The organism is Rhizobium sp. P2_G2 (genome assembly GCF_056403555.1).
Map to the genome: position 1 here is coordinate 1 of NZ_JBFUFF010000051.1, position 47,055 is coordinate 47,055.

Sequence of the window (47,055 nt, forward strand, 5' to 3'; positions counted from 1 at the left end):
GCCGTCTACCCCGGGGCATAGTGGAAATACGGCGCCATCCTCGCGCGATCTCCAGCATTCCGTCAAACCCAACGTGAAAACAAAGACATCGAGGGTTTCGAACATCTTCTTCACGGCCGCCAGATGAGCATGCCGATCGGCGTGCATTTCCGCTACGGACGCGAAATTTCCAGGTTGAATGGTTGGTCGAAAGGGATCGCGCACTGAACCGTCTCGATCGATCCACGGCGTTTCCGAAGGCCGGAAGGCATTCTGAACCCTCTCTACCAGTTGCCGTAGCTGCAGTGCGGTGTAAATGTTTCCATAGCGGGCCGAAAATGTGCCGTAGTTATGCTCCGCGCGTATGTTGCTTGGAATCAGGGGATGACCCGGTTCCGCGACATAGTAGTTGAAGCCGTTCTTTCTCAGATGTCGAGCGATATGCTGGGCAAAACAGCTCCCGGCAGTCGCTACAGATGTTGCAGCATTGATTTTCAGGTCAAACCGGCCAATTGGGTCGACATTTTCCATCACGGGTGCAACGACGGAACGTTTCCAAAAGCTCCTGTCTGGCATTGTTCGGTAAGGATGAGCGGTTCCGGCCATGCAAATTCCTCTCTTCCGCAATTCCGTTAAAGCTTTGCCAAGCACCGCAGCATCGAGGCGCCATATCTGAAGTTCGCGTGTGTTGCATCTGAAGCTTGGAATTCTCGCAACAGAAAACCGTTTTCGTCAATCGTCTCTTTGGGCGGCCGGCAAGTATCGACTCCGATTGTTTTCAAATACTCGTCAGTAAGTTTCTGCTCCAAGTTGTAGATCAACAGGCGTTTGAAAGGATCCTCAAACTCTCGAAACGTTGTCTCGGTTTCGGAAATCTTGATATGCTTTCCATCGCCTCCGGAGCTAAATTTAGGTGGAGGAGGGGGGAAATGAACAACGCGGCAGCGCGCCAGCTTCTTTAGTCGAGCAACGGTGGCGTCACGCTGGACAACCTCTCGGATTGTCGCCGTTAACGTCGATAGGGGCAACACTTCTCCCACGCTTGTCTCAAAAAGCTCCGCGTGGCGCGGATCGTAAACGCGATAGGGTTGATCATGGCGAAAAAGTGCAAGTATATTGTGCTTCGTGCCTAGAAATGTGATGGCTAGGAGATCGCTTTCATTTAATTCTCGCACCTCAGCTTCAATCTCGGGAAGAGTCGCGTCACCGAATTTCTCGCCTTTCTTTAGCCACATGACTTTGAAGTCCGGCTGATCGGTGACGTCCAAATCTCCTTGTTTGCTCAACGCTGCTGATAGCATTTGAGAATGACTATTTCCTACAATCAGTATTCTTCGTCGCGCCATCATCAGTCTCAGCTTGCTTGGTTCCCTGTAGTACCATATCTCTCTTCCAACTACACGGCTCCGACGAGCAACCACCTCATCCCATCATATTGCGCTTGATCAGCTCGCGGTTCGCTTCCTCGAGCCGGTCATTCGGCAAAGGCTGCTCGCCGACCCAGGTGGCAAAGCGTTTCATGCCCTCCGCAAGCGTGACCTGCGGAACAACATTCAGTCGCTCTTTTAACCGGCTTATGTCAGCGATATTGTGGCGGATGTCGCCGAGGCGAAATTGGCCGGTCACGCGCGTATTCACCGGAGCATCGAAAGCGCGGCAAAGCACCGCTGCGACTTCGGCGACTGGTGTGCCGATTCCCGATCCGACATTGATGACGCAGTTAGCTGAGACCGATACTTCCAAGGCCGCCGCAAATGCCGCCGCCACGTCTGCGACATGGACAAAGTCCCGGCTTTCGAGCCCGTCCTCAAAGATCGGCAGCTCTATACCACGGCGAATCCGGGTCGAAAATATCGACAAAATCCCGGTATAGGGGTTGTTGAGCGACTGCCCTTCGCCATAGACATTTTGCAGACGCAGGATCGCATAGTCCAGCCCGGCGCTGCTGCAGCCGATGCGAACAAGGTCTTCCTGCATCAGCTTGGTCGCGGCATAGATGGAAGCGGGTGCCGTGGCGTCGTCCTCGCGTGTCGGAACTGCTTTAAGAGCAGCCCCGGTCTTGGCGCTGACAGGGTCCCAACGATGCGCTTTCAACGCTTCCGCGGTTCTCGGCAGGGGGACGACGTGCGCGCCATCGATCGAATCTGCCTCTACATAGGCGCCCTCACCATAGACCGATCGCGAGGATGAGAGCAGCACCCGGCGCACGCTCGGTGCGCGGCCGTTGACGATGAGATGCATGAGACGCGCTGTGCCCTGGACATTCTCATGGCAATAATGATCGATCTCGTACATCGATTGCGCCGTTCCTGTTTCCGAAGACAGGTGAACGACGGTTTCGACGTCCTTGAGTGCGGCTTCCAGGTCACGTTCGCTGGTGACGGAGCCTCGGTGAAACTCGACGCCGGGTGTCGACATCAGCCAATCGAGAGCGCTGCTGGGCAGCGCTCCATGAATTTGCGGCGAGAGCGTGTCGAGAACCCTTACACGATGGCCTCGTTTCGCAAGCAAAGGCGCCAGATGGGATCCGATAAACCCGGCGCCGCCGGTGACCAGCACAGTCTTCATGTCTGAACGGCTTTCACTGCGCCGCTTCGGCCGCTAGATACATATTCCGCTCGGAAATCCAGAGATCCGCATATCCCACATTCTGCCAGTCTTCAAACCACGGTCCACCGTTGGTGTAATGGATTGCGGCTGGCACGTCGTTTCGCAGCGGATATTCGCCTTCAAGAAAATTCCAGTCGAGCGGCAGCGAGCCGACCAGATTGTCGTTGGACAGCCATTGGAAGCGATGCAGGAATGCCGGCGCTGCCGCGTTGACGATTTCAGGCGTCAGCGCCTTGACCTCTGGATGGGCATTGTTGAACAGGATGAACGACGACCAGTTCTTGCGCGGATAGACGGTCTGCTGCTTGCCGTCCATCTTGATCATATTGGCAGGCGTATAGTCGTGCTGCACGACGAAGACCGCCTTGTCGCGGCTGGCATGCTGCAGAACGTCGTAAACGTCGCGCGTGAACAGAAAATCGCAATCGACGAAGATCGACCAGCCGTCGTGTGCGCCCAGATAGGGGGTGAGGAAGCGCGTTATGGAGAATTCCGTCGTCGCGTTGTCCGCACCGCGTGTATAGAGCCCGAGCTCACGCAGGGTGTCCTGCTTCAGCGGATAAATCTCGACCGGCTGGTCGCAATGCCTCAATATCGAATGCCGGCACACCTGCCAGGCGATATCCTCGCGGCTGTCATATCCAACATAAATCTTGAGATGTTCACTCATGCCATCAGTCCCATTTCGCTTCCGGTGCAAACATCATCGGCCGGCACATTCAATGGCCGATGACCGTGATGTCCACCATTGGTGATCGCCGTAGGTTGCATAACGCCATGCGTTCAAATGTCAAAGACGGTGTTGGAAAAAAGCGTCGCGGATCGCAACCTTTTTCCACCGACGTCAGACGACACCTGCCCGCAGACAGTCGTGGATATGCAAGATCCCGATCGGCACCATGTTCTCTTCGACGACGAAAACCATATGAATCTTCTTCTGATTCATCAATGTGACAGCTTCAACGGCAAGCATTGACGGCAGCACGATCGTTGGCGATGGGGTTGCCACCTCTCTCGCGGTTTTGGTCATCAGCCCATCCATGTGCCGACGGAGGTCGCCATCGGTGATGATGCCGGTGAGCTTTTCGTCTTCCACCAGCCCAGCGACGCCGAAGCCCTTACGGGTCATTTCAAGAATAGTGTCGCTCATCGGTTGCTCAGGCGATACAAGCGGCAAGGATTCATCACCTCTCATGATTTGCCTGACAGTCGCCAGACGCGCCCCCAATCGGCCTCCCGGGTGAAAAGCGCGGAAGTGTTCTTCGGCGAATTGCCTCTGCTCCATCAGCGCCACGGCCAAGGCGTCGCCGAGTGCAAGCGTCATGGTCGTGGTTGTCGTCGGCGCCATGCCGATGATGCAAGCTTCGGCGGCCGGGGGTAGAAACAGCTTGTAGTCCGACGCCAGCGCCAACGTGCTCTGACGTCCGCTGGAGATCGCGATCAGGCAGATTTTAAAGCGACGCGTGTGAGCAATGATGTCAGACAATTCCGACGTTTCGCCGGAATTCGATATCAATATACACACGTCCTGCTCGGTAATATTGCCCAAATCGCCATGGCTGGCTTCGGCCGGATGAACGAAAAAGGACGGTGTGCCGGTGGATGACAGCGTTGCCGCAATCTTCCTGGCGATGTGCCCGGACTTGCCTATGCCGGAGAGAATCACGCGACCTTTGAGCGACAGGATGACACGGACCACGGCGTAGAAGTCATCGGGGATGTTTTCCGACAACGTTCTCAGCGCACGCTCTTCCGTCTTTATGACGCGCTTTGCCGTCTCAAGGACGGAGTCTTTGCCGTCGTCATAATCACTATAGTCGTGCGATTGCCCGTCGAGGGCGATGGAGAAACCGACCATTCTGGTTGCCACGTTGTTGCTGGATTGAGGTAACATAAGGATTCCCGCCGCTGGTGCAACAACAATTGGGTCTTTGCACCGGTTTGTCATCTCCAGGTTCGTACCAACGAGCATCTGAAGACCGGATCGCCAAGGCGAAGGGCAAATCATCCACGGTTGCTCATTGTAAGTGCGCGCCACCTGTTCGGGGGCAGTTTCTCAGCACAGAGTTTCGCCAGGAAGACCAGAATCAACCTTCGTTGCCGTCGGAAATGAAGTCTTTCGACATTTTGTCGGAAGACACCTCACCAGCACGAATTTTGCCGAGCCAGCGCGCTTTGATGACATCGTCGATAGCCAGGATCACTTCCTCGGCCGACCATTGCGTCGCCATATCGCGGATCAGGGCTGATATTTTCTGGTCGATGACGTCGTGCAAATCGTCGATGCGGATGGGGCGATCATTGTTCATGGCTTTTCACTCCCGTCTATCTGCTTCCTTTGCCGGGAAACACCGGCTGCGGCTGCAAGTTCCGCTGGCGGCCGTTCGCTTGGCTTCGCGGCGTGGGGCGTCGGAACGTCCCCATGCCGTGCGATTTATGCTGGCATGAAAGACACGGATAACAATACCAGCCGTATCATTGATCCATTTCGTTTTTTCCATCCCACCGCCGCGCCATCTCCGCATGGATCGGCGGACGCCGACGACGGTTAGCCGGCCATCTTGGCGCCATATCTAACTGTCATATAACGTGATCGCAACAGCGGAGGTGGACAGAGCGATGGCGCTGCGTAGGCTCATCTCTTTGTTTATCACGATCTCCATGTTGCAGGTAGCGTCTTCGCCACCCGCGGCGTCGGACCCGGTCATTGCCGAGAAGGACAAGATGTGCCTTTTCGAACGCCCAGCCGCCCCAGGCATGCCGCAGATTTGCATCCGCTCCGCGAGCTATGATGAAGATGTATGTCGCGCCATCGAGCGCTTTGCCGTCGAGCAGAATCTTCCTGCCGAATATTTCGCCCGCCTCATCTGGCGCGAGAGCCTTTTCCGGGCGGATGCTGTCAGTCCCAAGGGCGCGGAAGGGATTGCGCAATTCATGCCTGGGACGGCGAGGCTGCGCGGCCTGGCCAACAGTTTTGACGTCGTGCAGGCGCTGGATGCCTCGTCCCGCTACCTGAACGAACTGCGCACCCGGTTCGGCAATCTTGGCTTCGCCGCCGCCGCCTATAATGCCGGCGAAGATGGATTGAGCAATTTTCTCGTCAAAAATCGGCTGCCGATCGAGACACGCGACTATGTCTTTGCCGTCACGGGGCATGCGGTCGAGACCTGGCGGGACGATCCCCCGAAGACCGCAGCAGCGTCTCTCGATCCGGCGCTGACCTTCCTCGACGGCTGCATTCAACTGGCGGTGAAGCGGCGCCTGCGCGAGCCGGTCCTTATCCAGTCCGCGGATTGGGCGCCGTGGGGCGTTCAGCTGTCGGCGAATTTCGATCCGAACATTGCCGGCCGTATCTTCCTGCAGAAGATCGCGACGCTGCCGGAGCCGCTCAACGGCGAGCGCGCGCTCATCGTGGTGCAAAGGCCGCGTCCGATCGGCATGCGCCCGAAATATGCAGCGAGAATCGGCCGGGCAACACGAAAGGAGGCCAATGATCTCTGCGATGCCATCCTGAGGAAAGGCGTCGCCTGCGCAGTGGTTAAGAACTAGCAGGTCTCCAGTCAGCGCCGGGATGGAACAATCCCTTGACGTAATCCTTATGACCGGCAGCAGCTTTCGCCATCGAATTTCCGCAGGCGAACAGGAATCCGCCAATAGGCACGGAATACCCGCGTGTAACGAGGCCGAGCCAACGGGAAATGCCATGTTCATGCAAAGCAAAGCAAAAGCGATCGGATTTCATCCGGCGCATAAGGTGAGCCGGAATTTTCCGGTGGAATATTACATTCTGGCGGGCCTGGAATTTCGGGGCGCCATTGTCGGCTACCTTTCCGACCGGCCCATCCGAGAAATTGCCATCGACGCGGAGGGGCTGCGCTATCGCTTTGTCGGCATCGCGCTGCGCGACGTCAACGGTCGCTACGACGTCTTCTCCCTTGAACATGGCGAATGGATCGTCGAGCCGGGCTTGGTCTATGTCGTGGATTCGGAAGATGGAAAACCTGCAAGGCGGTCAGATCAGCGTCGGGCGACATTCTGAATGTGAACGCAGTTAGCGGCAAAGACCGCTCGACTTGGATTGCAAGAACCGATCGACAGCCGTTGATCGTCTGTCTGCTGCTTTCGACCGTCACTCCGATATCATTCGCCAAAGCGGCGTCATAAGCGCATCCCCACCTCATAGACGGACGCAGGCGCAGTTCGGGTTTTCCAAAGTGACGGCGAAACCGCACAGCCGGCTATCATTTTTTTCCGCCTCCGGCATGTTTCGCTCCAGCTTCGGGCAGGGAACAAATCTTAAGACTTTCTTAACTACCGCCGGACTAGCTTGTTTACTCAAAATTAACCGAGATGACGAAGTGCTTACAGACGCCCGCTCCATCCGTATCAAGGGTCGCTCCTTCCTGGCCGTTGTCCTGTCGCCGGAACTTCCCTTCGAGGATTGGCTGGTGCAGCTCGACGATCTCGCCAGGCGCTCTGCGGGCTTCTTTCTCGAGCGTCCGGTCGTGCTCGACGTCACGGACCTTGATATCGACCGTAAGAAGCTGAAGGCGCTGATCGACGAGCTTGTGAAGCGCAATGTCCGTGTCATGGGCCTCGAAGGTGCGCGGCCGTCCTGGCTCGGACCGGGCATGCCGCCGGCGATGCGCGGCGGCAAGCCGGCTTCGGATTTCGAGATCACGCCGAGCGAGCCAGCTGCGGATGCAGCGCCAGCCACAGAGACCGCAGTCGAGCAGCCGAAGCCTGAAATCGAAGTGGCGCAGCTTCCGGCGGTCAGGATAGACGCGCCGATCGAGCGGGCTCAGCCGCAATCCATGGTGATCCGCGAGCCTGTGCGGTCCGGCCAGTCGGTGATCTTTCCGGAAGGCGACGTGACCGTGATCGGTTCGGTGGCATCGGGGGCGGAAATCATCGCCGGCGGTTCGGTGCATATCTATGGCACCCTGCGGGGCCGCGCGCTTGCCGGCACGCTCGGCAATGCCTCGGCGCGCATCTTCTGCCGCAAGCTCGAAGCCGAGTTGCTGGCGATCGACGGAATTTACACGACCGCGGACGAGATGTCCCCGGATCTTCTTGGCCAGGCGGTGCATCTCTGGCTCGATGGCGACGCGATTCGCGCGCAGAAACTGACTTGAAATGAATTCAAACGAAGGAGAGCGATCGATGGGGCAAGTCATCGTAGTGACGTCGGGCAAAGGCGGGGTTGGCAAGACGACCACCACAGCGGCGCTGGGAGCAGCGCTGGCGCTAGGGGGAAAGAAAGTCGTCGTCGTCGATTTCGATGTCGGCCTGCGCAATCTCGATCTTGTCATGGGTGCCGAGCGGCGGGTCGTCTACGATCTGGTCAACGTTATCCAGGGTGATGCCAAGCTGCCGCAGGCGCTGATCCGCGACAAGCGGCTGGAAACGCTCTTCCTCCTGCCGGCGTCGCAGACCCGCGACAAGGACGCGCTCACCCAGGAAGGCGTCGATTGGGTGATGAACGAGCTCAAGCGCTTTTTCGACTGGATCATTTGCGACAGCCCGGCGGGCATCGAGCGCGGTGCCACGCTGGCCATGCGCCATGCCGATCTTGCCGTAGTCGTGACCAACCCGGAAGTCTCGTCCGTGCGCGACTCCGATCGCATCATCGGCCTGCTCGACGCCAAGACGCTGAAGGCCGAGCAGGGCGAGCGGGTAGAGAAATACCTGCTCCTCACACGCTACGATCCGATTCGCGCCGAGCGTGGCGATATGTTGAAGGTCGATGACGTGCTGGAGATCCTGTCGATCCCCTTGATCGGCATCGTGCCGGAAAGCACCGATGTGCTGCGCGCTTCCAATCTCGGCGCGCCAGTGACCTTGGCCGATGGCCGCTGCGCACCTGCGCTTGCCTATTTTGATGCCGCACGCCGCCTATCCGGCGAAAACATCCCGATCGTCATTCCCGGCGAAAAGAAGGGGCTGTTCGGCAAGATTTTTGGTCGGAGGGCTGCATGAACATACTGAATATCTTCACTCGGCAGCGGTCTGCGCCCATGGCGCGCGAGCGGCTGCAGGTGCTTCTTGCCCATGAGCGCTCGTCGGCCGGCCAGTCCGACCTGGTGGCGCTGCTGCGCGAGGAAATCCTGGCAGTGATCGCCAAGCATGTGCAGATCGACACCGACAAGGTGCAAGTCAAGCTTGACCGCGACACCAATGTCTCGATGCTCGAAATCGACGTCGAAATCCCGAAGGATGCCATGGTTCACGCGGCCTGAGGACTTGTTTTCTGCATGTGTTTGTCCCGAAGCCGGGAACCACTGTCGGACGACATGCAATGAAGTTTAGGACGGGGACGGGGCGGGCTTGGCTTGGGAGACCGGCTAAGCCCGTTTCATTTTCGCCTTATGTTCAACGGCGGCGATAGAGAAAATAGCGATCGACCGGCACGGTCGAGGGCACGGGAAGGGCGATCAGATCCGGATGGTCGAGCGGCAGGCCGCTGACTGCAAACCCACCCGAGCGGGTGACGCCCGCCATCACCTGCGGCAGCCAGGTGAGCGTGATCGCATCGAGATCGTCGTGACCGGTGCCGATATCGGCATGCGCCAGCGCGGCGCCTGTACCGAGATAGGCGGCCGAGGTTTCCCTGATCTCGCCAAGCACGAGATTGTTCATCTCTGGCGTCGAGGCGGCAAAGGAACGGGCCTCGCGATCGAAGGCGACGATCCGATGTCCGCCGAACAATTCGCGCAGATGATCATAGGTGCGACCGTTGCCGAGGCCGAATTCCAGGATCGGCCCCTCGCTGGCCGCCACTTCGTCACGGATGGCGTTGAGGATATCGCGCTGGGCCGAAAGGCGGCGGATGAAACTGTCGAGGCGGCTCATGAGCGCATGATTCTTTCTGCTGCTGCGGTGAGCTTTTGATTACACAGGCCAGGCGCGGAAGTCGACCCGCGCTGGACAGGCTGTCCCCGCTCTGCCAGAAGGCAAAACTGTCGACATTCCGAGGTGGCAGAGTGACCCGCGCTCCCCGTATCTTCCGCAGCCGGCCTGCCCGTCGGTTTCTCGAAACCCGCGCCGGCCGCAACTGGCTGATCCGCAATATCGGCGATCACGTCCGGACGATGACCGTCGACCTCGGCGACCATGTCATCACCTTCTCGCCTGCCGACTACATTGGCCGCAGCGTCTTCGTCAAAGGCCATTTCGACCGCGACCATGCCGAGCGCCTGGTCGACCTGATGCGGGCGCGAGGCATGCCGATGGAGGGCAAGGTGCTGCTCGAACTCGGCGGCAATATCGGCACCCATACGGTCTATTTCGGCCTGACGGGCGCCTTCGATCGCATCCTGACCGTCGAACCCGATCCGCGCAATTTTCCGCTGCTGCTGACCAACATCGCCCAGAACGGCTTTTCGGATAAGGTGACTGCCGTTGCCTGTGCGGCTGGCGAAGCGGCTGGCGAGATCGATTTTTACCTCCACCCGACCAATCATGGCCGCAGCGCCATCAGGCCCAGCCCGGATCACCAGAAGATCAGCGTTCCGGTCAAACCGGTGTGGCAGATTCTCGCAGAAGAAGGCGTTTCTGCCAAGGAAATCGGTCTCGTCTGGATGGATATCGAAGGTTACGAGCCCGTCGCCATCCGCGGCATGCGCGAGCTGCTCGCCCTGCGGGTCCCGATCTATACGGAATTCTCACCGGAATTTTACGGTGCAGAACAAGCGGCCGCCTTCGTTGCGCAACTGGCGGAATTCTACGAGGATTGCATTACGTTCTTCGAGGATGTGCCGACGCCGTGCAAGGTGCGGGATATCCCTATCGGCGATCAACAGCTCGACGTGCTGTTGCTGCCCTAAGCTGAATATTTGCGCGGCGCTTTGCAGCGTCATCGCATCGTCCGCCGCAATGTGGTAAAAGCACTGCATGGCCGATGCGAGCACCAACACATTCTTCGCCGACGTCCCGGACTTCACCGCCTTCGAAGGGGTGACGGACACTGCCAACTATCGCCCTTTGCCGGATGACTGGGCGCTGGTGACCGGCGATATCGTCAACTCGACGGGTGCGATCGCTGCCGGCAATTACAAGCAGGTCAACATGTCCGGCGCCAGCATCATTTCCGCTGTGCTCAACGCTCTCGACCATGCAGACCTACCCTTTGTCTTCGGCGGCGACGGCGCGCTGGTGGCGATCCCGCCAGCTGGCATCGACAAGGCGCGGGCCGAAGTTGCCGCCGTGCGCACTTGGGTGACCGAGGAAATGGGCCTGGGAATGCGTGCGGCGATCGTGCCGCTGAGGGATATCCGCGCCGCCGGCTTCGATATCATGGTCGCGCGCCTCAGAGTCAGCGAATTCGCCGCCTTCGCCATGTTCGCTGGCGGTGGGGCGGCCTGGGCGGAATCGCAGATGAAGCAGGGCCGCTATCTGGTCGAGCCTGCACCGCCAGGCGCCCGGCCGGACCTGACAGGCCTCTCCTGCCGCTGGGCGCCGATCCCGTCAAGACACGGAGAGATCGTCTCGATCATTGCCGTACCTGGCGAGAAGAGCGATCAGGCAGCCTTTTCTGCATTGATCGCCGATCTCGTCACGATCGTCGCCATGCAGGATCGCGGCGGCCATCCAATTCCCCAGGACGGCCCGCCACAGGCAAAACTGACAACCAAGGCACTTGACTGGGAGGCGCGTGCTTCATCGCCGAGAGACCGGCGCTTCAAGCAGAAGGCCTGGATCCTTTCCCAATATTATCTCGGCCAGTTCCTCGACCGCTTCAACATCAAGCTCGGCGATTTCGAGCCCAAGCGCTACAAGCGCGATGTCGCCGCCAACAGCGATTTCCGCAAGTTCGACGACGGCCTCAAGATGACGGTCGACGTCAATCGCGAAAACTATGCCAAGATCGAGGCGCGGCTCGCCGAAGCCGCCAAAGCGGGTATCTGCCGTTACGGATTGCACAGCCAAGATGCGGCGCTGATGACCTGTTTCGTGCTGACGCCGATGCGGCGCGACCACATGCATTTCATCGACGGCGCCGCCGGTGGCTACGCCTTGGCCGCGACCCATATCAAGGGCAAGGCGGCGCCAAAGGTCGCTGCCATCACGTCGTGACCGTCAAGCCTTGACGACAGCGCCCTGGATGCCGCGCCGGCCGAAGGCATTGCGGGTGTCCACGACCAGCGCCGACCATCGGCCAAGTGCCGCATAATCGACCGCATCGTGGTCCGTAGAGATCAATACAGCATCGAAACCGCGGACGGTTTCTTCCATCAGCGGCACGGATGCCCGGCCGGCCAGATGGCTATACTCCCGTGTCGGCGGCACCATCGCGACATGCGGATCATGATAGGCGGCAGAGCCGCCGCGCGCTTCGATGAGTTCGATCAGTTTCAGCGATGGGCTCTCGCGGATATCCGGGACATTCTTCTTGTAGGCGAGCCCGATCACCAGCACTTTCGATCGGCTGAGTGCCTTGCCGGACCGGACGTCCAGCGCTTCGGCAAGTCGGTCGACCACATGTCGCGGCATAGCCGAATTGATCTCGCCGGCCAGTTCGATAAACCGGGTTGGTAGCTCGTATTCGCGCGATTTCCAGGTGAGGTAGAACGGATCGATCGGGATGCAATGGCCGCCGAGACCCGGTCCTGGATAGAAGGGCATATAGCCGAACGGCTTGGTCTTGGCAGCGTCGACCACTTCCCAGATGTCGATGCCCATCGCCTCGTAGACGACCTTGAGTTCGTTGACGAGCGCGATATTGACGGCGCGAAAAATGTTTTCCGTCAGCTTCACAGCTTCCGCCGTCGCCGTCGAGGAAACCGGCACTACAGTCTTGACGACAGCCGAGTAGAACGCCGTCATCAGCGCCGACGCCTCCGGCCCATCGCCGGCGACGATCTTCGGAATGCTCGATGTCTCGAAATCGCGGTTGCCCGGATCTTCCCGCTCCGGCGAAAAGCCGAGGAAGAAATCCGTGCCGCATTTCAGTCCGGTCCGTTCGAGGATCGGCCGCACCACGTCGTCGGTCGTGCCGGGATAGGTGGTCGATTCCAGCACGACGAGCTGGCCGCGTCGCAATGCCGCGCCGATCGATTCGCTAGTCTTGACGACGAAGCTGAGGTCCGGATCGCGATGCCGGGTCAGCGGCGTCGGCACGCAGATGACGATGATGTCGCAGGCACCAAGCTGGGCGAAATCCGTCGTGGCGGTGAACCGTCCGCCCTCGGTCTCCCGCATCAGCGCAGCGTCGGACACCGCCTCGATATAGGACTGGCCGGCCTCGATCCTGACGATCTTGCCGGGATCGATGTCGAAACCGGTAACCTTGAAGCCGGCGCGTGCGATGGCGATCGCCAGCGGCAGGCCGACATAGCCGAGGCCGATGACGCCGGCGCGTGCCGTGCGGGCGGAAATGCTGTCGAGAAGGGTCTTGTGGGCGGGATCGGCTGTCAATGGCTTGGCCTTCGGAGTTCGGGCGGAATTGCCGCCTTGATGTCAGGCTGGCATTCATTCCGTCAATATGAAGCTTTGAGAAACTTTACATTTGCAAATCTGGCGCTGCAGCAAACTCGTACTATATTGTAGCTGGTTCGACGCAAAATATGCGCGGAGAGGCGGTGTCCGGTCGCGTCGCATCTGAAGTGGCCGGTTATCAGAAAGACCAGAGAATAGATGTTACTTCCCCGGATCAATGTCTCGGAAACGCTGATCGACCGTGTGTCGACCTGGCTTCAGCAATCTGCCCTCAAGGGCGAAAGTCTGGAGACCCTGGTTCAGGGCCTCTGCGAACGCTTGGCGGCATCCGGCATTCCGCTGATTCGCGTCCACCTGAGCTTCTCGATGCTGCATCCGCTCTATGATGCGCTGGGATTCACCTGGATTCGCGGCCAAGGCGTCAGCGTCGAAGGGTTCCGTGCCAATTCCAGCGAGGAAAACACCAGCCGGTTCCTCAAAAGCCCGTATTTCTATCTGCTCAGCCACAATCTCCAGCATCTGCGGCGCCGCATCGATGTGCTGACGCCGTCGGAATTCAGCATTTTCGACGACCTCAAGGAGATGGGTGCGACCGATTATCTCGCCTTTGTCGAATCCTTCGGCGAAGGCACGACCCGCGGCATGATCGGCTCGTGGTCGACAGATGCGCTCGGCGGCTTCAACGACGATGTGATCGGCGCGCTGCTGAAGATACAGAACGATCTTGCCGTCGCGGCCAAGATGGCCGTGCTGTCGAAACTGGCAGACAACATGGTCACCACCTATCTCGGCGGCAATGCGGGAAAACGCGTGCTCTCGGGCCAGGTACGTCGCGGCGACGGCGAGACGATCCGCGCCGCACTGGTCATGGCCGACATGCGCCAATCGACCATGCTGGCCGAGAAGTCGGGACGGCAGATCTATATCGACACGCTCAACGAGTTCTTCGACGCGATTGCGGCACCCTTCAACCGCAATGGCGGCGAGATCCTGAGCTTCATGGGCGACGGCTTCCTCGCCGTCTATCCCTGCGGCCGGCACCGTGAGCCCTCGCAAGTCGCCACCCGCGCGGCCATGGCGGCCGTGCGCCAGGCCTCGGCACGGATCGCCGAGATGAACGAGGCACGCACCCGCAACGCGCTCGGCGAAATCCGCTTCGGCATCGGCCTGCATGTCGGCAATGTCATGTTCGGCAATGTCGGGCTCAAGGACCGCCTTACCTTCTCCGCCTTTGGCGGCGCCGTCAACGAAGTGGCGCGCCTGCAGGGACTGACCAAGACCTTCAACCACCCGGTCATTGCCAGCCAGGCCTTTGCCACCTATTGCGGCGGCGATTGGGTCACGCTAGGGGAAAAGAAGCTGCGTGGCGTCGAGGAGAAGGTGACCGTGCTGATTCCGGGTGAGAGCAATATGACCATGACCAGTGTCGAGGCGGCGGAAAGCGACGGTCTCGATGTCCGCTCCGAGGCGGAGCATGTCATGCTTCTTTACCGCAATTCCCGCGAGCAGAATACTGAGAAGGCCGGTGGGAATATGCTGCAATGACGCGTGAGTTTGCCGCGGCAGCACTTCTTGTCGCCATGTTGCCAGCCGAGCCGGCCCTTGCCGATTCCTGGGATACCAAGCTCTATGACGGCTTTGAAGGCGCGGATTTCTCGCCTGACGGTGGTCTTTACTATAAGGAAACGAGCGAGCAGCGCGCCGGTACCGTCGAATTTCAGAAGGATGTCGCCTTTTCCGGCAAGGGTGCGCTGAAGCTGACCATCCGGCCGCATTGCGGCGTCACTCCGGACGGCTGCAGCGAGCGGGCGGAAATCTGGGAAAAGCCTTCCCTGCGCGTCCCTTATGACAAGGCCGTCTGGTATGGATTTGCCGTCAAATTCGCCGATCCGATCCCCCAGGACGACCACCGCTACCTGATCGCCCAGTGGAAGCGCGAGATCGATCCCGGCGCGCCCGGCGATTTCAGCCCGTACCTTGCTTTGCGGATGAAGAACGGCAAGCTCTTCGTCACCATCGAGACCAATTTCCACGCACCGGTCGCCGCCGGTCAGAAAGGGACGCCGGCCCAATGCGGGGCAGGGCTGACACCCGTCTGGATGCGGCCGGATACCAACCAGATGCGGGCGCTCGTCGCCGCGGATGACAATTGGGTGCCGGAAGACGGTGCCCTCTTCAGTGCTTGCACCGACAAGATCTCCGTTATCGATCGTGGTAATCCGCTGCCGAGCCCGGCTTCCGGCTGGATCGATTTCGCCATCATGACCAAGCCAGGTCCGCATGGCGACGGTCGCGTCGAAATCTTCGCCAACGGCAAATGGGTGAAGACGATCAAGGGGCATATCGGCCACGATGACCCGCCGCTTGGCCCCAACCAGTATTTCAAGTTCGGCCCCTACCGTGCCGCGGGAACGACGGAATGGTCGCTCTACTATGACGATTTCCGTCGCAGCGCCGACTGTCGCGACGTGCTGGGCGATGCGGCGGCCTGTGCATTGGTCGACACATCGGATTGATCGGACTTCCATATTCCCTGACCAGTGTCATTTTGGCGTGATCCTTCAAAGTTAGACGCCTGGGGCGTGGACAGGCTGCCGCGCGTGCGCTAGCGTTTAGCCGGGACGTCAAAAATGAAAAAACAGGGGAAGCCTTTGGGCGCCATTCCGGAAACGGATCTGTTGAGGATCGAGAACCTCAGCATCGCTTTTTCGCTGCTCGGTGGCCAGATCCAGGCCGTCAAGCGGGCGGACCTGCGCGTGCTGCCTGGCAAAGTCACGGCGCTTGTGGGCGAGTCCGGTTCCGGCAAGTCGGTGATCAGCCAGGCCGTGATGGGCATCCTGCCGCGGATTGCGACCGCCAATGGCCGGATCCTGTTCAACGATGTCACTTCGAAAGAAGGTCCAGTCGACCTGCTCCAACTGAAGCGCGACGGGCCGGAAATCCGGGCTCTGCGCGGCAGCCGCATGGGCATGATCTTCCAGGAGCCGATGACCTCGCTGTCGCCGCTGCACACGATAGGCAACCAGATTTCCGAAGTGCTGGCGATCCATGCCAACTATGACAAGGCCGAGCGGCGCGCCCGCACCGAAGAGATGCTGGCCATGGTCGGCTTTCCCAAGCCGTCGCGCGGCTTCGACATGTATCCGTTCGAGCTTTCGGGCGGCATGCGTCAGCGCGCCATGATCGCCATGGCGCTGATCTGCCGGCCGGCGCTGCTGATCGCCGACGAGCCGACCACGGCGCTCGACGTCACGATCCAGGCGCAAATCCTGCGATTGCTTCGCGACCTGCAGGGCCAGCTCAACATGGCGATGCTGCTGATCACGCACGATCTCGGCGTCGTCGCCAATGTCGCCGACGAGGTCGTGGTCATCTACCACGGCGAGATCATGGAAGCCGGCACAGTCAGCGACATCTTCCGCAAACCCGAACATCCCTATCTCAAGGGCTTGATGAAGGCCGTGCCGCATTTCGACATGCAGCCGGGAGAGCGGCTGAAGGCATTGCGCGACGTTCCCGTCAATGTCGGCACGCTGCTGGAAAAGCAGCGCATCAAGCCGCGCACCGATACGGACGTGCTGCTGGAGGTCCGCGACATCGTCAAGGCCTTCAAGATCCGCAAATCGAGTTGGTTCAAGAAGGACAGCGGGCCGCCGGTGAGGGCTGTCAACCATGTCAGCTTCGACGTCCGGCGTGGCGAATGTCTCGGTCTGGTTGGCGAGAGCGGTTGCGGCAAGACCACGCTCAGCAAGATCCTGATGCGCGCCTTCAAGCCGGATTCCGGCTCCGTCAAGTTCCATGGCACCGATGGCACGATCGACCTCCTGTCAGCGGAAGGCCGCGAGCTCGACATGCTGCGGGCAAAGGTCCAGATGGTCTTCCAGGACCCGGTTTCGTCGCTGTCGCCACGCATGACGATCCAGAACATCGTTGCCGAACCGCTGGAAATCCACGGCCGCGGCGATGCCAGGTCGCGCAGGGCGAAGGTCTCGGCGCTGATCCAGGCCGTGGGGCTCGGCGATCGTTATCTCAACCGCTATCCGCATGGTCTCTCCGGTGGTCAGCGGCAGCGCATCGGCATCGCCCGCGCGCTCGCGCTCGGGCCGGAACTGATGCTGCTCGATGAGCCGGTGTCGGCGCTCGATGTGTCGGTCCAGGCGCAGATTCTCAACCTGCTCAAGGACTTGCAGTCGGAACTCGGTCTCACCTATCTCTTCATTTCCCACAATCTCGCCGTGGTCGACTATATGGCCGACCGTATTGCCGTCATGTGTGCCGGCCGGATTGTCGAGATCGCGCCGCGCCACGCGCTGATGCAGTCGCCGGTCCATCCCTATACCAAGGCACTGCTCGCCGCCGTCCCATTTCCGGATCTGGACCGGCCGCTCGATTTCTCGATACTCAACACCAAGGGCGCAGCCGACAAGCGTGCCTGGAGCCCGGCATTCCGCGACGAGGACGGGGAGGAGGACGTACTGGCCCCGGCCGATCTCGGTGACGGCCATCTGGTGCTTGCCCGCAAGGCGGTGGATATGCGGGAGCTGCAGTCGTGATCAAGCGCCGTACCGTGCTCGGCATGCTCGCCTCGACATTTGTGCCCGGATTGGCCCGGGCAGCGCTGCGCGAGCCGGACTACTTCAAAGACGACATTGCAGGCGGGCGCCTGCCACCGCTCGATAAACGCCTGCCGCAGGTTCCGCGCATTATCGACCTGGCCTCGCTTGGACGTAAACCGGGCCAGTATGGCGGCTCGATCCGCACGATTATCGGCGGCCAGAAGGATATCCGCCTGATGACGATCAGCGGCTATGCCAGGCTCGTCGGCTTCGATGAAAAGCTTAACCTGCATGCGGACATTCTCGAAAGCTTCGAAACGGTCGAGGACCGCATTTTTACCTTCCACATTCGCCCAGGCCACCGCTGGTCGGACGGCAGCTATCTGACCGCCGAGGATTTCCGCTACTGCTGGCAGGACGTCATTCTCAACAAGGAGATTCGCAAGGGTGGTCTGCCGCGCGAGCTGCTCGTGGACCAGAAGCCGCCGCGCTTCGAGGTGATCAGCACCTACACCGTCCGCTATAGCTGGGATGCGCCCAATCCGGATTTCCTGCCACGGCTGGCCGCACCCCAGCCGCTCGCCATCGTCATGCCGGCGGCCTATCTCAAGCAGTTCCACAAGAGCTACCAGGACCCTTTCCGCCTCTCGGCGCTGATGAAGGAATACAGCGCCCGCAAATGGACGGAGCTGCATGTGAAAATGTCGCGCAGCTATCGGCCCGAAAATCCGGATCTGCCGACGCTCGATCCCTGGCGCAACACCACCGCGCCGCCGGCGGAACAATTCGTCTTCGTGCGCAATCCCTATTTCCACCGCGTCGACGAGAACGGCCTGCAATTGCCCTATGTCGATGAGGTCATTCTGAACACGTCCTCGTCGGAGATCATCAGTGCCAAGACCGGCGCCGGCGAGAGCGATTTGCAATACACCGGCATCGATTTTAGCGATTACGCCTTCCTCAAGGACGCCGAGAAGCGCTTTCCGGTCAAGGTCTCGCTATGGAAGAAGACGCAAGGCTCGCGCGTCAACCTGCTGCCGAACCTGAACTTTGGTGATCCGGCCTGGCGTACGCTGCTGCGCGATGTCCGCTTCCGTCGAGCGCTGTCGCTTGCCATCGACCGCACGGAGATCAACAAGGCGGTGTTCTACGGTCTGGTCAAGGACAGTGCCGACTCCATCCTGCCCGAGAGCCCGCTCTACAAGCCGGAATACAGCAAGGCCTGGGCTGCCCACGATCCGGCGCAGGCAAACAAGCTGCTCGATGAACTCGGCCTCGACAAGCGCGACGATGACGGTATCCGCTTGCTATCCGATGGTCGCATCCTGCAGATCGTCGTCGAGACCGCAGGCGAGAGCACGCTGGAAACCGATGTGCTGGAGCTGATCACCGATCATTGGCTGCAGGTCGGCATAAAGCTCTTCATCCGCACGTCGCAGCGCGACATTTTCCGCAGCCGGGCGATGGGCGGCACGATCATGATGACCATGTGGTCGGGGCTGGACAATGGCGTACCGACTGCGGACATGAATCCGGGCGAGCTCGCGCCGACCGCCGACGATCAGCTGCAATGGCCTGTCTGGGGCATGCATTACATGTCCAACGGTATGAAGGGCGTGGCTCCGGAGCTTCCGGAAGCGCAGCAACTGGTGGATCTGCTCCAGGCCTGGCGGCATACCCATGACAAGGCCGAGCGCGAGCCGATCTGGTCGAAAATGCTCGAAATCTACACGCAGCAGGTGTTTTCGATCGGTATCGTCAACGCCACGCACCAGCCGATCCTCCGGTCGTCGCGGCTGCGCAACGTTCCGGACCAGGCCTTGTTCGGCTTCGATCCGACCTGTTATCTGGGTGTCTACATGCCTGATGCATTCTGGTACGGCGAGGGGGACGCACGTGCTTAGATATATCCTCTGGCGCATCCTGGTGATGATCCCGACGCTTGTCATCATTTCGGCGCTGGTCTTCACCATCATCGAATTGCCGCCTGGCGATTATTTCGAAAGCTATGTCGCCGACCTGCAGGCCCAGGGCGAAACCGTCGACATGCAGGAGATCAACGACCTCAAGGCCGAATACGGCTTCGACAAGCCCGAGGTCGTGCGTTATTTCTACTGGGTCGCCGGCATGCTGCATGGCGATTTCGGCTATTCCTTCGAATATCAGCTCCCCGTCAGCAAGGTGGTCGGCGATCGGCTGTGGCTCACCGTGATGGTGTCCTTCTTCACTATCATCTTCACCTGGCTGCTGGCCTTTCCGATCGGCATCTATTCGGCGACGCACCAATATAGCTGGACAGACTATGGGTTGACCTTCATGGGCCTGCTCGGCATCGCCATTCCAAATTTCATGTTTGCGTTGATCCTCATGTATTTCGCCAATATCTGGTTCGGCACCTCGATCGGCCATCTCATGGACCAGAAATATCTGGCCGAGCCGATGAGTTGGGACAAAGCGAAATCGATCCTCGCCCATCTCTGGATTCCGGTGCTGATCGTCGGCACCGGCGGCACCGCCAGCATGATCCGCCGCCTGCGCGCCAACCTGCTCGACGAACTGCAGAAGCAATATGTCGTCACCGCTCGCGCCAAAGGCCTGCATCCTTTCAAGACCCTGGTCAAATATCCGCTGCGCATGTCGTTGAATTTCTTCATCTCCGATATCGGCTCCATCCTCCCGGCGATCATCTCCGGCGCCGAAATCACCGCAATCGTGCTCTCGCTTGAGACGACCGGTCCCATGTTGATCAAGGCTCTGCAGAGCCAGGACATGTACCTGGCCGGCTCATTCCTGATGTTCCTGGCCTTCCTGACGGTGATCGGCGTTCTGATTTCCGATATTGCGCTGGCGCTCCTGGATCCGCGTATCCGGCTGCAGGGCGGGAGCACCAAATGAGTTCATCCTTGCCGGCTTCGGGCGCTCCTCTCCCGCACTATGTCTCCACCGCACCTTTCGACCCGCATTCGGTCGAGGTGATGACGGACGAGCAGAATCGTATCTATCGCGCCTCGCAGCTGAAGCTTACCTGGTGGAAATTCAAATCGCACAAGCTGGCGGTTGTCTCCGGCATCTTCCTGGCGCTGCTTTACACGATGATCGTCATCGTCGAATTGCTTGCACCCTACAATCTGCATACCCGCAACGTCGATTTCATCTATGCGCCGCCGCAGCGGGTGCATTTCTTCGACAAGGGCGTGTTTGTCGGCCCCTACGTCTACGGCCGCAAAATGACGCTGGACATGGACAATCTCCGGCGGGTCTATGCCGATACAGCCGAGGTCCAGCCGCTGCGCTTCTTCTGCCATGGCGACAAATACAGGTTCTGGGGTCTTGTCGAGGGTGATTTCCATCTCGTTTGTCCGACCAAGGGTGGCCAGCTTTTCCTGCTCGGCAGCGACCGGCTGGGCCGTGACGTGCTGTCGCGTATCCTTTACGGCGCCCGCATTTCGCTGACCATCGGCATTATCGGTATTCTGATCAGCTTTTCTCTCGGCATTGTGATCGGCGGATTGGCCGGCTATCACGGTGGCGTCTTCGATTTGATCGTACAACGCATTATCGAAGTGCTGCAGTCGATCCCCAGCATCCCGCTCTGGATGGCGCTGGCGGCGATCATGCCGGTCACATGGAGCCCGATGCTGATCTATCTCGGAATAACAGCCATCCTGGGCCTCCTGGACTGGACGGGGCTGGCCCGCGCCGTGCGCTCGAAGCTGCTGGCGTTGCGCGAGGAGGACTATGTGCTCGCCGCGCAGCTGATGGGCGCAAAGGCGCCGCGCATCATCGGCCGGCACCTGATTCCCGGCTTCATGTCGCATCTGATCGCCTCGGCGACGATGACGGTTCCCGGCATGATCCTCGGCGAAACCGCATTGAGCTTCCTTGGGTTAGGCCTTAGGCCGCCGATCACCAGCTGGGGCATCCTGCTGACCGAGGCGCGTAGCGTCAGTGTCATCGCTTTTTATCCCTGGCTGCTGTTCCCGATCATTCCAGTCATCCTGGTCATCCTGGCCTTCAACTTCCTCGGCGACGGCCTCCGCGATGCCGCCGATCCCTACAAGTGAACAGGTGAGTGACATGCAGAAGAGACGTCACAATCAATTCCGAAGCCTGCATTCCGCTGTGAGGTGCGCGTAATGATGCGTCGTTTTGAAGATGCCCGTATCCTCATGTACAGCCATGATACGTTCGGCCTTGGCCACCTGCGCCGATGCCGCACCATTGCCCATTCGCTGGTCGAGGATTTTCGCGGGCTGAGCGTGCTGATCATTTCCGGCGCCACCATTGCCGGCGCTTTCGACTACCGCGCCCGCGTCGACTTCGTGAAGATCCCGTCGGTGATTAAGCTGCGCAACGGCGAATATGAATCGATGGAGCGGCACCGTCCGCTCGACGACACGCTGAAGATGCGCCGTTCGATCATCCGCCACACCGCTGAGACGTTCGAGCCCGACATTTTCATCGTCGACAAGGAGCCCATGGGGCTCAACGGCGAAGTCGAAGAAACGCTCACCTATTTGAAAACACGTGGCACGACTTTGATCCTTGGCCTGCGCGAGGTCATGGATTCGCCGCATCTGCTCGACGCCGAATGGCAGCGCAAGAGCGTCATGCCGAAGATCAGCCAGTATTACGACAATGTCTGGGTCTACGGACCGCCGGATTTCTACGATCCGCTTATCGGCCTTGAAGTGCCGGAGCCGGTGCGCAACAAGATGAACTTCGTCGGCTTCCTGCAGCGTTCCGTGCCGAGCGAAGCCCTCACGGATCATCGCCCCAAGGAGGACTATATCCTCGTCACCACCGGTGGCGGCGGCGACGGCGCCGATCTTGTCAACGACGTCATGCGCGCCTACCAGCACGATTCGTCGCTGCAGCATAAGGCGCTGGTTGTGCTCGGCCCGTATATGCCGATGAAGAAGCGCCGCAAGCTGATGCGCCGCGCCGAACAGATTCCCAGCCTGGAAGTGATCGAATTTGATAACCGCATGGAGGAACTCGTTGCCGGCGCCAAGGCCGTCGTCGCCATGGGCGGCTACAACACCTATTGCGAAATCCTTTCCTTCGACAAGCCGGCACTGATCGTGCCGCGCGTGCAGCCACGCGAGGAACAGTTGATCCGCGCCCAGCGCGCCCTCGAACTCGGGCTGATCGACATGCTGTTGCCGGATGAGGCCGAGGATCCCCAACGCATGTCGGCCGCACTGAAGGCGCTGCTTGAGCGGCCCGCTCCGTCGCAGAGTGCTCCGGAAGCGATCCGGCTCGAAGGCTTGCCGCATATTTCGCAGATCGTCGGCCGGCTGCTGGAGCGGCGCGAGCCGGGCTTCCTGTCCGTCGTCAAGGGGTGATTTGGACAATGGCCAGTCGCAAGATCGTCGTGGTGCTCAAGGGTTATCCGCGCCTGTCGGAGACGTTCATCGCCCAGGAACTCCTGGGTCTTGAGCGGGCTGGTTTCGAATTGGAGCTCGTTGCGCTCCGCCGCCCGACCGACAAAAAACGCCACCCGGTGCATGACGAGATCAAAGCCCCGGTCCGCTACCTGCCCGAATATCTGCACGAAGAGCCGGGCAGGGTGCTCTCGGCACTTGTCAAATGCCTGCTGAAGCCTGGCTTCTGGCGTGCCCTGCCGGCCTTTGCGGGCGATTTATGGCGCGATCGGACCCGCAACCGCATCCGCCGCTTCGGCCAGGCAGCCGTGCTTGCCGCCGAATGGCCCGAGGGCGGCGCCTGGCTGCATGCGCATTTCATCCATACGCCGGCCTCGGTGGCTGCCTATGCGAGCGTGATCACCGGCATCCCCTGGACATGCTCGGCCCATGCCAAGGATATCTGGACTTCGCCCGCCTGGGAGCTGGAAGGCAAGCTCTCCAGAACTCGCTGGACAGTGACCTGCACCTGTTCCGGCTTCGAGCATCTCAATCGCCTCGCTGGCCAACGCTCGCATGTGCATCTGAGCTATCATGGTCTCGATCTCGCCCGTTTCGGCCCATTCGACGGTGGCCGATCGTTGCGGGACGGCAGCAGCAGCGACGATCCTGTCCGCATCCTGTCCGTCGGACGTGCCGTCGAGAAGAAGGGCTATGACGTTCTGTTGAAGGCGCTTGGCCGCCTGCCGGCCGATCTGCATTGGCGCTTCGAGCATATCGGCGACGGTGAACACATCAAACGGCTGAAGGCCCTGGCTGCCGAACTCGGCATCGAGGACAGGATCGACTGGCGCGGCGCGCTCGACCAGAAGGATGTGCTGGCGGGCTATCGCCTAGCCGATATTTTCGCGCTCGCCTGCCGCATCACCGAGGACGGCGACCGTGATGGCCTGCCGAACGTGCTTGTCGAAGCGTCGAGCCAGGGGCTGATGTCGATCTCGACCAATATTTCCGGCGTGCCTGAGCTTTTGGTCGACGGCGAAAATGGCCTCATGGTCCCGCCGGAAAATCCCGAGGCGCTGGCCAAGGCGCTGGAGACCGCGATCCGCGACGCAAGCTACCGCCATCGCCTGGGGCAGGCGGCAGAGAGGCGGGTCCGCTCCGATTTCGATTTCCACGCCAGCATCGGCCAGCTGAAATCGCTGTTCGAAATGGAATGGCAGAAGAGTTGATGACCAATACCCGAAAACTCCGCGTCTTCTTCTATGTCCAGCACCTGCTCGGCATAGGCCATCTGGCCCGCGCCAGCCGGATTGCCCGCGCCTTGGCTGCCGATGGCTACGAGGTCACCGTCGTGACCGGTGGAGCCCCGGTCGCGGGCTTTCCCGGGCCGGAAGTGACCCATGTCACCCTGCCGGCGATCGTCTCCGGCGATGCCGGTTTTTCAGGTCTTACCGACAGTTCCGGCAAACCGGTGGATGAGGCTTTCATGGAGGCGCGGCGGGCCGAGCTCATCGCCGCATTCCATGCGGCAAAACCCGATATCGTCATCATCGAAGCCTTTCCTTTCGGCCGTCGCCAGGTGCGTTTCGAACTGATCCCGCTGCTCGAAGAAATTTCCGCCATGCCGGAAAGGCCGCTTGTGCTGACCTCGCTGCGCGACATCCTGCAGGAACGCACCAAGCCGGGCCGCGACGAGGAGAGCGTGGCACTTGTGTCGCGCTATTTCGACTATGTGCTTGTCCACGGCGACCCGAATTTCGCCCGCCTGGAGGATACATTCCGGCTGGCGGATGAAATTGCCGGAAAGGTCATCTATACCGGTCTTGTCGCTGCGCCACCGCCCGCACCAGGCACGGAAGTCTTCGACATCGTCGTTTCTGCCGGTGGCGGTGCCGTCGGCAACGGGCTTATCCGTGCGGCTCTCGCCGCCATCAGTGCGTTGCCGCCGGATCTCTCCTGGTGCGTCATCACTGGTCCCAATCTGCCGCAGGCCGATTTCGATGCCATCACGGCCGACGCCGCAGCCAATGTTCGTATTTTCCGCTTCCGCCAGGATTTTCCCAGCCTGCTCACCGCTGCGCGGCTGTCGGTGTCGCAGGCCGGCTACAACACGGTCTGCGATATCCTTCGCGCCGGATGCCACGGCCTGCTCATCCCCTTCGTCGCCGGCGGCGAAACGGAGCAGACGGTGCGTGCGGAGCGCCTGGAAAAGCTCGGGCTGGCGACGGTGCTGACCGAAGCGGCGCTATCGGCGGAGACGATGACATCAGCCATCGAAAATGCGTTGGCCGGGCCACGTCCGTCCGGCCACGGCCTGGATTTGGAGGGCGCGCGGCGAACGGCGGAGATTTTGCGGCAATTGGCGGCGGCCCGGCGGATTGCCGCGTGATTTCAAGCCGGCCAGCCGCCGTCACGAAAGCCTAAACCGCCCCGATCAGCATGAACCGCGTATATTTCTTCATCGGCAGAGAACCGGCAAACGCGACCTCTGCAAGTTTCGCCTGGTCGACGAAGGCGTCCAGTGATTCGACGCAGTTGATATGCGTCGGTTCGCTGAAATAATTGTTCGACTGCAGCAGCACCCGGGTCCCCGTTGGCAGCAGCGAGAGCCAGGCCGGCAGGTCCGCGATGTGCTCACAACTGGTGTTGATGACGAGATCGGCGCCGAGTTCGGCATAGGGCAGGGCATACATATCAGCCGTCACCGCGCGAAACCGATCCTTCCATGCAGCGTTGAGCACTTCCGCGACGTTACCAACCTTCGGATCGATGTCAAAACTGTCGATGGCTGCAGTGTCGAAGCGCGGATCATCGAAGAACATCGCGGCCAACACGCCATACCAGCCGCCCATGATGGCGATGCGGTTGAATTTGCCGCCGAGGGTTTCATAAAGCGCCTGCCGGGCCCATATCTTGCATTGGACCTGCTTGTGATTGAAGGCATTGGCGAGATCGGCATCGGGGTATTTTGCGATCACGCCGGCCATGCCCGTCATCAGCGGGCTCGCGGTATAGGCGGCGATGCCGCGCAGGAGGTCAAAGGCATAATCATGCCAATCGGTTGCGGTGATGTCGTCGGAATGGATGGTGTTCATCATGGCGCTGTTGTAGGCTGGAGCTTTGGGGAGTGCAACATGCAGCCGATGCAGACTGACGATGATCAGACGGCGGTTCCGGACGATGATATTCCGCATCTCGGCGGCGTCGGCGCGACGCTTCGCCAGGTGTTCGCCGCCCATTTCCTGCGGGACTGCCCGCATGTGCTGGAAATCGGCGGTCACATCCGCCCGATCACCTCCTATCTCACGCATCATCCGTTGTCGGTCACCTCGGTCGATCCCAAGACCAAGGCCTATGAGGCGGAAGTGCTCCACGGCGCACCCTGCCGCGTTCGCCATATCCCTCGCAAATTCCAGGAAATTCGCTATGATTATGCCGTGAGAAGTTACGGACTGGTGCTGCTCGGCTATTCGCTGARACCCTTCGGGCCGCACGATCCGTTGGGAGATTTGCTGTTTTCACTGATCGATAGTGCCAAAGTCGTCGTAATAGATTATGCGCCGGCGCTGGACAGGGGTGCTTCGCAGGTGCCGGTCATCGTCAATCGTCCCTCCGTCAGGGTTCGGATGACAGCGGACCTCCGCCTGCATGACCCGGAAATCGCCGAGACACCCTATGCAGACCGGCGCTTTTATGTTCTCGATCCGGTTGCCATGTCGTAAGAGCCTATGATGGAAAAACGTCTCTCGAGCTACATCTGGAAACATACGCGCAGTCAGCAGCTCTACATCCTGCTGATCGTGGCGATATCGATGATCCCTTATTTCATGTCGTTCGACCTGCCGAAGCAGATCGTCAACGGACCGATCCAGGGCAAAGGCTTCAAGGAAGGCCAGACCCAGCTCTTCTTGCAGATGGGTGTCGATATCCCGTGGCTTGGGCATGTGACGCTGTTTCCGGGAATAGCTCTTGACCGGATGTCGATGCTTTTCGCGCTGAGCGGCGTCTTCCTGCTCCTGGTCATCGTCAACGGCCTGTTCAAATATTATATCAACAACTACAAGGGACGCCTCGGCGAGCGCCTGCTGCGCCGCATTCGTTTCCAGCTCGTTGACCAGATTCTCAGATTCCCGCCGACGCAGTTCAAACGCGCCAAAGGCGCCGAAATCGCGAGCATGGTCAAGGACGAGGTCGAGCCGCTCGGTGGCTTCACCGGCGATGCCTTTGTCTCGCCGGCTCTGATCGGTGGCCAGGCGCTGACGGCTTTGTTCTTCATCCTCGTGCAGAATTTCTGGCTGGGCCTGATCGCCGCTCTGATGGTTGGCGTGCAGGGATTCATCATCCCGCGCATGCGCCGCAAGCAGCTGATTCTCGGCCGCGAACGCCAATTGACCGCCCGTGAGCTCTCGGGCCGGGTGAGCGAGATTTTCGAAGGCATCAGCACGATCCGCGCTTTCGACACCACCAATTACGAGCGCGCCGACATTGCTGCCCGGCTGGGGCGGATTTTCCGCATCCGCTACGACCTCTACAATTGGAAATTCCTCGTCAAGTTCATCAACAATTTCCTCGCCTCGCTAACGCCTTTCCTGTTCTACTGCATCGGCGGCTATCTGGCGCTCAACGGCCAGCTTGACATCGGCCAGCTGGTTGCCGTCATCGGCGCCTACAAGGACCTGCCGGGGCCGCTCAAGGACCTGATCGATTGGGATCAGACCCGCCAGGACGTGCAGATCAAGTACACCCAGGTCGTCGAACAGTTCAGCGTCGAAGGCATGATCGACCCGAAGATCCAGGACGTCGCTGCGGATGCGCACGACTTGAGCGCCGAGCCTCTGGCCGCGGTCAATCTGTCGTTGGTGGACGACAGCGGCGCGCGGCTCCTGAGCGGCGTCTCGCTGCAGATCCATCCGGGTGAAACGGTGGCCATTGTCGGCGCGGCTGCGGCCGGCGGCGAGTCGCTGGCGGAAGCCTTCGCCCGGATCATCTGGCCGGAAACCGGCCGTATCACCTTCGGCTCACATGACATCATGAGCCTGCCGGAATCGGCCACCGGCCGGCAGCTTTCCTATGCCTCGTCCGAGACCTATTTCTTCCACGGCACGCTGCGTGACAACCTGCTCTACGGCCTCAAACATGCGCCTTTGAGGGAGGCGGAATATGATGAAGACGGCCTTAAGAAACGCAAGTGGGAGGTCAATGAAGCCCGCTTGGCCGGCAATCCGGATCTCGACGTCAATGCCGACTGGATCGATTATACCGCGGCTGGCGTTTCCGGCCCGGAAGAGCTTTCCCGGGCGATCGCAGCGGCGCTCGATGCCGTGCTGCTCTCGAAGGACATCATGGACCTGGCGCTTCGTTCGATCGTCGATCCCGAGAACCACGAGAATTTTGCCGCCCGCATCGTCGAAATGCGCCATGCGCTACGCGAGGAACTAGACAAGGAGGGCCTGTCGAGCCTCGTGGCCTCGTTCGAGCCCGGTGCCTATAATACCGAGGCAACCGTTGGCGAAAATCTGCTTTTCGGCACGGCCACAGGCCCGGCATTGATGGGGCGGGCGATCGCGCAGAACGGCTATTTCCGCTCCGTCGTCAGCCGCACAGGGCTGGACCGCATCCTCTACGAAATGGGCCTGGAAATCGCCGAGAACGCAGTCAATCTGTTCGGTGACCTGCCGCCGGATCATCCTTTCTTCCAGCAATTGACCTTCATGACGGCAGACGACCTGCCGCAATATCAACTGCTGCTGCAGCGGCTGAAGGGCAAGCGTTTCGAGGATGTACCACCGGAAGACACAGTGGCGATCATCCGCCTGAGCTTCCTTTATATCGAGCCTCGCCACCGCTTCGGCTTGTTGACCGACGAACTGATGCAGAAGATCGTCGATGTTCGCCGCGAGTTCCATGATGGCCTGCCCGAGGATCTATCCGGAGCCATCGAGCGCTACGATCCGGACCGCTACATGGCGGCGTCGACGCTGATGGACAATGTGCTGCTCGGCCGCATAAGTCACAAGCATCCCGACGGTTCCGAGCGCATCCGTTCGATCGTGCGCAAACTGCTCAATACGCTTGGCCTTTACGACAGCGTGCTGGAAGTGGGCATGGAGTATAATGTCGGCGCTGGCGGCCGCAGATTGACCTCGGTCCAACGCCAGAAGCTCAATCTGGCGCGCACCCTGTTGAGACGGTCCCCCTATTATGTATTCAACAGGCCGCTTTCCGCCTTGGACCAGCGCGTGCAGGAGCAGGTGCTGAGAAATGCGCTCGACCTGGTCCACAAGGATGGTCTTGAGGCGACTGTGATCTGGGTGTTGTCGAACACGTCTTTGACAGACATGTTCGATCGCGTCATCGTCTTCGACAAGGGCAAACTGGTGGAAGACGGCACGCACGAGACTCTTTTACAGAAGAGCGGTATTTTTAAGGAACTTGTGTCATAGATCATGTCACGAGCGGTCAGACAGTCTAAGATGTGCGGGGTGAAAACCTGATCATGATGCTCAAAGACGAAGTACAAACATTGCGGCAGGTGCCCCTCTTCGCGCGTGTTGCGCCGGCGAAGCTGAAGCTTCTGGCATTCACCTCCGACCGCGTCAGTTATCGTCCAGGGGATACCCTGTTTCACCAGGGCGATCCGGGCGATGCCGCCTATGTCATCCTGGCCGGCAAAGCCGATATTCTCAACGAGTCGCCGGGCGGTCAGATCAAGGTCGCAGAGCTCGATTACAACACCATTGTCGGCGAGATCGCCATCCTCTGCGATACGTCGCGCACCGCCACCGTCAAGGCGACCATGCCGATCGAGGCGCTGCGAATCCGCAAGGAAGACTTTTTAAAGCTGCTCGCCGACTATCCGGAAATGACCATCGAAATCATGCGCGTGCTGGCCGACCGCCTGAGCCGCACCACATTGGAGCTCGCCGAGGCACGCAGCCGGATCGAACAGGTCAACTGAACGCCAAAGGCTCGACTGCGCCGCTTGCCAGATCCACGGTGAAATTCCGCGACGGCAGGCCAGACGAAAACCGCTCGAACATTGCGAGCAGCCGGGCAAACGACCATTGCACCCCGCCCTTGTCCGGCGCGCATGTGGCGAGCCGCTCCGAGAGCCGCCGATAGGCCTGTAAGCGCTCCGGCGTGACATCGGCAAGCCCAAGATCGCTGCCCATCCGCACCCGATACCAATCTCCGAGAAACGTCATGATGGGAATGTCCGCCAGCAGCGCTTCGCCATTGTTCGCAAGATCGGCAAGCGTCATCGTCCTCGCTGCTTCGGCGAGAGGGTCTGGCCATTCCCGCTTCAGGTAGCGCCGGCCGACGAGATAGCCCAGATGGGCTGAGACGAAGGCGCCATAATCCTCGGCGTCGAGGAGGGCGGCGGCATTGAGGCCGGTCCTTCGGGCTTCCATCCGATAAAGATCCGCGATGCCCGGATCGAGTGCCATGTCGCCGATCTCTACGGTCTCGATCGCAAGCTGCCCGGTCCCGATCGAGACGATTTTGTAGGCCGCTGGAAAGGCAACCAGGGACGGCACGGAGATGTTGACGAGGAAACCGTCGGGCTGAGCGATCCGCGCCGTGTCGTTGGCATGCAGGTGGCCGCTGAAATGTACCCGAATGCCCGCCGCGATCAGCGCCGCGCCGACCTCGGGTTCCGGAATGCGCCTGAGAAGTGCGGTCTCGCCCAGCACAGCGCGTTCATCCGCACCGGTGCGGTCGAGTGGGTCGAGCGCCGGATAGTGCGAGAAGGCAAGCAGGGTCTTGCCGAGATGCCTGGCTCGCCCTGAAACATCCTTCATCCAATCCAGCACGAAGCGTTTCTGCATGAGCATAGCATTCCAGCCGGCATCGCTGCTGTCGGCAAGGGTTGCTTCGTCATCGCCGGCAACGCCGTCGATGGGAACGAAGACATTGGCATCGATCATCAGCAGCCACAATCCTTCGAAGGGCTCAACCAGATAGGAGGCATCCATCAGCCGCCTTGCCGTTCCTTCTGATGATCCCGCCTTGTAGAGCCGATCCTCCGGCGCGTCACCTGCTCCGAACGGCGTTTCCCAGTGAAGATAGTCCGATGCACGGAACAAGCCGCTATGGCGCGGCAGTCCATCGGGATAGCCAGTGCAGCGCATGCCAGCGCTGGTGATCACCCGATCCTCCTCCGGTCCCGCGCTGCGTTGCGGATCGCTGGTCACCAGGTCCATGCCCCCCTCGGCATTGAGGAAGCGTTTGGCGCGATGGCGGCCGGAAACGCCAAAAATGTCGTGATTGCCCGGAACAGCATAGAACCGCATGCCGCCCGACCGGTAGAAGTCCAGCAGCGCATCCAGCGCCTTCAACGTGGCGACCTGTCCGTCGTCGGAATAGTCGCCAAGCAGCACGACATGGCGGATGCCGCGCCGGCTGACATCGTCGAGCGCATGCCTGAGCGCCCGATCGCTTTCGTTGAACAGCCGCGTCGATTTTATCGAGTCGGCGAAAGACCGGAGAAACAGCCTTTGACCTTCGACGATAACGCCTCCGGCGCCGAAATCCGCTTTGGGATCATGAAAGTGGGCGTCGGCGATGACGGCGATCGTCGGCTTAGGCATAGGCGGCATCGGGAAACGTTTCTCCGGGTAGTAGGGACTGAAATAATAACGGATGTCATCATATATATTTAAAAATATGAGATTGACCCGCCGCGTCTGGACCTGTTCCATTGGCTCTCGTGGCGGAATGGCGGCAGTCGCGGGCATCGATGCTAAAACGAAAGAATGATCCAGTGTTCAGAGTGCGTTTTTGGGGAGTGCGCGGCAGCCTGCCTGTATCCGGCCCCGACTTCCAGAGATTTGGCGGCAATACGGTCTGCATAGAAATGCAGTGCGGAGAGCATCGGTTGTTGTTCGATGCAGGCTCCGGATTGCTGCCGGCCGGTCGGACCTTGCTCGCCGACGGCGTCACGACGTTCAATCTGTTCTTCACGCACTGTCATTACGACCATATCATCGGCCTTCCTTACTTTGCGCCGCTTTTCGATCCGCGTTCGGACCTCACCGTCTGGTCCGGCCACATGGCCGGAAAGATGACGACGCATGAGATGATCACCGGATTCATTCGTCCGCCGTGGTTCCCAATCGAGGTCGACGAGTGTCGCGCACATCTCAAACCGCGTGATTTCAAAGCCGGCGAAATCCTTGAGCCTTATCCCGGTGTTCGGCTGCTGACCGGTAATCTCAACCATCCGGGCGGTGCGATTGGATACCGTGTCGAATGGCAAGGGCGTTCGGTGGCGCTGATCACCGATACCGAGCACCAGCCTGGCATTCTCGATCCCAACGTGCTGTCGCTGATCGAGGGCGTCGATCTCTTCCTCTACGACACCACCTATACTGACGACGAGATGCCCTACAAGATCGGCTATGGTCATTCCTCCTGGCAGCACGCTATTCGGTTGGCGCGGGCGGCCGAGGCGGCGCATGTCGCCTTCATCCATCATTCGCCGCTGCGTACCGATGCCGAGATAGAGGCGATCGATCGCCTCGCCGTCAACCAGTTTCCCAACGCCTTTTCGGCGCGCGAAGGCCAGGTCTTCGACGTCGATGGCCTGACGCTACGCGAGCATATCCGTTAGCGACACCCAGCGGCAGGCAGGATGCCGGCGCGTCACCGAGAACATCGCGTCAAGGAACGCCCATCCCGCTTCGTCGTGGACGAGGTGATGGGTCAGAAAGCCGAGCGCGCCGCCGCTCTCCCACATTTCATCAAGCCGCTTCACCATGTCGGCGACCAAGGCCGTCGTTTCGCGCGCGCCGCGCGTTCCGTGCCAGTCCATCAGGTCGACATGGGTGTTGACGACGGCGAGCGGCGCCGGCTTCTCCGGCCCGAAAACGGATATGGCCTTGAAGCCGAGGTCTGGCAGCCCCGCGATGACACGGGGCGCAATCCGGTTCCACGGCGGCACGAGCACGGGAGCGAAGCGGGCAGCGTGAAACGCCTCCAGGCGATGAAAGCCCGCTTTCAATTCCTCAAGCACTGTCTCGACCGGCCGATGTGCGCCGAGCTCCTGCTTCTTTTCGTCGAGCCTCGCGTGATTGGTGTGCGACCAGCCGTGGACGACGACCGCGACCTGAGGAAATTGGGTCAGATAATCCGCCAATACCTGCCCGGTATGGAGCGGGATAACCGCGAGCGTCACCGGCAGGTCGTGCTTGGTCGTCAGCTCCAGAAGTCGTACGAGTTCTGCTGTCGGCTCGATGGCATCGTCGTCCCGCAACCAGAAACGGGCCGTCTTGCCGGTGGCCTGCCAGCGGTCCAGTTCATCGACAAGCGGTTGCCAGATGGCGTCGTCGGTCATTGGTTCCCCACATGCTCGTGCAGAATCTCATCCAGCCGCTGCGCTGCCCGGGCGATGGATCGTTCCTCGCTGACGAAACGCCGCGCCTCGGCTCCCATCCGCGCACGCATCTCCGGATCACCCAGCATGATGCGGATGGCATTCGCGTAAGCCGGCACGTCGCCAACCGGCGTCAACAGGCCGGTGCGATCCGCGATCACGACTTCCGGCACGCCATGGGTATCCTGCGCGATCACAGGCAGCCCGGCAGCCTGCGTTTCGAGATAAGAGAGCCCATAGGCCTCGGTGCAACCCGGCCAGACATGAACGGCACTTTCCGACAGCAGGGTGGCGATGTCCTGCCGGCTTTGCTGCCCGTGCCAGATGATCCTCTCGGGCTCGAATCCGGCAAACATGGCCTCGGCCTGCTTTCGGCAGATGCCGTCACCGATGATCGAGAGCGTCCAGTCTTCCTCCTCGATCAGCTTGAGCGCTGCGGCGAGCATCGCCAGACTGTCCATCTTGTTGCCCGGCCGCATCATCGCCATGGTGACCAGCTTTCCCGGCTGCGGTCGAGGCGGCAGGGTGAGGAAGATCGAGCCGTCGAGAAACGGCGGCAGAAATGCCGTGCGCGCCGCCGGCGCCGCCTCGACGAGCCCCCGCCGGTCGCGCGTGGTGAGGCAGATATTGACGCTGGCCATTTCCAGCGATTGCAGCACGATTGCCTGAGCCTCTGCCCAGGCGCCAAGATTGCGGCGCGCCGAATAGGAGGTCTCGACGGTCACATAGGGGATATCGAAGGCCTTGCCGAGCACGGGACCGATCAGATCCGGCGCCTTGTAATAGGGATGATAGGTGATCCAGGCATCGGGGGCGCCGTCGCGTTGCCAGGCGGCGCCGATCCGCTCTATCTCCGCCTCGGCCTGCCGCCGCAATGAGGGCAGGGCGTCGGACGACGGCTCGCGCATGAAGGCACGGAGCGTCGAGGCGATCTCGACCGCATGGCCGGCCGCCTGCAGCGCGGTGATCAGCAATTGCGCCATCAGCCTGTCGCCGGACGGGACGGGATGGTCGGGCGACTTCAGCGGCGCATGGAAGGCAATCTTCATGCTCCAGGCTTAGGAATTTTCCGCCGCCATTGTCAATTCGCCAGCCTGTTCTTCGAGATGGCTTCGCACCGCTCCAGCGATATCGGGCGAAAGTCCGGGGGGCTGCCCAGGACCGCGTCAACACGGAGATCGAGACACGCCGCGATGGTGGCGCGGTGTCAGCTCATATCATCAGATCATGGTGCCAGTGCATGTGTGGCGCTTCGTCCGCTGCGGCCAGATCCCAACGGCCTCCGCCACCAACAGCCTGCCCCGCAGCATTCTCGACTTTGACGATCACCGTCTGGTCGTCGTTGATGCCGTTGCTGTCTGTGACGCGGACGGTGAGCCGATAGACATTGTCCCCGTTGCTGTCGGTAGGGTGCTCGAAATCCGGTTTGGCGTAGAAGGCGATCTTGCCGGTTATCGCATCGATGCTGAAGGCGCCGCCATCGGGTTCGCCGCCACCGAGCGCGCGAATGATCTTGTAGCTCAGGCCATCGCCTTCCTTATCGCCGAAGGAATCGCTGGCGCCGATGTCGGCGACGGCGAGCGTTCCTTCCTTGGCCGCATATGTATGGGTCAGGCCGCCGGCGATCGAGGGACCCTTGCCGATCAGGTCGGCCAGCGACAGGACCTGGTCCGAGAACTGGAAGCGCTCCACGCCCGTGATCGTATCGGCTCCATCCGGTGAGCCCGGCCGCGCATCCCGGATAGTGACGGTGCCATTCTTGAAACTCACGTGATATTTGTTGCGGGCGCCGCTGAAGATAGCGACATCATTGTCGAGCAGGCTGGTCACCGCCTCGTCGCCGCCATCGATCCTGTCATTGCCGGCGCCGCCGGTGAGGATGTCGGCGCCATTGCCGCCCTTGAGCACGTCATCGCCGCCGCCGCCGTTGACGGTCTCGAAACTGCTGCTGCCGAGATAGGTCTCGGCCGCCTTGCTGCCGATGAAGTTGAAGCCGTTGGAGTGAAAGACGTCGAAATTCTTGACCGTGCTACCGGCGAAGGTGCCGGTGTTTTTAGACTGGTCTGCAAGGTCGAGCATGTCGCCGAAGAAGCCGTTGGCGAAGAGATCGTCCTTGCCGCCACCGCCGTCCACGGTCTTGGCCGCGCCTTGCATGGTGAAGCTGTCATTGCCGCCGGCAAGATCGATATTGCCCGCCGCGGTGGTCATGACCCTGTTCGAGGCGTCGTTGCCGATGAAATCGACGGTGACGCCGTCTGGTGTCAGGTCGGTGCTCTGGATCAGGTTCTCGAAATTCTTGGCGGTGTTGTAGGCGAAGATGCCCTTGTTCTTCGAGGGATCGGCGAGATCCAGTTCGTGGACCTTGCTGGCATCATATTCGGTGAGCACGAACTGCAGCGTATCGCTACCCTTGCCGCCGTCGGCGAAAGCGCCGGTCTCGCCAAAACCCCAGCGGACGGTGTCGTTGCCGCCATAGGTGCGGACCTGATCGGCGCCGATATCGTAGCGACCATCGCCGATGACGTTGTTGGCCTCGCTGCCGTAAATCACATCGGCCACTTCGGTGCCATAGACATTCTCGACGCTCTTCAGTTTGAACGTGCCTCCGAAGGGGTTTTGGCCCGTGCCGGTTCTCAAGTCGACCAGCGCCCCCTTTGTCGGATGAACCTCGCCGACGACATCCTCCATCGGCCGCAGTTGAAGAAGGTCGGTGCCTTTCCCGCCTTGATAGACGAGATCACCGGGATTCCACTTCAGCGCAGTATCATTGCCGTCGCCGCCGGTAACGGTGTCGTCGCCCGCCCCCGTGTCGAAATAGGCGCCAGCCTTCGCCCCTTTCTGGACTGTCGCCACGGTGTCTCCGGCCATAAGCGAGACGACATAGCTGTAGTCCGTCGGCTGCTCCATCATGTGATCGAAGAAAGTGACGGCATTCTGCGGCGTGAAGCCGGAGATCGTCGTGCTGGCGACACCCTCCGCGCCGGAGGTCTGGAACGTGAACGATGTCACTGTGCCGCCGGTAATCGTGTTGTGGGCGATATCGCCGGTCAGCCCATGTCCATGCGCGATGATCGACAAGGTTGGATAGGCGTGCTGGCCGTCCTCCGCCTTGCCCGACGAGAACGCCTGGACGACGGCCTCAGCGACCTTGACGCTTATCTTGACGAACTTCTTGACGTTGTAATTGTTGAAATGTACGACCCAATAATCATTATATGGGCCGAAGTTGATTGGAACCGCCACCCAGGCGTTGTCCGGATAATCTATATCCCTTTGCACGCTGGCGATCCTCTTCTGAACGTACGAAAAGCATTCCGCGCGGCACGAGCCTCGTTGAAGGAGCTTAGGCGGCAAAAGGAGTGGTGACTATCCCTGATCAGGGTAGGGCGACAAATTCCCCGCAGAATCCCGGCCGCGTCAGCAGCGCCGAAAACGGTGAACCAGGATAAGCGCTGGCGAAGACGACGGAGCGCCTGCGGTGCTTCTCTTCGAGCGAAAGCGCTTGTCTCAGCGCTATGCGACGGGCGAGTTCCCCGGCACGTCCGCCGGGCAATGACCGGTCAGGCAGCGCCCGCCACCGGCGCGTCGGCGGTATCCGACAGAGCGACCTCCAGCAGTTCCCTTGAATAGGGCTCCCTGAGTTCGCCGCGCTTGAGATCCGCCACATCGGCAATCTCGACAACCCGGCCATGCCGCATCACCGCCAGCCTGTCGCAGAGGAAAGACACGACCGGCAGGTTATGCGTCACCATCACATAAGTCAGGTTCCGCTCGCGCCGCAGCCGCTTCAGCAGGTTGAGGATTTCCGCCTGCACCGAGACATCGAGCGCCGAGGTCGGTTCGTCGAGCAGCATCAATTTCGGCTCCAGGATCAGCGCCCTGGCGATGGCCACACGCTGCCGCTGGCCGCCGGAGAGCTGATGCGGAAAGCGGAAACGGAAGCGCCGGTCGAGCCCGACGGCAGCAAGCACGCTTTCGACCCGTTCGTTCTGGCCGCCGATGCCGTGGATGGAGAGCGGTTCGCTGAGGATCGCATCGACCGTCTTGCGCGGATGCAGCGACCCATAGGGGTCCTGGAACACCATCTGGCAGATCTTTGAAAAACTGCGATCGATGCCATGGCTGCGTTGATTGCCGAAGACTGAAATCGACCCCTTCCATTCCGGCGCCAGCCCCGCAATGGCCTTGAGCACGGTCGACTTGCCCGAGCCGCTCTCGCCGACCAGCGCAAAGCTTTCGCCCTCGCTGATATCGAGGGCGATGCCATGGGTGATCTGTGTCCGGCCATAAAAGACGTCGAGATTCTGGATCGATAAAGCGCTCATGTGCCGCCCCATGCGCTGCGGTCGAGGACAGGCAATTCCTCGCGGGTTTCATTGAGACGTGGCACCGAGGCAATCAGTCCGCGAGTGTAAGGATGTGTGGCCCGCATCAATTCGCCAGCTTTACATTCTTCGACGATACGGCCGGCATTCATAACCAGGATGCGGTCGCAATAGCTGGAGACGAGATTGAGATCGTGGCTGATGAAGATCAGCCCCATGCCCTTGCGCGTGACGAGATCGTCGATGATGTCGAGCACCTGGGCCTGCACCGAGACGTCGAGCGCCGAAGTCGGCTCGTCGGCGATCAGGAGGTCCGGTTCCGGGATCAGCATCATGGCGATCATCACCCGCTGACCCATGCCGCCGGAAAGCTCGTGCGGGTAGAGTGTGGCGACACGGTCCGGATCGTTGATCCGCACCGCTTCGAGCATGGATCGCACGCGGCTCGCGATCTCGCTACGGGAAAGTTTCTGGTGCGTCAGCAGCGCTTCGGCGATCTGCTCGCGCACGGTCATGACCGGATTGAGCGAGAATTTCGGGTCCTGCATGACCATGGAAATGCGGGCGCCGCGGATTGACCGCATCTGTCGTTCGGACTGTTTCGCCAGATCGATGCCGTCGAATTCCAGCCGCTTCGCGGTCACTTTACCCGGTGCGCGAATGAGCTTCAGAATGGAGCGGCCGGTCATCGATTTCCCGGAGCCGCTCTCGCCGACGATCCCGAGCCGCTCGCGGCCAAGCGAGAAGGAGACGCCGCGCACGACCTCGGCCGGGCCGCGCGGTGTCGGAAAGGTGACCCGCAGATCTTCGACCGTCAGTAATGGCTTACTCAATGGCCTTCTCCGCTCTTCGGGTCGAGCACGTCGCGTAGACCATCGCCCAGGAAACAGAAACCGAGCGAGACGATGATGATGGCAAAGCCCGGCATGGTCGCCACCCACCACTGTTCGAGGATGAAGGAGCGGCCGCGGGCAATCATTGCTCCCCATTCCGGCAACGGTGGCTGCGCGCCGAGCCCGATAAAGCCGAGGCCGGCGGCGGTGAGAATGATGCCGGCCATGTCGAGCGTGACGCGGATGATCATCGAGGAGGTGCAGAGCGGCAGGACATGGCCGCAGATGACGCGCAGTGCCGAGGCGCCCTGCAGCCGGATCGCGGCGATGAATTCGGAATTCTTGAAGGTCAATGTCTCGGCCCGGGCGATACGCGCATAGGCGGGCCAGGAGGTGATGGCGATGGCGATGATGGCGTTGTCGATGCCAGGGCCGAGGGCCGCAACCAGCGCCAAAGCCAGGATCAGCTTCGGCATCGACAGGAAGATGTCGGTGATGCCCATCAGGATGCGGTCGACCCAGCCGCCGAAATAGCCGGAGATCGCGCCGATCAACAGGCCCGCGGGCGCTGCCAGCACGGCGACGATGATGACGATAGTCAGCGTGATCCGCGAACCACGGACGACACGCGACCAGATATCACGGCCGAGTTCGTCCGTGCCCATCCAATGCGCCGAGGACGGCGGCATCAGCCGATGCGCCAGATCCTGCGCAACCGGATCCTGCGGCCCGATCCAGGGTGCGAAGATCGCTGTCAGGATGAGCAGGAGGATGATGGCCAGCCCGACCATGGCCAGCGCATTGCGGGAGAGGGCGGCTGAAATCCGGTACATGCGTGACACCCGTGCCTGCATCCGCGAGGCGGGGCTGTCGTCGATCAGCCAATTGTGAAGGTCTGTAAATGCCATGTGTGTCCTCACCCCGTCAGCGTGCGCGGGGATCGAGAATGCGGTAGAGCGCATCCGAAAGCTTGTTGATGCCGATGAACACGGCGCCGATCACCAACGTCGCGCCGAGCACTGCCGACATGTCGGCATTGAGCAGCGCCACGGTGAGATAATTGCCGATGCCCGGCCAGGAGAAGATCGTCTCGATCATGACGGAGCCTTCGAGCAGGCCGGCATAGGAGAGACCGCAGACGGTGATCAGCGGCACCAGGATCGGCCGAAAGGCATGCCGCCAGATCACCAGCCGTTCCGGCACGCCCTTGACCCGCGCCGTCGTCACATATTCCTGCGCCAATTGGTCGAGCATGAACGAGCGGGTCATGCGGGCGATATAGGCAAGGCTGAAGAAACCGAGGATGCTCGCAGGCAGCGCCAGATGCAGCACCGCGTTCCAGAAAATCTCGGTCTCGCCGGCCAGCAGCGTGTCGACCAGCATCAGCCCGGTGATCGGATCGACCAGCCCGTCATAGTAGACATCAATACGGCCCGGGCCGCCGACCCATTTCAGGCGCGCATAGAAGACTGCAAGTCCCACCAAGCCGAGCCAGAAAGCCGGCACGGCATAGCCGAACAGGCCGATGACGCGGATCACCTGGTCGAGCAGGCTGCCCTGGCGGCTCGCCGCATAGACGCCCATCGGCACGCCGATGACGATGCCGATGATGATGCCGAGCGTCGCCATTTCCAGCGTCGCGGGAAAGACGCGTCTCAGGTCCTCCGCCACCGGCCGGCCGGTGGAAACGGATGTGCCGAAATCCCCGCGCAGCACCGAGCCGACATAGTCGATGAACTGTATGATCATCGGCTTGTCGAGGCCAAGCTGCAGCCGCGCCGCTTCATAGACCGCCTTCGGCGCCCGGTCGCCGACCACCGCCAGCACCGGATCGATCGGCACCACGCGGCCGATGAAGAAGGTGATGGCGAGCAGGCCGAGGAAAGTGAGCGCCAGCGAGATCAAAAAGCCGGCCAGGCCGATCAGGAAGCGCCGAGCGCGGCCACTCTCAGGTGCCGCCTTGAGCGCACCCGTTGCGGAGGGCAAAGTGTCTGGTTCGAACGCCAAGCGGCAGGCCTCTCATCAAGTTCCCCGACGCTTGTCATACCCCAAATGAGGTTTCGGATATCTCCGGGCGTCTCAAAAATTTCGCTTGGAATATACAAAAAATTTTGCTTGTATCAAATAAATTTTACTCAGCCGGGAGCCGCAATGCCGCCCTTGACCGGAGCCGCGATCGAGACCACCCAGCCGAAAGTCGGCGCGCTGATCCGCGCCCGGCGGCGGCAGCTCGGCATGACGCTGCAGGAAATCTGTGATGCCGCCGGCATCTCGCTCGGCTATCTCTCCCAGGTCGAGCGCGACCAGGCGACGCCGTCCCTCGGCACGCTGGCGCAAATTGCCCGCAGCCTCGATGTCGGCATGGACTATTTCATCGCTACGCCAAGCGTCGAGAGCGCGCTGACCCGCGGCGCCGAGCGCGAAAAATTCTCCGTCGACGGCTCATCCGTTCTCTATGAACGGATCGCCACCGATTTTGCCGGCAATATCCTGTCTTCGTTCGTGCTCAATGTGCCACCGGGCTACCGCTCCGAGACGGTCAGTCATGAGGGCGAGGAGATCCTCTACGTGCTCGAAGGCACGATCCAGCAGCGGCTCGATGACGAGGAAATCACCATGACTGCCGGCGACAGCCTGCATTTCCGCGGCAACCGCCCACATGCCTGGTGGAACGATTCCGGCAAGCCGGCACGATTGCTGTGGACCGGAACCCTTCCGCTTTTCCGCGGTCGTCCGACGCTCGCCGAAACCCCCGCCAAATCCAGAACCACAAAGGGCAAATAGCCTGACAAGAGGAGAACGACCGATGAAAATGTTCAACGCCGCGCTGGTCGCGGCCACTATGCTGGTGCCGGCCGCAGCCGCGACTGCGGTCTATGCCGCGACACCGGCGACCGCGCTTGTCGTCGCCGAAAATATCGACGACATCGTCTCGATCGACCCGGCCGAAGCTTATGAATTCTCGTCGGGCGAATATGTGACCCAGACCTATGACCGCTTAGTGCAGTATGATGCGCCGGACGTGCAGAAGCTGGCGCCGGGCCTTGCTACCGAATGGAAGGTGGATGACGCCAACAAGACCATCACCTTCACCATCCGCGATGGCGTGAAATTCTCTTCCGGCAATCCCGTCCGCGCCGAGGACGTCGTTTATTCGTGGAAGCGTGTCGTCGTCCTCAACAAGGCGCCGGCTTTCGTGCTGACCCAACTGGGCTGGACGCCGCAGAATTTCGACAGCATGGTCAAGGCCGACGGCAACAAGGTCGTCGCCAAATATGCGGGCGATATGTCCTCGGCCTTCGTGCTCAACGTGCTCGCCTCGCGGCCCGCATCGGTTGTCGACGAGGCGACCGTCAAGTCGCACGAAGCCAACAATGACATGGGCAATGCCTGGCTGAAGGCCAATTCGGCCGGCACCGGTCCGTTCATCCTCAAGGCTTTCCGCCCCAATGAGATCATCAACCTTGCCGCCAATCCCGACTATTTCGGTGGCGCTCCGGCGATGAAGTCGGTGATCATTCGCCACGTCGCCGAAGCTGCGACCCAGCAGTTGATGCTCGAATCCGGCGATGTCGACATCGCCAAGAACCTGACGCCGGACCAGATTTCCGGCATCACCACCAAGGGCAATTTTACCGTCGAAACCTATCCGCAGGCGGCCGTTCATTTCCTGTCCCTCAATCAGAAGGATCAGGCGCTGACCAATCCGGCGATCTGGGAAGCGGCGCGCTACCTTGTCGACTATAAGGGCATGACGGACTCGTTCCTTAAGGGTCAGATGCAGGTCCACCAGGCCTTCTGGCCGAAGGGTTTCCCCGGCTCGCTGGACGACACGCCCTATAGCTTCGACGTCGCCAAGGCCAAGAAGATCCTTGCCGACGGTGGCGTCAAGACGCCCATGGACGTGACGCTCGACGTCATCAACTCGACGCCGTTTACCGACATGGCGCAATCGCTGCAGGCCGGCTTCGCCCAGGCCGGCATCAACTTCAAGATCATTCCCGGCACCGGCAGCCAGGTGATCACCAAGTACCGCGCCCGCACACATGAGGCCATGCTGCTCTATTGGGGTCCGGATTTCATGGATCCGGATTCGAATGCGGAAGCCTTCTCCTACAATGCCGACAATTCGGACGGCCACTATCAGTCGACCACGACCTGGCGCAACGGCTGGGCTGTGCCGGACGAACTGAACAAGGAGACCAAGGCAGCTCTCGCCGAGCCGGATACCAACAAGCGCAACGACATGTATGTCGACCTGCAGAAGAAGGTCCAGACCAATTCGCCGATCGTCATCATGTTCCAGGCGGCAACGCAGGTTGCTATGGGGAAGAATGTCAGCGGCTATGTGAACGGCGCCACCTCGGACTTCGTGTTCTACCGGTTGGTGAAGAAGAACTAAGCTGGCTAAATGAGTGGGTCATCCGGTGAGGACTCGCCGGGTGGCTTAACGATATCTCGCTCATTGATCCCCGCGATACCCCCCTGTCCTGCCGGACATCTCCCCCTCAAGGGGGGAGATTGGCCAGAGGCGCGCTCATCGGCTCAAATATCCGTCGAGAACCGGGCGCGAGACGGTTTATGTGGGGCAGAGCGGCGCGCCCATCCAATCTCCCCCCTTGAGGGGGAGATGYCCGGCAGGGCAGAGGGGGGTGTGGCTAACTCGATGATCAAAGTAGCGGCTTCCGAACAACCGCCCCCAGGACATTCCCCATGCCCCTCGTCCGCCCCATCCGCCCCACTGACGCCGATGACGTTGCCGCTATCTACGCCTACGAATCCGTCATCACAAATACCGGCCAGATCCCGCATCGCGATGCCGCCTTTTGGCAGAATTTCTACAAGTCCCGCGATCCCGGCGGTGTCGAACTGGTCGCGGAAATCGAGGGCAGGGCGGTCGGCCATCTCGGCATGATCATGAACCACACGCCGCGCCGCAAGCACGTCGCGAGCTTCGGCATCTCCGTCCATCCGGACTTCCAGGGCCGTGGCGTCGGCCATGCGCTGATGAGTGAAATGCTCAATATGGCGGACAATTGGCTGAATCTGATGCGCGTCGAGCTGGCGGTCGCGTCGACAAACGAGCGCGCCATCCACCTCTATAAGAAGCATGGATTCGAGATCGAGGGTGAGGCGCGCTACGATCTCTTTAGTGCAGGCCATTATTCGAGCAGCCTGCACATGGCGCGGTTTCATCCGCGCTTTGCCCCGATGCTGAGCGCCTGAGCACTGCGCCGTCGCGACGCTCTCAGTCGGTGGCGATTACTCGGCGGTCCAGCCGCCGTCGACCGGCAGCGTCACGCCGGTGATCTGCTTGGCGCCATCTGTGCAGAGGAACAGCGCCACGGCGGCGATTTCCTCGACGGTGACGAATTCCTTGGTCGGCTGGGCAGCGAGCAGCACGTCGTGCTTGACCTGTTCCTCGGTCATGTTGCGCGCCTTCATCGTGTCCGGGATTTGCTTCTCGACCAGAGGCGTCCAGACATAGCCAGGGGCGATGGCGTTGCAGGTGATGCCGTCGCGGGCAGCTTCCAGCGCCACGGTCTTGGTCAGGCCGGCAATGCCGTGCTTGGCCGAGACATAGGCCGACTTGAACGGCGAGGCGACCAGCGCATGCGCCGAGGCGGTGTTGATGATGCGGCCCCATTTGCGCGCCTTCATGCCTGGAATGGCGGCCTTGATGGCGTAGAAGGCTGCAAGCAGGTTGATGCGGATGATCGCTTCCCATTTGTCGTCAGGAAAGTCTTCGATCGGCGAGACGAACTGGATGCCGGCATTGTTGACCAGGATGTCGAGCGTGCCGAAGGCGGCTTCCGCATCCTTGACCATCGCCGTGACTTCCGCGCCGTCCATCATATTGGCGGCGGAATAGCGGCACTTGACGCCGAAATCCTTTTCGATCGCCGCGCGCTCCGCCTCGATCGCGGCAGCATCGCCCAGGCCGTTGATGGTGACGTTGGAGCCTTCAGCGGCAAAAGCGCGGGCGATGGCAAGGCCGATGCCGCTGGTGGAGCCAGTGACGAGTGCATTCTTGGAAATGAGAGAACCCATGAGCTTTTCCCGCATGTGCTAAGAGACGGAGAGGAGACGGCGAGACTGCCGAAATAATTCGTACATTTGCATTCTCTCATGTCGCTTTGATTACAATAAGAAATAACCAGCCCCTGCGCGCTTTTGGCGCGCCTTTGAATCCGGACGCTGACACGTCCACGTCATGCTGCTATGCAATATCCTTCCAACCACACCGATGGGGATCGAAGATGAAGGCTGACGATATCCTGAAACACGCCTACGCAATGCCGCTGACCAATCCCTCCTATCCGCCCGGCCCTTATCGTTTCTTCGATCGCGAATATGTCATCATCACCTACCGCACGACGCGCGAGGCGCTTGAAGCTGTCGTGCCGGAGCCGCTCGAATTCGACGAGCCGCTGGTGAAGTATGAGTTCATCCGCATGCCCGACTCCACCGGCTTCGGCGATTATACCGAGACCGGACAGGTGATCCCGGTCACCTATAAGGGCCAGAAGGGCGGCTACGTCCATTCGATGTTCCTCGATGACGACGCGCCGATCGCCGGCGGCCGCGAGATCTGGGGCTTCCCGAAGAAACTCGCCACGCCCAAGATCGTCAACGAAGGCGAGGTCGTGGTCGGCACGCTGCATTATGGCAGCGTGCTCTGCGCCACCGGGACTATGGGCTACAAGCATCGGGCGATCGAAAAGGGTCCGCTGCTCGAGGCGCTCAAGGAACCGAACTTCCTGATCAAGATCATCCCGCATGTCGACGCCACGCCGCGCATCTGCGAACTGGTCCGCTACTATCTGACCGATATCGACCTGAAGGAGGCCTGGACCTCGCCGGCGGCGTTGGATCTCCGTCCGCATGTCATGGCCGATGTCGCTCGCCTGCCGGTAGTCGAAGTCGTCTCCGCTGTCCACTTCGTCGCCGACCTGACGCTCGGTCTCGGCGAAGTCGTCCACGATTATCTGGCGAAGTGAGGGAGTGGCACATGCTCGAACGCAATACCAGCAAATCTCTCAAGCCAACGCCTGCCGAAATCGCCCAACAGTATGACCGCGTCGCTCTGGTCTTCCAGGGCGGCGGTGCGCTCGGCGCCTATCAGCCCGGCGTCTACCAGGCGCTGGTCGAGGCCGGCATCGAGCCGACCTGGCTGTCCGGCGTGTCGATCGGTGCGATCAATGCGGCGATCATCGCCGGCAACGAGCCGAGCCGCCGCATGCAGCGGCTGGAACAGTTCTGGCACATCATTTCCGGCCGCAAGATCTGGGCCTATACGCCGGAAGGCGATTTCTTCCGCGACATCCGCAACCGCACCAGCTCCTGGATGACGATGACCATGGGCCAGCCCGGCTTCTTCAAGCCGCGCTTCCAGAATCCCTGGTTCCAGCTGGCCGGCGCCGAGGGTGCCACGAGCTTCTATGACAGTGCCGAACTGCGCCAGACGCTGCTCGACCTGATCGACTTTAATGTCCTCAACGATGGCAAGAAGCGCTTCAGCGTTGGCGCGGTCAACGTCCGAACCGGCAACTTCCTCTATTTCGACACCGACAAAATCCGCATCGAACCGGAGCACATCATGGCATCGGGCGCGCTGCCGCCGGCGCTGCCGCCGGTCCGCATCGAGGGCGAATATTATTGGGATGGCGGCATCGTCTCCAACACGCCGCTGCAATACCTGCTCGACCAGGAAGAGGATCGCTCCTCGCTGGTTTTCCAGGTCGACCTGTTTTCCGCTCGCGGCGTGCTGCCGCGCTCGATGCCGGATGTATTGTCGCGCCACAAGGACATCATGTATTCCAGCCGCACGCGCCAGAACACGGATAACTTCAAACGCATCCACGGCATGAAGATGAAGCTGTTGCACGCCCTGCAGCGCGTGCCGCGCGAGCAGTTGTCAGCCGACGAACTGACGCTGATCGAGGATTATTCCAAGGCCGGCGTCGTCAATATCGTCCACCTCATCTACCAGCACAAGAATTACGAAGGCCACGCCAAGGACTACGAATTCTCCGGCACGTCGATGCGCGAGCATTGGGATATGGGGATGGAAGACACCAAGCGCACGCTGCGTCACAGCCAATGGCTGGAGCCGCCCACCAATGCCGAAGGTGTGGCGATCCACGACCTGCATCGCGAAGACCCGGTGTGATTTTTGGGCGGGGTCCTTCGAGGCCCCATTCCGCTTCGCGTCATGGGGCGCCTCAGGATGAGGGGAGTTTGGGGCACTGCGGTGCCCCATTTGCGTTGTGCGCCCAGCATGGGCGCATTCTTGTGGGTGGAAGTCCCACCGTAAGCTGGTCATGGCGAGCGAAGAGAAGCGCAACTGCGGCAGGGTGACCGACCGTGGGAAGGAAGCGTGGATCGAACCTGCGGGCCGATGGAAAAGAACCGGATAAGAGGCGATGCCGATCAGGGCGAGTGGGCAAAGAACCACGAAGCTCTTGTGACCAAGGGTCGGTGGCGTAAATCCGGCGGTCGTGCAGGGAAGGAGTGCGTTCTTACCTGGGGAGATCTCGCTTTGCGCCTGAAAGGGCGACGGTGTCGAGC

The 47,055-nt window shown here is 60.7% G+C and carries 43 protein-coding genes; 25 read left to right on the plus strand and 18 right to left on the minus strand.

What is annotated here, in order from left to right; translation table 11 throughout:
* The 6 genes from AC1D06_RS26850 to AC1D06_RS26875 form a co-directional block, all read right to left on the minus strand.
* On the minus strand, positions 1 to 585 hold a 585-nt coding region (locus AC1D06_RS26850; protein ID WP_477988837.1), incomplete at its 3' end, for a GSCFA domain-containing protein.
* 26 nt (positions 586 to 611) lie between these two features.
* Positions 612 to 1,280 carry a hypothetical protein gene (locus tag AC1D06_RS26855; RefSeq protein ID WP_477988839.1) on the minus strand — a complete coding sequence of 223 codons (669 nt, stop codon included), beginning with the start codon at positions 1,278 to 1,280 and terminating at the stop codon, positions 612 to 614.
* A 121-nt stretch (positions 1,281 to 1,401) separates the two neighbouring features.
* Positions 1,402 to 2,547, minus strand: coding sequence for an NAD-dependent epimerase/dehydratase family protein (locus AC1D06_RS26860; RefSeq protein ID WP_477988841.1), 1,146 nt, complete (start codon positions 2,545 to 2,547; stop codon positions 1,402 to 1,404).
* 13 nt (positions 2,548 to 2,560) lie between these two features.
* Positions 2,561 to 3,259 (minus strand): glycosyltransferase, encoded by a 699-nt coding sequence (locus AC1D06_RS26865; protein ID WP_477988842.1) that lies wholly within the window; start codon positions 3,257 to 3,259, stop codon positions 2,561 to 2,563.
* Positions 3,260 to 3,433: 174 nt separating this feature from the next.
* On the minus strand, positions 3,434 to 4,447 hold the full coding sequence (locus tag AC1D06_RS26870; protein ID WP_477988844.1) for a KpsF/GutQ family sugar-phosphate isomerase: 1,014 nt from the start codon (positions 4,445 to 4,447) through the stop codon (positions 3,434 to 3,436).
* A 229-nt stretch (positions 4,448 to 4,676) separates the two neighbouring features.
* Positions 4,677 to 4,898, minus strand: coding sequence for a hypothetical protein (locus tag AC1D06_RS26875; protein ID WP_477877481.1), 222 nt, complete (start codon positions 4,896 to 4,898; stop codon positions 4,677 to 4,679).
* A 310-nt stretch (positions 4,899 to 5,208) separates the two neighbouring features.
* On the opposite strand from AC1D06_RS26875, the gene AC1D06_RS26880 reads away from it, so the two are divergent.
* From AC1D06_RS26880 to minE, 5 genes are all read left to right on the plus strand, one after another.
* On the plus strand, positions 5,209 to 6,138 hold the full coding sequence (locus tag AC1D06_RS26880; RefSeq protein ID WP_477877482.1) for a lytic transglycosylase domain-containing protein: 930 nt from the start codon (positions 5,209 to 5,211) through the stop codon (positions 6,136 to 6,138).
* A 49-nt stretch (positions 6,139 to 6,187) separates the two neighbouring features.
* On the plus strand, positions 6,188 to 6,628 hold the full coding sequence (locus tag AC1D06_RS26885) for a hypothetical protein (protein ID WP_477988846.1): 441 nt from the start codon (positions 6,188 to 6,190) through the stop codon (positions 6,626 to 6,628).
* Positions 6,629 to 6,947: 319 nt separating this feature from the next.
* Positions 6,948 to 7,724, plus strand: a complete 777-nt coding sequence (gene minC / locus AC1D06_RS26890; RefSeq protein WP_477988848.1) for a septum site-determining protein MinC — start codon at positions 6,948 to 6,950, stop codon at positions 7,722 to 7,724.
* A 28-nt stretch (positions 7,725 to 7,752) separates the two neighbouring features.
* Positions 7,753 to 8,568 carry a septum site-determining protein MinD gene (gene minD / locus AC1D06_RS26895; RefSeq protein ID WP_477877484.1) on the plus strand — a complete coding sequence of 272 codons (816 nt, stop codon included), beginning with the start codon at positions 7,753 to 7,755 and terminating at the stop codon, positions 8,566 to 8,568.
* On the plus strand, positions 8,565 to 8,828 hold the full coding sequence (minE, locus tag AC1D06_RS26900) for a cell division topological specificity factor MinE (RefSeq protein ID WP_477988849.1): 264 nt from the start codon (positions 8,565 to 8,567) through the stop codon (positions 8,826 to 8,828). Before minD ends, minE begins: the two co-directional genes overlap by 4 nt.
* 133 nt (positions 8,829 to 8,961) lie before the next feature.
* On the opposite strand, the gene AC1D06_RS26905 is transcribed toward minE, so the two are convergent.
* On the minus strand, positions 8,962 to 9,441 hold the full coding sequence (locus tag AC1D06_RS26905) for a class I SAM-dependent methyltransferase (protein WP_477877486.1): 480 nt from the start codon (positions 9,439 to 9,441) through the stop codon (positions 8,962 to 8,964).
* A 131-nt stretch (positions 9,442 to 9,572) separates the two neighbouring features.
* Here AC1D06_RS26905 and AC1D06_RS26910 point away from each other — a divergent pair, with 131 nt between their 5' ends.
* Positions 9,573 to 10,415, plus strand: a complete 843-nt coding sequence (locus AC1D06_RS26910) for an FkbM family methyltransferase (RefSeq protein ID WP_477988851.1) — start codon at positions 9,573 to 9,575, stop codon at positions 10,413 to 10,415.
* Positions 10,416 to 10,482: 67 nt separating this feature from the next.
* Positions 10,483 to 11,664, plus strand: coding sequence for a DUF3095 domain-containing protein (locus AC1D06_RS26915; protein ID WP_477988852.1), 1,182 nt, complete (start codon positions 10,483 to 10,485; stop codon positions 11,662 to 11,664).
* Positions 11,665 to 11,667: 3 nt separating this feature from the next.
* On the opposite strand, the gene AC1D06_RS26920 is transcribed toward AC1D06_RS26915, so the two are convergent.
* Positions 11,668 to 13,005, minus strand: coding sequence for a nucleotide sugar dehydrogenase (locus tag AC1D06_RS26920; protein WP_477988853.1), 1,338 nt, complete (start codon positions 13,003 to 13,005; stop codon positions 11,668 to 11,670).
* A gap of 219 nt (positions 13,006 to 13,224) precedes the next feature.
* On the opposite strand from AC1D06_RS26920, the gene AC1D06_RS26925 reads away from it, so the two are divergent.
* The 9 genes from AC1D06_RS26925 to AC1D06_RS26965 all read left to right on the plus strand — a co-directional run bounded on the left by AC1D06_RS26925 (position 13,225) and on the right by AC1D06_RS26965 (position 25,340).
* Positions 13,225 to 14,571, plus strand: coding sequence for an adenylate/guanylate cyclase domain-containing protein (locus AC1D06_RS26925; protein WP_477877490.1), 1,347 nt, complete (start codon positions 13,225 to 13,227; stop codon positions 14,569 to 14,571).
* The gene (locus AC1D06_RS26930; protein ID WP_477988854.1) at positions 14,568 to 15,542 is read left to right on the plus strand and encodes a polysaccharide lyase family 20 protein; all 975 of its coding nucleotides are present in this window, start codon (positions 14,568 to 14,570) and stop codon (positions 15,540 to 15,542) included. Before AC1D06_RS26925 ends, AC1D06_RS26930 begins: the two co-directional genes overlap by 4 nt.
* A 114-nt stretch (positions 15,543 to 15,656) precedes the next feature.
* Positions 15,657 to 17,579, plus strand: a complete 1,923-nt coding sequence (locus tag AC1D06_RS26935) for an ABC transporter ATP-binding protein (protein WP_477988855.1) — start codon at positions 15,657 to 15,659, stop codon at positions 17,577 to 17,579.
* On the plus strand, positions 17,576 to 19,486 hold the full coding sequence (locus tag AC1D06_RS26940) for an ABC transporter substrate-binding protein (protein ID WP_477988857.1): 1,911 nt from the start codon (positions 17,576 to 17,578) through the stop codon (positions 19,484 to 19,486). The genes AC1D06_RS26935 and AC1D06_RS26940 overlap by 4 nt, the downstream gene beginning before the upstream one ends.
* Positions 19,479 to 20,477, plus strand: a complete 999-nt coding sequence (locus AC1D06_RS26945) for an ABC transporter permease (RefSeq protein WP_477877494.1) — start codon at positions 19,479 to 19,481, stop codon at positions 20,475 to 20,477. The genes AC1D06_RS26940 and AC1D06_RS26945 overlap by 8 nt, the downstream gene beginning before the upstream one ends.
* Positions 20,474 to 21,646 (plus strand): ABC transporter permease, encoded by a 1,173-nt coding sequence (locus AC1D06_RS26950; RefSeq protein ID WP_477877495.1) that lies wholly within the window; start codon positions 20,474 to 20,476, stop codon positions 21,644 to 21,646. Before AC1D06_RS26945 ends, AC1D06_RS26950 begins: the two co-directional genes overlap by 4 nt.
* 72 nt (positions 21,647 to 21,718) lie before the next feature.
* Positions 21,719 to 22,930, plus strand: coding sequence for a glycosyltransferase family protein (locus AC1D06_RS26955; protein WP_477877496.1), 1,212 nt, complete (start codon positions 21,719 to 21,721; stop codon positions 22,928 to 22,930).
* Between the two features lie 8 nt (positions 22,931 to 22,938).
* On the plus strand, positions 22,939 to 24,180 hold the full coding sequence (locus tag AC1D06_RS26960) for a glycosyltransferase family 4 protein (RefSeq protein WP_477988858.1): 1,242 nt from the start codon (positions 22,939 to 22,941) through the stop codon (positions 24,178 to 24,180).
* Positions 24,180 to 25,340 (plus strand): glycosyltransferase family protein, encoded by a 1,161-nt coding sequence (locus tag AC1D06_RS26965; RefSeq protein WP_477988860.1) that lies wholly within the window; start codon positions 24,180 to 24,182, stop codon positions 25,338 to 25,340. Before AC1D06_RS26960 ends, AC1D06_RS26965 begins: the two co-directional genes overlap by 1 nt.
* A gap of 31 nt (positions 25,341 to 25,371) precedes the next feature.
* Here AC1D06_RS26965 and AC1D06_RS26970 read toward each other — a convergent pair whose 3' ends face one another.
* Positions 25,372 to 26,049: a class I SAM-dependent methyltransferase gene (locus tag AC1D06_RS26970; protein ID WP_477988861.1), complete on the minus strand. Its 678-nt coding sequence runs from the start codon at positions 26,047 to 26,049 to the stop codon at positions 25,372 to 25,374.
* A 36-nt stretch (positions 26,050 to 26,085) separates the two neighbouring features.
* Between AC1D06_RS26970 and AC1D06_RS26975 the strand changes: the two genes are divergently transcribed.
* The 3 genes from AC1D06_RS26975 to AC1D06_RS26985 are packed head-to-tail and all read left to right on the plus strand — an operon-like array spanning position 26,086 to position 29,909.
* Entirely contained in the window at positions 26,086 to 26,673 is a 588-nt protein-coding gene (locus tag AC1D06_RS26975) for a hypothetical protein (protein WP_477988862.1), read from the plus strand.
* 9 nt (positions 26,674 to 26,682) lie between these two features.
* Positions 26,683 to 29,394, plus strand: a complete 2,712-nt coding sequence (locus AC1D06_RS26980) for an ABC transporter transmembrane domain-containing protein (protein WP_477877501.1) — start codon at positions 26,683 to 26,685, stop codon at positions 29,392 to 29,394.
* Between the two features lie 53 nt (positions 29,395 to 29,447).
* On the plus strand, positions 29,448 to 29,909 hold the full coding sequence (locus AC1D06_RS26985; RefSeq protein ID WP_477877502.1) for a cyclic nucleotide-binding domain-containing protein: 462 nt from the start codon (positions 29,448 to 29,450) through the stop codon (positions 29,907 to 29,909).
* On the opposite strand, the gene AC1D06_RS26990 is transcribed toward AC1D06_RS26985, so the two are convergent.
* A complete protein-coding gene (locus AC1D06_RS26990) occupies positions 29,902 to 31,551 on the minus strand; it encodes a metallophosphoesterase family protein (protein ID WP_477988863.1) in 1,650 nt (549 codons plus the stop codon). The genes AC1D06_RS26985 and AC1D06_RS26990 overlap by 8 nt on opposite strands.
* Before the next feature lie 140 nt (positions 31,552 to 31,691).
* Here AC1D06_RS26990 and AC1D06_RS26995 point away from each other — a divergent pair, with 140 nt between their 5' ends.
* Complete coding sequence (locus AC1D06_RS26995; RefSeq protein WP_477988864.1) at positions 31,692 to 32,564, plus strand: MBL fold metallo-hydrolase; 873 nt, start codon at positions 31,692 to 31,694, stop codon at positions 32,562 to 32,564.
* Here the strand turns inward: AC1D06_RS26995 and AC1D06_RS27000 are convergent.
* From AC1D06_RS27000 to AC1D06_RS27030, 7 genes are all read right to left on the minus strand, one after another.
* On the minus strand, positions 32,544 to 33,287 hold the full coding sequence (locus AC1D06_RS27000) for a polysaccharide deacetylase family protein (RefSeq protein ID WP_477877505.1): 744 nt from the start codon (positions 33,285 to 33,287) through the stop codon (positions 32,544 to 32,546). The genes AC1D06_RS26995 and AC1D06_RS27000 overlap by 21 nt on opposite strands.
* Entirely contained in the window at positions 33,284 to 34,375 is a 1,092-nt protein-coding gene (locus AC1D06_RS27005; RefSeq protein ID WP_477988865.1) for a glycosyltransferase family 4 protein, read from the minus strand. Before AC1D06_RS27005 ends, AC1D06_RS27000 begins: the two co-directional genes overlap by 4 nt.
* A 163-nt stretch (positions 34,376 to 34,538) precedes the next feature.
* Positions 34,539 to 36,605 carry a hypothetical protein gene (locus AC1D06_RS27010; RefSeq protein WP_477988867.1) on the minus strand — a complete coding sequence of 689 codons (2,067 nt, stop codon included), beginning with the start codon at positions 36,603 to 36,605 and terminating at the stop codon, positions 34,539 to 34,541.
* Between the two features lie 281 nt (positions 36,606 to 36,886).
* Positions 36,887 to 37,651: an ABC transporter ATP-binding protein gene (locus AC1D06_RS27015; RefSeq protein WP_477988868.1), complete on the minus strand. Its 765-nt coding sequence runs from the start codon at positions 37,649 to 37,651 to the stop codon at positions 36,887 to 36,889.
* Positions 37,648 to 38,484: an ABC transporter ATP-binding protein gene (locus AC1D06_RS27020; protein WP_477988869.1), complete on the minus strand. Its 837-nt coding sequence runs from the start codon at positions 38,482 to 38,484 to the stop codon at positions 37,648 to 37,650. Before AC1D06_RS27020 ends, AC1D06_RS27015 begins: the two co-directional genes overlap by 4 nt.
* Complete coding sequence (locus AC1D06_RS27025; RefSeq protein ID WP_477877510.1) at positions 38,481 to 39,392, minus strand: ABC transporter permease; 912 nt, start codon at positions 39,390 to 39,392, stop codon at positions 38,481 to 38,483. Before AC1D06_RS27025 ends, AC1D06_RS27020 begins: the two co-directional genes overlap by 4 nt.
* 16 nt (positions 39,393 to 39,408) lie before the next feature.
* Entirely contained in the window at positions 39,409 to 40,491 is a 1,083-nt protein-coding gene (locus AC1D06_RS27030; RefSeq protein ID WP_477988870.1) for an ABC transporter permease, read from the minus strand.
* Positions 40,492 to 40,635: 144 nt separating this feature from the next.
* On the opposite strand from AC1D06_RS27030, the gene AC1D06_RS27035 reads away from it, so the two are divergent.
* The 3 genes from AC1D06_RS27035 to AC1D06_RS27045 all read left to right on the plus strand — a co-directional run bounded on the left by AC1D06_RS27035 (position 40,636) and on the right by AC1D06_RS27045 (position 43,710).
* On the plus strand, positions 40,636 to 41,268 hold the full coding sequence (locus AC1D06_RS27035) for a helix-turn-helix domain-containing protein (RefSeq protein WP_477988872.1): 633 nt from the start codon (positions 40,636 to 40,638) through the stop codon (positions 41,266 to 41,268).
* 22 nt (positions 41,269 to 41,290) lie between these two features.
* Positions 41,291 to 42,886, plus strand: a complete 1,596-nt coding sequence (locus AC1D06_RS27040; RefSeq protein WP_477877513.1) for an ABC transporter substrate-binding protein — start codon at positions 41,291 to 41,293, stop codon at positions 42,884 to 42,886.
* A 311-nt stretch (positions 42,887 to 43,197) separates the two neighbouring features.
* Positions 43,198 to 43,710, plus strand: coding sequence for a GNAT family N-acetyltransferase (locus AC1D06_RS27045; RefSeq protein ID WP_477988874.1), 513 nt, complete (start codon positions 43,198 to 43,200; stop codon positions 43,708 to 43,710).
* A gap of 36 nt (positions 43,711 to 43,746) precedes the next feature.
* Here the strand turns inward: AC1D06_RS27045 and AC1D06_RS27050 are convergent, their stop codons facing one another.
* Entirely contained in the window at positions 43,747 to 44,535 is a 789-nt protein-coding gene (locus AC1D06_RS27050; protein WP_477877515.1) for a 3-hydroxybutyrate dehydrogenase, read from the minus strand.
* Positions 44,536 to 44,744: 209 nt separating this feature from the next.
* On the opposite strand from AC1D06_RS27050, the gene AC1D06_RS27055 reads away from it, so the two are divergent.
* Entirely contained in the window at positions 44,745 to 45,485 is a 741-nt protein-coding gene (locus AC1D06_RS27055) for an acetoacetate decarboxylase (protein ID WP_477877516.1), read from the plus strand.
* An 11-nt stretch (positions 45,486 to 45,496) separates the two neighbouring features.
* Positions 45,497 to 46,657 carry a patatin-like phospholipase family protein gene (locus AC1D06_RS27060; RefSeq protein ID WP_477988876.1) on the plus strand — a complete coding sequence of 387 codons (1,161 nt, stop codon included), beginning with the start codon at positions 45,497 to 45,499 and terminating at the stop codon, positions 46,655 to 46,657.
* Positions 46,658 to 47,055: the final 398 nt, after the last annotated feature.

Bases quoted from the DNA above. Each gene is read 5' to 3' on its own strand.
- AC1D06_RS26855 (WP_477988839.1), bottom strand. From the start codon at position 1,280: ATGCTATCAGCAGCGTTGAGCAAACAAGGAGATTTGGACGTCACCGAT.
- AC1D06_RS26860 (WP_477988841.1), bottom strand. From the start codon at position 2,547: ATGAAGACTGTGCTGGTCACCGGCGGCGCCGGGTTTATCGGATCCCAT.
- AC1D06_RS26865 (WP_477988842.1), bottom strand. From the start codon at position 3,259: ATGAGTGAACATCTCAAGATTTATGTTGGATATGACAGCCGCGAGGAT.
- AC1D06_RS26870 (WP_477988844.1), bottom strand. From the start codon at position 4,447: ATGGTCGGTTTCTCCATCGCCCTCGACGGGCAATCGCACGACTATAGT.
- AC1D06_RS26875 (WP_477877481.1), bottom strand. From the start codon at position 4,898: ATGAACAATGATCGCCCCATCCGCATCGACGATTTGCACGACGTCATC.
- AC1D06_RS26880 (WP_477877482.1), top strand. From the start codon at position 5,209: ATGGCGCTGCGTAGGCTCATCTCTTTGTTTATCACGATCTCCATGTTG.
- AC1D06_RS26885 (WP_477988846.1), top strand. From the start codon at position 6,188: ATGACCGGCAGCAGCTTTCGCCATCGAATTTCCGCAGGCGAACAGGAA.
- minD (WP_477877484.1), top strand. From the start codon at position 7,753: ATGGGGCAAGTCATCGTAGTGACGTCGGGCAAAGGCGGGGTTGGCAAG.
- minE (WP_477988849.1), top strand. From the start codon at position 8,565: ATGAACATACTGAATATCTTCACTCGGCAGCGGTCTGCGCCCATGGCG.
- AC1D06_RS26905 (WP_477877486.1), bottom strand. From the start codon at position 9,441: ATGAGCCGCCTCGACAGTTTCATCCGCCGCCTTTCGGCCCAGCGCGAT.
- AC1D06_RS26915 (WP_477988852.1), top strand. From the start codon at position 10,483: ATGGCCGATGCGAGCACCAACACATTCTTCGCCGACGTCCCGGACTTC.
- AC1D06_RS26925 (WP_477877490.1), top strand. From the start codon at position 13,225: ATGTTACTTCCCCGGATCAATGTCTCGGAAACGCTGATCGACCGTGTG.
- AC1D06_RS26930 (WP_477988854.1), top strand. From the start codon at position 14,568: ATGACGCGTGAGTTTGCCGCGGCAGCACTTCTTGTCGCCATGTTGCCA.
- AC1D06_RS26935 (WP_477988855.1), top strand. From the start codon at position 15,657: ATGAAAAAACAGGGGAAGCCTTTGGGCGCCATTCCGGAAACGGATCTG.
- AC1D06_RS26950 (WP_477877495.1), top strand. From the start codon at position 20,474: ATGAGTTCATCCTTGCCGGCTTCGGGCGCTCCTCTCCCGCACTATGTC.
- AC1D06_RS26955 (WP_477877496.1), top strand. From the start codon at position 21,719: ATGATGCGTCGTTTTGAAGATGCCCGTATCCTCATGTACAGCCATGAT.
- AC1D06_RS26960 (WP_477988858.1), top strand. From the start codon at position 22,939: ATGGCCAGTCGCAAGATCGTCGTGGTGCTCAAGGGTTATCCGCGCCTG.
- AC1D06_RS26965 (WP_477988860.1), top strand. From the start codon at position 24,180: ATGACCAATACCCGAAAACTCCGCGTCTTCTTCTATGTCCAGCACCTG.
- AC1D06_RS26970 (WP_477988861.1), bottom strand. From the start codon at position 26,049: ATGATGAACACCATCCATTCCGACGACATCACCGCAACCGATTGGCAT.
- AC1D06_RS26980 (WP_477877501.1), top strand. From the start codon at position 26,683: ATGGAAAAACGTCTCTCGAGCTACATCTGGAAACATACGCGCAGTCAG.
- AC1D06_RS26985 (WP_477877502.1), top strand. From the start codon at position 29,448: ATGATGCTCAAAGACGAAGTACAAACATTGCGGCAGGTGCCCCTCTTC.
- AC1D06_RS26990 (WP_477988863.1), bottom strand. From the start codon at position 31,551: ATGCCGCCTATGCCTAAGCCGACGATCGCCGTCATCGCCGACGCCCAC.
- AC1D06_RS26995 (WP_477988864.1), top strand. From the start codon at position 31,692: ATGCTAAAACGAAAGAATGATCCAGTGTTCAGAGTGCGTTTTTGGGGA.
- AC1D06_RS27000 (WP_477877505.1), bottom strand. From the start codon at position 33,287: ATGACCGACGACGCCATCTGGCAACCGCTTGTCGATGAACTGGACCGC.
- AC1D06_RS27005 (WP_477988865.1), bottom strand. From the start codon at position 34,375: ATGAAGATTGCCTTCCATGCGCCGCTGAAGTCGCCCGACCATCCCGTC.
- AC1D06_RS27015 (WP_477988868.1), bottom strand. From the start codon at position 37,651: ATGAGCGCTTTATCGATCCAGAATCTCGACGTCTTTTATGGCCGGACA.
- AC1D06_RS27025 (WP_477877510.1), bottom strand. From the start codon at position 39,392: ATGGCATTTACAGACCTTCACAATTGGCTGATCGACGACAGCCCCGCC.
- AC1D06_RS27035 (WP_477988872.1), top strand. From the start codon at position 40,636: ATGCCGCCCTTGACCGGAGCCGCGATCGAGACCACCCAGCCGAAAGTC.
- AC1D06_RS27040 (WP_477877513.1), top strand. From the start codon at position 41,291: ATGAAAATGTTCAACGCCGCGCTGGTCGCGGCCACTATGCTGGTGCCG.
- AC1D06_RS27045 (WP_477988874.1), top strand. From the start codon at position 43,198: ATGCCCCTCGTCCGCCCCATCCGCCCCACTGACGCCGATGACGTTGCC.
- AC1D06_RS27050 (WP_477877515.1), bottom strand. From the start codon at position 44,535: ATGGGTTCTCTCATTTCCAAGAATGCACTCGTCACTGGCTCCACCAGC.
- AC1D06_RS27055 (WP_477877516.1), top strand. From the start codon at position 44,745: ATGAAGGCTGACGATATCCTGAAACACGCCTACGCAATGCCGCTGACC.
- AC1D06_RS27060 (WP_477988876.1), top strand. From the start codon at position 45,497: ATGCTCGAACGCAATACCAGCAAATCTCTCAAGCCAACGCCTGCCGAA.